This is a genomic window from Flavobacterium sp. MR2016-29 (assembly GCF_015350695.1).
In the GTDB taxonomy this organism is placed as follows: Bacteria; Bacteroidota; Bacteroidia; order Flavobacteriales; family Flavobacteriaceae; genus Flavobacterium.
In genome coordinates, this window is the sequence record NZ_JADKPU010000001.1 from 634,384 (window position 1) to 692,054 (window position 57,671).

A 57,671-nucleotide genomic window follows, 5' to 3' on the forward strand; every position below is an offset into this window, starting at 1 on the left:
ATTGAGATCTTTAGAATCTCACCTTCTTTAGCGGTAATTGTAAAATTTCCGTCGAAATCAGCATCAGCAGATGTTCTAGAATTAGAAGCACTTATTACTGCTCCCGGAATTCCCATTCCGCTGCTGTCTACTACTTTTCCTTTAATTGCTTGTCCAGACATATAAGCTGGAAGCAGCAAGAGCGCTAAAAAGCTAAAAATAAAATTTTTCATACAGTTCGTAATCGTTTAAGTTAGTAGAGCCAAATTAAACAATTACAACGTTGTAGTACATCAAACAGCACTACTACATAGCTACATCATTATGTTAAAATATAAATATATAGTACTATAAATCAAATATTTAAATGTTAAATTTATTTTATTAACATAACCTTATGATGTAGTAATGATGTATTGGAATTATATAAAAAATGATATGCAAAAATATAATATCCTCAAAAAACAAAACCAAATCTTACACAGTTAATAAAAATTTGGAGAGATTATCCTCCTGAGAGAGATTAAGTTTCTTTCTAAGTCGGTATCTATGTAATTCTACCCCTCTAAAAGAGATGTTCATCATTGGTGCAATTTCCTTCGAAGAAAGATTCATTTTAAGATAAACACAGAGTTTTATATCTTTTGGAGTTAGATTTGGAAATTTCTTAGAGAGACTAATAATAAACTCATTGTGAATTTGATTTAGATTGGTCTCGAATATTTCCCATTCGTGTTTGTTAACTTCATTTATTTTGATTGCCTTTTTAATTTCACTTTTAAGCTTATTAAAATCTTTTTCAGAATCCAAAATATGCTGAATATTATCAATCATCTCGCTTTGTTTCGCAATTGATAAAGATTTTCCGGCTACTTCAGAGGATTTGGTTTGCAATTCAAGTTCTAAAATATGCTTTTCATATTCCTGAATATTTAATTCGTTCTCGGCTTTTAATTCCATCTCCAGAATTTCACGCTGATGTTTTAGCTCTTCGGCTTGTAATTTTAACTTTTGAGTATAGCGGAGTTTATTCCATTTATAATAAAAAAACAACACTGCTCCAATTATTAATAAATAAAGCAAAATCATCCAAAAAGAAAAATACCATGGCTGAGCAACTCTAAAGTCAAAAGCTGAAACTTTATCGTAATTTGCACCATCGTGCTTAAAAATTACAATTGAATGGGAACCGCTGCTTAAATTATTTAAAACTATTGCGCCATTTGAAATCGGAATAAAATTGTTTCCTTTATTAATCTGATAAAATAAATTTGGTTTACTGGCTCCGTAAATTCCAGATATTACATTGATTCGAAGTTCTGTATTGTGTTTAATTTTCCCATCATTGGGAAGTAATTCCTTACCATTATAAGCTTCTACCTTTACACCTTTATTTTGTTTGTTTTCATATCCCAGCTGAAGCGAAATAAAGCCGTCATCGAGATTCATCAAATAATGGTTCTGACTTCTAAAAATTCTTAAGTTTTCATTAATCAATTTTCCCTTATAATATTTCTCCTGAATAATATTCCATACAAATTTGTTATTATGGGAATATATATGATACAAAATACCATCTTGAAGTACAATAAAATGATCTTCATCAATCGCTACTACGTCAGAAATATTTTTGAAATTAGTATTAAACAATTCATTTTCTTCTAATTTATTAGAAATAGAATTGAAGGTATACCATACATTATTAATTAGAAAAAGTATTTCATTTCTAAATTCAAAAATCTTAACTCCAAAATCATTTTTGATTTTACTTTGCTGTGTAATATTTTCGACTTTTTTGGTTTTGAAATTATTATCAAAAAAAACTCTGTATAGGCCTCGATAATTGTCAGCAGCCCAAATCTCATTTTTTTTGTTTTGAGCTACATACTTTATAGGTTTTGAAAGATCATTAATTTTCGTGTTTTCTGTAAGTTTTGAAAGATCATTATATACTAAAATACCACTATAAGTTGATTGAAAATAAGTATCATTAATAGTACTTTTAGATAAATTCCAGCCTCCGCTGACATTATTTATTTTTGTTAATGCTCCATTTTCGTAACAAAAAGTACCATCATTATGACCTATAATATATTTGTTTCCAATTTTAGTAATATTCCAACCCTGACCTTGAGTGTTTGGCAACATTTTAAAATTACCAGAATCAAATTCGAAAATACCATGATTAGAAGCTATCAAATACCCTTTACTAGTTGTTGCAACAGAATAAACAGAACCTAAGATCCCCGAATTATCATAAAAAAATGAAATTGGAGAATTGATTTCAACATGGGCAATTCCGTTGTCAAGCCCAAGCCATAAATCTTCTTCTTTATCAAAACCAATACTCAAAACTGAGTTGTTCATTAAAACATTGTTTCGATCTATATTTTTAAAGGTATTGGTATTAAAATCGTATATAAAAACACCTTTATTTCCAGTACCTACAACAAGTTTGTTGTTTTTGATAAACTTTGCAATATTAATTCCATTAGACTTTAAAGTTTCATTTAATGGATTATTCCAAGGTTTTAAACCGGTATGCTCAACGATAAAAATTCCTTTTTTTTGAGTAAAAATATAGGTCTTCCCCTTGTATGTTTCAATAGCATGAACAACAGTATTTTTTAAAATATTCCAGCCTTTCGGATTCGCAATTTTTGATCCATTCATTCTGTACACTCCTTTCTCTACAGAAGCCACATAAAGATTATTATCTACGACAAAACAGTATGATATTAAAAATGGAAATTTAATTTTTTGGATATGTTTTCCATCGTAAATAAAGACATCATTAAAGGATTGAAAATATAAAGAACCATTAAATCTGAAAATTTTCCAGATTTCTTCATTATCCTTTTCATCAAATAAGCGAAGGTTTTTGGTAATGGAGACGTACTCCATTTTACCCTCTTTTCTATACCAATAGCCAAACTCTTTATAGGAACCAGAATAAATTCTATTGCCTTCAACTAAAATCGAACGGATAATTGTTTTATTAGGCAATGTGTATTTTTCCCAAATCACGCCATCATAACGTAATAGATAGTGATTGTTGGCAAAGTACATAGCATTATCATTTCCCTGAACAACATTCCAAATTTGATTGTCGCCCTGGTAATCTGATTTATTATAATTTTCTACGAAAGGAAGTAATTCTTGTGCCTGAGCTTGAAAAGCAATGAAAAAGAAGAATAATGTTTTTAAAAGTATCGATTTCAAGATATTGAGATTTATAGTCAAAGATACTGACAAATATTTAATTTTTTAGAAGTAAAAAAGCTTCTCATATGAGAAGCCTTCTTATAATTAAAATCTGATTTTTTAATTTTCCAGCAAGTGATAAACCTGATTTGCAATTTCATACTCTTCATCAGTTGGAACCACTAAAACTTTTGCTTTTGAATTTGGCTTACTGATTTCTCTAATTGATTTAGAACGAATTTGATTTTTTTCCTCGTCTAATTCAATTCCGAAATATTCCATATCAGTACAAACAAGTTTGCGCATATATGATGAGTTTTCTCCAATTCCTGCTGTAAAAATAATCGCATCTAGACCATTTAATGCAGCAGTATAAGAACCAATTGTTTTCTTAATTCTGTAAGCATTCATCAATAATGCTAACTGACAATCTTTATTTCCTTTTTCTGCTTCAGATTCGATATCTCTCAAATCACTATATCCTGTAAGGCCAAGCATACCGCTTTGTTTTAGCAAAATTGCATTTACTTCGTCTGCAGTATAATTTAAATTTTTTATCAGATAAAAAATTACAGACTGATCAATATCTCCGGCACGAGTTCCCATTATTAATCCATTTGAAGGTGAAAAACCCATCGATGTGTCGATACATTTTCCGTCTTTAATAGCTGCCATACTGCAACCGTTGCCTAAATGAATGGTTATTATTTTAGAATTCTTATCTAAAAAATCAATAGCTTTTTCAGAAACATATTTATGACTTGTTCCATGAAAACCATAAACGCGGACTTTATTTTCTGTTAAAAGGTAATTCGGAATTGCATATTTAAATGCCGTTTCTGGCATGGTTTGATGAAAAGCGGTATCAAAAACAGCAATTTGCTCTGCCGAATCAAAAATTTCTTCAGCCACATTTATTCCTTCTAAATTTGCAGGATTATGCAATGGCGCTAATTCAAAAAGCTGTTTGATTTTCAATTTTACTTTTTCATCAATTTTAACAGTATCCGTAAAATCGCTTCCGCCATGAACGACGCGATGACCTACAGCCGAAATTTCTGAAGTCGATTTTATAACTCCTTTTTCTGAATCTAACAGCATTTCGGCTACTTTTTGCAAACCTACTTTGTGATTGGGAATTGGAAGTAATTCTTCTACCGAATTTGATGCGGTCTTAAAAGTAATATTCGAAATTTCTAAACCAATTCTATCGATCATTCCTGAACAAATAACCTCGTTTTCAGGCATAACCATTAATTGATATTTTATTGAAGAACTTCCTGAGTTTATAATTAATATTTTCATTTCTTAAGTTGCTAAGGTACTGAGTATCTAAGTTCATAAGTATTCGTACTGATACTCAAATTTTTAATTTTTAATTCCAGATTTTTAATTGATTACAATCCTTGCGCCTGAATCGCTGTAATTACGACCGTATTTATAATATCGTCAACTGTACATCCACGGCTTAAATCGTTTACAGGCTTATTTAAACCTTGCAGCATTGGTCCGATTGCAAGAGCTCCGGTTTCTCTTTGGACAGCTTTGTAAGTGTTATTTCCAGTGTTTAAATCAGGAAAAATAAGCACACTCGCTTGTCCCGCTACTTCAGAATCTGGCATTTTGCTTTTACCCACAGCGCGATCGACTGCTGCGTCGTACTGAATTGGTCCTTCAATTTTTAAGTCTGGACGTTTTCGTTTTACAATTTCGGTCGCAGTTCTTACTTTATCTACTTCATCTCCTTTTCCTGACGCGCCAGAAGAATACGAAAGCATTGCAATTTTTGGTTCAATTCCGAAAGCAGCACTTGATTCTGCTGATGAAATCGCAATTTCTGCCAGTTGTTCAGCAGTTGGATTTGGATTAATAGCACAATCGCCAAAAACCGAAACTCGATCTTCTAGACACATAAAGAAAACAGAAGAAACTACAGATGAATTGGGCTTGGTTTTAATGAATTGCAAAGCCGGTAAAATCGTATGCTGTGTTGTGTGTGCCGCTCCAGAAACCATTCCGTCAGCATGGCCTTTATAGACCATCATTGTTCCGAAATATGAAACATCTTCCATTAAATCTCTTGCCATTGTAATACTTACGTTTTTTGCTTTTCGAAGCTCATAATAGGTATTGGCATAATCTTCATAAAGTTCAGATTCAATTGGGTTTATGATATTTACTTTCGAAAAGTCAAAAGAAATTCCAAGTTCTGCAACTTTACTTTCAATTTGTTTTTTATCGCCAATTATTGAAATATCAACTACATCCATAGCCAATAATCGTGAAGCTGCGATAATAATTCTTTCGTCATTTCCTTCTGGCAAAACGATATGTTTACGATGTTGTCTTGCTCTTTTAACCATGTTGTATTGAAACATTTTTGGCGTCATGCCTTCTGCTTCAAAAGTGATTAATCTTTCTGATAAAGCATCATTATCAACGTATTTTTCGAAGGTTATAATTGAGGTTTCAATCTTATGTGTATTGTTGGCATAAATTTCAGATCTAATAGCTCCAATTCTGTTGGTAATGTGATACGTTCCTCCATCAACCGCAATAATTGGAACGATGGCTGAAAGTCCTTCGATGAGCTTTAAAATGCTTTCTTCAGGAACAATATTTCCAGTTAGAATAATTCCAGAAATGGTTGGATAATTAACGGATTCATTGGCTTGCAAAGCGCCTAATATAATATCCGAACGATCTCCAGGCGTAATAACCAAAGCATTATCATGCAAATGAACCAAGTAATTATGCAATTGCATGGCGCCGACACTAAAGTGGCCAATTTCATTATTTAAATAATTTTCTCCAAACAAAACTTTCGCATCTAATTCGTTTACAATTTCCTGCATTGTTGGGTTATTTAAACTCGAAATCAGCGGAATTGTATTTATCAATACATTAGATGGTAAACTTTTTTGAAGGCTTTTAGTAACTAATTCTAAATTTTCTGGCTGTACCTTATTAGCAAAAACTGATAAAACTTCGACATCTTTTACTTTAAATGAATCATAAACCAAATAAAGACTGTCTACTAATTCTTCTAAAGTTTTTCCAATTCCTGAACCAATAATTATCGTGGGAATTCCGAGGTTTTTTGCGATTAAAACATTCAAATCTAGTTCTATTGAAGTTCCTTCTCCAGTAAAACTCGTTCCTTCAACTAGAACAAAATCAAAACGCTCTTCCAGTTTTTTATATTTTTCAATAATAAGGTCTAAAACCTCTCCTATTTTTCCTTTATTTTTCTTTTTGATTAATTTGCTTTTCGTAATTGCATAGGCATCTTCAAACTTAATATCAAGGTTGAAATAGGACAAAACTGTTTCAATATGATTGTCTTGTTCTCCATCTATAAAATCCTCAATTATAGGCCTAAAATACCCCACTTTAGCAGTTTTACCAATCAAAATACTCATCAAACCGAGTGTAATAATTGATTTTCCGCTGTTCTGATCGCTTGTGGCTATATATATTGCTTTACTCATATTTATTTATATTGATTCTAAAACAAAGGTAATCTAAATGATTTTTTTAATTGAAACAAACGTTAAAACCAACGTCTTTTTTTAAAATAAATAATAAGGGCTATAACCAATAAAAACATGGCTCCCATAACAATAAAATAGCCGTTTTTCGCACGAAGTTCTGGCATATAATCGAAATTCATTCCGTAGACTCCAACAATAAAAGTAAGCGGAATAAAGATGGCCGAAATAATGGTCAGCGTTTTCATAATTTCATTCATTTTTCGGCTTTGTTCCGAGAAATAAAAATTAGAAGCACTTTCTAATGAACTCATGTCTGACTCAATCTGCTCTAAAAGTTCTAAGCTTTTTTGATGGAGTCTAATAAAAAAACTAAAAGTCTCTTTTTCAATTCCATTATAAGTATCATCGTCTTTAATCGTTTTTAGATAATATAGTGAGTCTCGAAGCGGAATAATAGATCGCTTTAAAAAATTAAAGTTATCACGATGATTTTCAATCTTTTCTAAGATAATCGGATCAGCTCCTTTTTTAGTTAAATTGATTAATTCTTCAATTTTATCTTCCTCATCTTCAATCGTAATATAGAAGTTTTCCATTACAGCGTCCAAAAGCAGATAAAGAAGGTAATCTACTTTTTTAGTTCTCACAATTCCGGCATGCGTGCGAAGGCGTTCTCTAATATGAGTAAAGAAATCACTTCGCTTTTCTTGAAAAGAAATTAGAATTCCATCTTTTAAAATAAAACTAAGCTGTTCGACACTAATATTATCTGAATATTCAGAAGGCAAAAGCGATTTTATATTGAAGAATAAAATATTTTGCTGTTCTTCTAATTTGGTTCTTTTGGATGTATTTAAAATATCTGCCAATAAAAAATCATCCAGTTTAAAATGAGTACCAATTGTTTTTATTAAGCCAATATCATTTAATCCATGAATATTAAGCCAATTATTTTTAGTATAATCAATACAGCTATTTAAAGATTCAACTGTAAATTTCTCATATTCAACAACATCATTATCATCATAAACAAAAAGCTGCATTTCTGTTTTATGCTCTTTTTGTGTTCCGGTATACTCTAAAGTTATATGCTGAAGCTTGCGCCCTTTCTTGTATTTTATCTTTCTCATTCAAAAATGATTTATATAGTAATATTACAAAAAAGAATTCGAACGTGAAATGAGAATCGTTATTTTGTAAAAATGTTAACTAATATTAAATGTAATCTTTTTATTACTTTTAACAGGTAATTATACTCCATAAAAAAACCGAGTCATTTCTGACTCGGTTTTCTATTTTAATACTTTGTAACTAATTAATTAGTACTAAAGAATTATTTTACTTCTTCTAAAGTAACTATACCTGTAAATCAGTAATTTACAAATATATGGTACAAATAAGGTACAAATTAATCTAATTTATCTCTATAAGATATTGAGTAAAAAACTTTAAATGAAAGATTTGTCCGCTCATCTAAACGCAGAAGGATTCGAACCTAAGCTCACAAACCCCATCAATGCTATACTTTCAGTATTTTCAAAAACCGTTTGCGACGATTGTGCACCATTTATTTTATTTTCAACTTTTGCTAAAGTTTCATTGTTACATATTTGACCGGGTGGAATAACTGTTTTTATGTAATTTTGGCTTGTTCCATTTATTACCGTTTTAAAGTACCTCATTGGATCATTTTGAAAACTCCATCTTGGAAGCACATGTTCGTTTGTTAGTTTATCATTCCTACTACAAAATGAGCAGATATCATCCTTTCCTCCGAAATTGCCAGGTTCAAAATGATTTCTTTTTATGTGGTCTACGATTGTTTTACCACTTAATCTGAACTGCTTTCTTAATAATTTAAAAAAATCATTTGTCATTATTTCTTTTCTTTAACTTAACATAATTCTCCACACTTGGTAAAACCTATGATTTTATCTTAGAGTATTTCTCCATAAGAAAATTTGAATAAAAATTATATTCCATAAGTATCATTCTCAATCATGTCACGTTACTAGTAATTTAATCATATTTATTAAATAAATATTCAGCACAATACTCACAGATATCAAGACCGTCCTTGATATCACTTTCGAAAATTTGACCACATTCATTGCATCTTTTAAGGTCATCATTTTGATTTGTCTCAAAGCAATTAAAACAGACATAACCTTCGCTCCCTTTTGCTACAAACGTATCGATCTCATCGCAGTGAATACAATCAATTACTGGAAATTCCCCACCATCTGTCATACATAGATAATGACTTTCACCCAAAATATTTTCTGCATAAAGTATTGCTACTTTTTGAGGTTCATCAGAATACCCACAAAACAAACATTCTAAGGGTTCATTTAAGACTAAAGCTGACTGTCGACAAAGAGGACAACTTTCAATTTTAAATTCTCTTTGGGCCAATTCTATTTCCGATTTTATTTGAGCTGCTCTAAGATTAACAAACTCTTTAAATTTAGCTAAAGCCTCCCTTAATCTTTCCAAATAATCTTGGGATGTTAATGAAAGAGATTTAAAATCAAAATTATTATTAATGAAACTTAATATCAAACAAAGTACTTTTGAGGAAAGCGATTTTATTGCTTGGACATTTTCGTTAAATTCGAAATGCTCAATTTTATTTCGAAGCTTTTTTAACTGTCGCAAAATTGATTTTTCTTTTTCGGAAAGTTCTATCTCACATACATTAACTAGCCTAATTAATAGAGTTTCAAAATCAACGCTTTTAAATTCACCAGTATTCAAAAGCTCAAATTTCGCAAAATTTGCGTTTTCGAAAATTAAAGACCAATGTTCATTCTTAAGAACCTCTTTTAATATAAGTTCTGTTCCGGCAGACAAGTGTAGGATTGCATACTTTAGTTGATGTGGAGAATGATCTTTTAAAATATGTTCTAACCCCGAAGTGACAAAATCAAGCCCATTTTCTAAAAGATCAAATTGTATATTTTCTGAACTCTTGTATTTCATAAAATTAGTGGTATTAATTGTTTATTCGAAACAAACATTTATCAATACTATCCATATTTGGATTTAACAAGTTTGCCTGTATGTATTCAAAAATAACTAAAAATCACAAATCATTCCCGATATTTATTAGTGCTAATCTGTCGAAACAAATATAACCTGGAAATTATCGAAAGCATTCTTTAGTCGAAATATTGATGTTTTCCCATTTTTTTAAAAGATATTCATTTGTAATGGGTAATTCAATTTTAGTTTTATGATATATATTATACTGTGAATCTCTCAAAGCTTCGTCAATCAAAACTTCCTGAGTATATGGGTTAATTAAAATTAAATTTTTGTCAAATAAAACATGTAAATCGTTTCGCAGTAGAATTCCATTATTCTGCTTATTGATTCCGGTTTCGGAATGTGAAATTATGTGCGCTGCATCTAAAACTTCAGGAATATTTATACTGGAAATTGCACATTTACTATTGTAAAGATTGAGAATGTTATATCTAAATTTAGATTGGTTTCTTCGTTTATTTATTTGAATTTGAATTTTTTCTAATTGATCATCTTCCGCCTCATCTATAACTTTCTCAATTAATTCAATTCCATTTACTGGTTCTCTCCAGATGATTTCCTTAGTATCGCTATCATAAAAAATATTTGGATGAAGCATAACAATTGTTGTTTGCCTTATTACACTGTTTATAAAATCGGTTTTGTAAATTCTTCCTCTTTCTTTTAATCTATTAATCGCATTTACTGCACCATGACGTCCAATTTTTGCGTAATTACCACCATTTACTCTATCTACAACAATTTGATCAGCATCGACATAGTGTAATCGATATTGTACATTACCACCAATAGATTCAAACTTATCTTCATTAATGTCTAATAGATTTGTCGCTTGATTTAGTATTATAAGCCAATCTTCCATGTTTGAAATAAGGTTTAGAGTTTTAAAATATTGACTTAAAGACATTTAATAGAAATCCGTTTTTATGCGATAAGGTTATATCAGTCCAAGTTATTTATTTAAAATTACAGATAATCTCATTGACCCATAAACTGGATTTGCATTGTCACAAAAAATATCCCATTCTACCATGTTTTCATGATCAAAAGGAGAATTGTGCAAAGTTATGGTTATGTCGCATCTGTCAGAATAAAATCTAAGTTTTTAAATGATTTAAAAGTTAAACTGCCAATTTACAAAATGATTTAAACATAGTTATCCCTGGTCTAACAATTTGATTCTTTCTCAACATTTGCACAACTTCAATTCCGCTCAATGTTCGACTGGCCGATTCAAAACTTTTAAAACCTAATCCGTTTTGCATACGCCACTTTAAAAAACGATGATCCTGCTCTACAATATTTTTGAGATATTTACACAGCCGGAATTTAATCTTTGAGAATGAACGTTTATTATATACTTTGATCACTGCGGAATTAGAACCGCTTATATCAATGTTTATTACTCTAGGCCGGTAAATATTAGCAATTGCTTTAATTAGAAATGACTGAGCACTCATTCTTTGTCTTTTCTGGTCAAAAGAAAGTCAACTGCATTGCCTAATTTATCTACTACTCATATAAATAACACCAAATACCTTTTACTTTGATATAGGTCTCATCTAATCTCCAACTCGCCCCCACTCTGCCTTTTCTCTTCTTCATCTCTGCCTCAGGCAAAGGTGCAAACTTATAAACCCAACGCTGAATCCTGGCATGATCCATAATGACTCCTCTAATCTTCATTAGTTCTTCAACATACCGGTAACTAAGTGTAAATCTTAGCCTGAAATATAATGCCTGAAGAATTATGTATTTTGGATAACAATGACCTTTAGTATTCATCTTTTGATCGGTTTAAAATTCTAAAGATAAAAGTTATTCCCAGATGCGACACAACCATTAATCTTTCATGTATGAAAAACCGTTATTGCTTGCAATAGTGATTAGCGGCTGAATAGTTTCCTTGTATCGCAAATAATTAAAACCACCATCTAAGTCTGGAAAAATGCTAAGATATTCCTCTAAATATTTATTCTTAGAATTATAACTTTTTACTATTTCAAAAGCAGTCTTTTGCAGAGTATAAAACTTATCAAAATACCTATCTAACGGCGGAAGTTTATCGCTTTTAAATAAATTAAATTTTTTATCAATTGGAATTAGATTCCAAATTAAGTCGTGAGAAACAAATGCATGAGGTACAAAATGATCCAAAGCATATTTTTTTTCATCAAACAATAATCTGTTATTGGTGAACACGCAGTCTATTGTCCCCAATTCATTAAAGACCAATTTCCAATATTCATTTGTCTGTTTTATCAAAGAATTCCTTGCTAAAGATTTACTTATTTTATTTGGAATGTCAGGAACATTTGGATTTCTTTTTTGCAGAAAGAGTGACAAATTCCAAAAACAAAAATCCTTAAGTATTTTTGAATTCATTTTTAAATAGCTAATCCATATTGGATTTATCTCAATATAATCTTTATCTAACCGGTAAATACATCCGTGATCAAAATTCTGAGAAAGGAAATAAATTTCACTACGATTTCCAGAAAACCAAGAAGAAATAAACCAGTGAGGTACATTTTTATCGAAGTGATTTAATAGCTTAAGGGTTTCAATCTCTTGAGTATTTTCTAACACAGAATTTATTATACTTCTATTTTCATTTATTTTAAGATTTTCAATTCTCAGAATCGCTTTAACAGCTTCCTGAATAAGGTCTTGTTTACCAAAAGAAATATGGAAATAATTAACCGTATACCAAGAATTACTTATCATTCTTGCGAATATCCTTTGCTTATCTATTTGAGTGCTTCCCTCCTCTACTAATTCAAGAATAGCCAAAAACCAGTAAAACTTATAACTAGCAGAAGTATTTGCAAATACAGAAGATAATTTATTTATTGACAGATATTGGGAATATGGTAGACTCATAAAACCATTTAGATTTTAAATATTATTGAAATGCTTCGAAAATGGTAATTTAAGCGAAAATAAAACTGATAGAAAATCGGACCACAATAAAATTGCTATTAAAATAGTTTTTAAATTTATTTCAATTTTTCAAGACGTTGCCTTGCTTTTGTTAATATTTCTTCACTGAATAAAACTTTATACTTATCTTTCTGAATTATGCTTTCAATTGTAAGATCTAGCCTATCTATTTCAAACATTTTAAGTAGTCCCGAATGTAACTTCTCAGTACCCTCCTTTATTAGACGATTTGAGGCACCAATAGCTCCGTAATCGTAAATCTGGTTAAGGATTATTGATTTGTTAATTTTTGCACCTGCTTTTAATGAAAGATCAATTGACGAAATTAGTTCATCATGCAACTGGTTTTCTAAAATTATGAATTCATTTTCTTTTGTATCAGAACAAAGAACATCATTTGCCAACAAGGCCCTTTGGTCGTATTGGATAACAATTTCTTTTAATTTATTGAAACGGATAAAAAACTGTTTTATTAGTTGTGTTTCTTCACTTTGTACAATAAATTCATGGTTATAATATTCAGCAGAATTTGTCCAGTTATAGGAGCCATCAATCAATTTAGCATTGTCAAATATTGCATATTTGTCATGCAAAAACTTACCACTTCTAGCTGATAAAATGTAAACTTTTCCACCTTTATTTATAAAGTTTTCGAAAGATAATCTTGTATTTTCATAGTGGTCACTTATGATAATTTCTATAGAACAGCCAGTCTCTAATTTGTCAGTTAACTGCCCAAGTAGATCTTTACTAGTAAACCAAGCAACTGACACAATAATTGATTCTCTAGCGGAATAAATATTTGATTCAATTTTTTTCTTAATATCTTTAAATGATGCTGTTGTCATAATCACTAATATTTCGATTTAATTAGTCTTAACTGGTGCTCAATTAATTCTTCGTTTAACTCCTTAAATTGTACTTTCGCAATTATTCCATTTTTTACATCTTTAATTTGTTTAAGATTTGAAATTAATATTCCCCATTCATTGTTAATTCTAAGTCCATTATTAGTAAAGTTTGCCGATGTGATAATTGCTTTGTAATCGAGTTCATCAGATTTTGCAATGAATTTTTTACCATGTAAAGTGCTTTCAATTAATATTTTCATCTCAATAGACCTTGATTAGAAAAAAGTAAATAAATATTTGAAATAAGCTATTTTAGAATATTGATCTTTATCAAAGGGGTTTAGTGTAGTGATGAATGTAACTTTTTCTAGTCTTGTGATATTTTCAAACGAGAAAAGTTCTGGATTAGAAGTTATAAATGGACTGATAATAATAATATCTTCAGCATCATGAAAAGTATTTGTTAAATGATAGAGATGATTTTCTCTAGTTAGATTATTGATTATCATAATAGAAAATGGTAATTATGTGCAATTGAATTTTATTATACTAAGAAGCTTTAAAAAGATAAATATAAGTGCTAGGAATTATTTCCCTCTCATTATTTCCCTCTCATTATTTCGGCTTCCCACTCAATATGCGAATCTATTAAATCATCAATATATCCCCAATAACTAGCAATTTCGGCTTCTAACTCTTCTGAAATATCTAAGATTTTACCAATATTCCTTTCAAATCTCATCATCGTTTTATCAAAAATTGGTTTTAAATCTGGATGGACAATATCTTTTTCCAAACCTTTTATGCCTAAAGAAAAATCATCAGAATTGTATGTGATGAAAACTGAGTCAGAAATAATTATTTTATCTGTTTCTCCAAAACTAAGGCTCTTATGTAAACTGTTATTTTGTATATAATTTGATGTACTTAATAATATTAGTGCATCCGCATAAGAATTACTATTTCGATGAAATGGAGCTTTTTTTTGAAGTGCCCAATTTGAGACTTCAATTTTTTCTGCACTTGTAACATCTGCAATAATAGATTTATTCTTAATTAAATCCTCAATGATTTTATAGCGATCATCTGCAGCATTTAATATACTTTCTTTCTTATTTTTAAACTCTGAGAGTATCTTATTAAATAATTTTTTTTCGTCCCCATCTAAGTATCCTGATATAGTTTGGGCATTTTGAATTTGGAAAATTATTGCTTCTTTAATTTGATCGATAATTCCAATTTTATTTCTATCCCACTCCTCAATTTGAATACTTGAAATTAAAAACTGAATTTCCTTATTATTATGTTTTTCAATTAATTTCTGTAGAACTTTAGGATGTTCTCCTTTCGCTAAATATATCCAAATATTTGTATCTAATATTAATGTTACCATTGTATGTTTTATTAAATGTACGAACCAAAACTTAAACAATCATTCCAAATTTGAATATCCCGCAGAGCTTCAGTTTATTTACATAATTTCAAATTTAAATAAAGTAGATTACAAATCACCAAGTATTTATACCTGTTCCTACTGTGACAGTAGTGCGAGCTCGGTACTTTTTAATTTAACGACTCTTTCAAAGCATTTAGATTAACTAACGTGTTACCTAAATTCTCTATTATTCCATTAAGAATATCTTCTGGATCTGGTAAATTATCAAGATCCATTTCACTATCATCTTTAAGCCATGTAATATCTAAATTTATCTTATCTCTTGAAATTATTTCGTCATATGTGAATTTTCTCCATCTTCCATCTTTATTCTTATTACTAAAAGTTTCATTTCTATTCCTAATATCTTCTGAATTATATTTATTAACAAAATCTTTCAAACTTTCATAAGTCAATGGATTTTTTTTCGGTGTATGATTAATATTTGTTCTATAATCGTAATACCATATTTCATCAGTAGCGATGACCTTTGAACTATCTACCTTATCAAAAAATAATACATTTGATTTTACACCCTGTGCATAAAAAATACCTGTTGGTAACCTTAGTATAGTATGGAGATTAACCTTTTCTAATAGACTTTTTCTAATTAATTCTCCAGCACCACCTTCAAATAGCACATTGTCTGGTAAAACCACAGCTGCTCGTCCATTTTCTTCTAGCATTGATACAATATGTTGTAAAAATGCTAGCTGTTTATTACTTGTTGTTACCCAAAAATCTTCTCTTAAAAAATAACCTTCCTTTTCTGAAAGATTTTTATCAGTTGTAGGGATGTCGCTACTACTTTTACCGAATGGAGGATTTGCTAAAACGATCTTCACTTTTGGGACTTGCTTACCAATTTTTTGTGGATTTAGACTATCTGAGACTTGAATGTCGGGAGTTTTTTTTAAATCTCCTATTCCATGTAAATACAAATTCATAAGACATAAACGTGCTGTTGCTTTTTCAATTTCCCATCCGTGAAATGTATTAAATTTTAAAAATTCTTTGTCTTGCTCTGATAAATCATAATTATTTTCTAAGTAATTTAATGCTCCCAGAAAAAAACCTCCTGTTCCGCACGAAGGATCTGCTATAGTTTCTTGTGCAGTAGGTCTTATACAAGCTACCATAGCCTGAATAACTGGTCTAGGCGTAAAATATTGACCTGCACCACTATTCTCGGCATTTTTTTGAAGTAATGTTTCGTAAATCTCTCCTTTAACATCTGATTCGGTTGAAGACCAATTATCTTCATTTATTAATAGAAGAAGTCTATTCAGTTTTGTAGAATCGTGAATTTTATTCTGAGCTCCAGCAAAAATTTTTTCCAACATACCTCCCGATTCTGCTAAAGATTTCAAAACTTTCTCATACTGATCTAAAAGTTGCCCGCCTCTATTTGTTATTAAGCTCTTCCAGTTACAAACTTCTGGAAGATTGTATTTGTTTGAATTTTCATCTGCCATTTTAAGAAATAACAAATAGGTTAACTGCTCTAGGTAATCATTATAACCTAAACCATCATCTCGCAAAGTATCACAGTAATTCCAGATCTTCTGAGCTATATTTTTTGACGACATATTGTAAATTGTAAATTTTGTTAAGTAATGTATTCCCTGCAATATAATCTTGCATCAATGTTTTCTTCAATTATTCTTTGTGCCCAATCAAAACCAGAACTTCTTAAACAACTTCTATAGGTTGCTGACAATTCTGTACAGGGTGAAATTAATTTTCTAAAAGCCTCATATTTTGAAAGTATTTCACTTTCAGTAACTACAGATTGGCTAACTTCAAATTCATCTAATAAATATTGCGTCTCAAGAATTTCATCAACAGTAGTTCTCCAAATTCTTTTTCTTTCCTCCTTTAAGTCTTCATAATTTAAGTCATACCAATCTATTGTTTCTTTAGCCCTTAAATATGACCAATTTGCAGATTTTTCATTTGCTGTTGGGATTGCCTTTCCAGTTTCTTCAAAATTCAAAAGTTTCACATCATCTTTTTTACTAGGATCGAGCAAATAATAAACTTCATCTTTTGTTGGATCTAAATAAGTTAAAGCCTTATGTCTTTTTACAGGAAAATAGTCTCCCTTTTTTGTATTTCCAACACTCCCCATTAGTCTATAATTTTCCCAATCAAAAGCTAGCCACCAATAGCCACCACGATCAATATTGTTAATATCAAATGCCCTTTTTTTAGGTCTAAAATGATCAACATGATAATGCGAATATAATTCCCTTGCTTCTGAATACCAACATTTGCCGTATGACATCGTTTTTAAAGCATCTTTAAGCGACTTCCAAATTTTGTGATTTTTTTCAATTATTTCATATCTTTCGGCATCGGTTGTAGCCTTAATCATTAATTCTGTCAAGTCTTTAGCTTTCTTCAACCATTTTGCATTCGGTGGAATCAATGTATTATTTATGTAAATCATCCTTTTCCTTTTTAAAAAGTTTTTCTAAAATATTTAGTGCCGATTTATTTTGTTTTTGAATATCTTCTTGAGTCAATTTTTTAATTTTAAATTCATTAAGATTACTAACATTTGCTAAGAATTTGGAATATAGAGGATCTTTAAAAGTATATGTAAATCCAAGTGAATTTATTTCAATAAATAATTCTCTTAATCTAGCTTTATCATCTTCTGATAGTTCGCCGATCGATTCCTTATAAATAAGATTATTTCTCTCATCTAATAACTCTTGCGTAGGCTTATCTAATGTAGTTGAAAGACCAAATAATTCACTAGTCAAAATACCTGCAACACCTAAACCAATTGGATCAATATTTGGAGTTTCAGCCGTAACCTTTCCATTTTTATCGGATCGAAAAATTCTAATTTGTTCCTTTACTAAACCTCCTATAACTAATGGATCATGTGTACTTATAAGTATCTGAGTTGTTTCATCTCTTCCTACATAGTCTCTAAAATATTCCAGGTACTTCCATTTCCATAATGGGTTAAGATGTGTATCTGGTTCATCAAGTAAAATTAGTGATTCTTTATCCTTTAAGAATCTTAGCATACCAAGTACTGTAAGTAATTGTTGTTCCCCTTCACTCATTTCAGTAAAAGGAATTTTATCCGAAGAGTTCTTTTTCTCAACTTTAACTTTAATATCATCAATTAAATCTGAAATATGTGTACTCTCAAGCGCATTAAAAAACTGAATACCAGTATCATAATGCTTTGTTGCTAATTCTGCAATCTTTTCTTTATTTTCAACAAATAAATATAATCTATCTTGAACCTCATTTTTTTTGTAACCAACTTGAGTTCTCTCCTTATTGTAAATTGGTGCAAGAGAATACCTCCAAAGCTGCTCAAGAAAGGTTCTAACTAATCCTGTAGAGTTCCAAAACATTTCTTTATCTGAACTAGAATTACTCCATATAGGTTTTTTTAAAACTAGTAATAAAGAATGCAAATCAACTATATCTAATTCATCTTTCAAAAACTTTAAAACTTTTTCTTTTTGATTTCCAAAAATAAAAAAAGATAAAATTGCGAATTTAGAGTGTATATTCTGAACTAAAAATATTCTTCTTAAAGAATCTATTCTTTTATCTTTTGATTCGTCTTTAATTATTTCAAGATAATAATTCCGTTGATGCTCGATATAAACATTTTGCAAACGATCGCTAGTTCCTGAATAATAGATAAAAACATGATTTGGAAGTAACTCTTCTTTTTTTCTATCAAATTCAGTCTTAAGGATTGTTTTATTATTAATCCAAACATTATCCTTTAGATCTTCCCAAATTTCAAATTCATATTTACTATCTGTGGCACTGATCAAGATTTTTTTTCCTTTGCAGGTGTACGTAATGGAAAAGTCAAAAGGAGGTTGCTTTTTTAAATCAAGATTTTTAAATATTAATACTAGAGCTTCAAAAAAATTTGACTTCCCAGTAGCATTTTGACCAATAAAAACATTTTCCCATTGGGTTTCATCTATGTCAATCGTAAAATCAATAAGATTTTTAAACTTTTTTATAAAAACTTTATCTATTCTCATTTTATTTTTCCAGTTTTATAAATGATTCTTTTCCATCTCTCGGTATTTCTGATATTTCCCCTTTTTCAAAATGTTTTTTTAATTCAGCATAAAATTTTTCAATATCATCTTTATAGATAGAAGATTGCCAAAGATTTTTTGAAGAAATAGGTTCGTTATTATCTTGTAATATTTCAAGAATATTTCTTAATGTTTTTCCCATTTTCTTAACTTTTACTGATTCTAGATTTTTAGTTTTTTTTTTGTCTTTATCTTCTTTTAAAAAAATGCTTCGTAACTCATATATCTTTTCAATCAATAATTTTGCATGTTCATCAGAATCATTTTGATTAACTAATTTCCCTTCAAAAGCATTTTGAAGCAGGCTACGCCTGATTGAATCAACTTGTAATAGACCAATTTGAACATTTTTTTCTATTTCATTAACTAAAGACAATTTGTCCTCAATTTCATTGACAATTTCTAACTGTTCGCTAGTTGAACAGTATGGAATATTTACTTTACGAATATCTTCAAGATGGAAATTCTTTATTATACCTCCCTTAATATCTTGTTTTATATCAATGGAATTTACATAGTCTTGAAGTATGTACTTTAAATACTTACTATTTATTAAAGTTTTAAAAGGTTTAATCAGCGCTACACTTACAAATAAACTAAAATTAGGTTCATAAGGAACAATAGCTATTCTACCTATTGTTCCACTCTTTGTTATTAATACATCATTGGGTTCTGGATTACATCTTTTAATAAGTTCTTCATGAGTTTCTTTGGTTATGAATTTTGTTTTATTAAAATGCACTTCTCCATCGTAAATGTCTTTTACTGAAATAAAATGAATTCCTTCCTTAACGTATTCAGGGGTGTGATGAGTACCATCTGTTATTTTAGATGTAAGATCATTTAAGGATATTCTTAACCAATTTAATGGAATTGACGACGTATTTCGAGAAGATCCCTTTTTTTGCGGTATTATATCAGAAGGTTCTTTTGGCCTAATCTTAATATTCCCTAGATCATATTCTTTTATCTGATTTGTAAATTCAATCCTTTTGCATTTATTAATTTCGTTAATTAGTTCATCACATGTATTTATTTTTTCCTGTTTCTTTCTCCATTTTTCAGTTAACCTTCCTTCAAATGCATGTTTTAATATCACTTTTCTAAAAGTTGTTAATTCAATTAAAGCTTTATCCAACTCTTCTTTTACTTTAACAATATCGCTAAAAAGCTCATCAAGTTTAGAAACAATTTTGTTTTGTTCGTTAATAGGGGCAATTGGAATAATGATGTCCCTAACAATGGTTAAATTAACTCTAGACCTTGTAGTACCTTTTGTAATACTTTTAAATTGATCTTGTATAATTTTACTATTAATCGCATAGACTAAATAATCAGTATTTATTATCTCGCTACTTGGCCTGACTCTCATTAAATCAGCAACTATAATACCGAACGGATATTTTGCTGGCACTTTACAGCATAATCCCAACGGCTCACCAAGCTTTGTAATTATAATGTCTCCAAGTTTAAAAGAATGTCTTTTGATTGTTTCTGCCTTTTCTTTCGAAATATATTTTATATTTTTATCTAAAAAATAACCTGCTTTGATATTTTGGATTCTAAACAAAGGAATTCCACTGTCTTGATATTCATCTGCTTTTAAATTTGAACCAAAAGGACCATCTACAAAATCTGATTTTGGATCAATAACCATATCACTCAATTTTGCATCTATCCAACCTTTAGGTAATTTATTTTTTAAATTCATTATTAAAATTGTTCTAAAAATTACTCCCATACGAGTAAGTAAAGGAGCTTTTATTAATTTCTTATTTATATTATAACAGATTCTTTTTAGTTCTTAAACTATAGACAAATATTTTAAAATATGATAGAATGATAAATATATCAACTGAAAAATATCTTAATTTAAAATGAAGTATTTTTGTCTAAAACAGAATTTAGATTATAAATATATTATTTTTATATTATACTTTAAACACAAAAAGCTACAATGCATCCATTTTATTGTTTACTGTTTCGTAATATATTTATAATTAGTTATTTAATATTCGGTGTTTTTTATGCTATGAAGTATTCATGACTCGATAGGTATGATGGTAATATTTGAGAATAAATGGTAATATTTGTATTAAACGGGAGCTTAGTTGCAATAAAAACGGTTATAAAAAAATACGAAAGTTGTAATTGGACACAGCTAGCCACCTTACCGAAGCACCAAAAAAATAGATTAATTTAAATATTTGAAATCTTTAAATTTTTTCGTACTGCAAAATTAGTGAGAAATTAACATTGGACTTTAACGAGAAAACTTTCAATAAAACCACTTTTTTTATGTAAGGTAGAGCTAATTATCTTTTTTTTTTAATGAATGTGAGTAATAAACATTCCAATGGTATTTATAATAAAATTTTATTTTTAAATATTTTTCATAATTACAGAACTACAATAAATAACTTTTTAATTAATAAATGAAATAGTAGCAATTTACCCACTTTCTTATCCAAAAAGAAATGAAATCGCATTTTTTACTTTAACCTTCGATTTTCCAACTGTGCTTTCGATTAAATTTCTCATGAATTCATATACTTTTCATCTTTAGTTAAATCCAACGTGGATAACTATTATTAATAAAACTAATCCATACCATTCCAAAATTTAAATACAAGAATAATTTACATGTAATTTATATGCGATAAAAAAATTGATAAATATTTGTTCTTATTTTTCCATGTCAAAGTCTAATAATTCCCTTGGATGTTTCCCTAATCCTTTTGCTAAATCTAAAAGTGTAGTAAATGATAGATTTCTTTTACCATTTTCAATATCACTTATTGTCGCTTTGATAAGTTTATCACTATTTAAGGCTACATTATCCTGACTTAAATTTAAATCTGTTCGAAGTTTTTTAATATGTGACCCGAACTTTTTTAATTTTTCCTCCTTATGTTTTTCCATCTCTCTAAGCTTTTAAACAAAAGGCGTGATAATTCAATAAAAAAATGTTATAAGAACTTATAACAAATAAATTTTTTTTGTTATATTTGTTTATTATTTGAATTAACATTCATTATTATTTGCTTTAAGCTTATAATTAAATAATTTTGCGATTCTTCATGTAAAAAAAATATTTGAAGCATTCGCTTTGAATCTCGTTTTCAAAAACTGGCGTTTTATTAACCACGAGAGGATAAGTATGATGCTCACGTCTTATGGCGTGGGCTCACTTATTTGTGGTAGGGTGCCGCCAGTGCCTTGAAAACGATAAGCTGAGTTCCGCGCCTTTTTTATGCGCAAAACTCTCTTACTATTCTTAGCAAAGTACACTTATTATTTTTAAAGTTTCGCATCTCAAGTTCAACCTTTTTAAATTATCATTGCCTGTGTACTAAAAAATCCTAATCTATGTCTATTAAGCAGTTTACTTAATAGATAAAAAATGGCCCCCTACTGCAGCGACTAAACTAGCGTAGAGGACCTTAGCAAACAAAACCAAAGTTTCATTTAACCAACCCAAAATTATGAATAATTTTTCATTTTTCAAGGGTGGAAGAGCTCTCTATTGCCTAATTTTTCTAGGTTTTATTATGTCCTTTCCCCCACTACTTGCCAAAAACCACGCTCGGCAAAGTAATTTCTTCTTTCAACTACATAAGGTTCAGGGTACTGTCACAGATGGTATTGATCCACTTCCCGGTGTAACTATTGCTGTAAAAAATAAAAAAAACAATGCAGTAATTTCAGATTACAGCGGCCAGTTCTCAGTCATTTGCTCTCCCTATGATACCCTTGCAGTTTCATATATAGGTTTTAAAACTAAGCTGGTTCCGATTCAAGGACGCTCAGTTGTGGATATAGTTCTTGACTACACCACCACCACACTTCAGGAAGTACGTGTAAATGCTGGATATTATACGGTTAAAGAAAGCGAACGCACCGGAAGCATCGCTCGCATAACATCCAAGGATATCGAAACACAGCCAGTAACAAATGTTCTTGCTACAATGCAAGGACGAATGGCAGGGGTAAGTGTAACACAAACAACAGGTGTTCCCGGGGGAGGATTCGAAATTAAAATCCGAGGACAGAACAGCCTGCGCCCTGATGCGAATCAGCCGCTATACATTATCGATGGCGTACCTTATGCGTCTGACCCTATTGGTTACAATCAAACCTCATCAACCTATCCATCAGTTACCAGTCCCTTAAACAGTATCAACCCTGATTCAATTGAGAGCCTTGAAATACTAAAAGATGCTGATGCTACATCAATCTATGGTTCAAGAGGTGCAAATGGTGTGGTACTTATCACCACAAAAAAGGGAAAATCAGGAAAAACAACTTTCAATCTGACTGCTTCAACAGGAGCGGGTACTGTAACAAAGTTTATGAAACTTATGAATACCGAGCAATATCTGGCTATGCGCAAGCAGGCTTTTGTAAATGATGGACTCCAAGATTACAATTCATGGGATTATGATATTAACGGCACTTGGGATCAAAATCGTTACACCGATTGGCAAAAAGAGCTTATTGGTGGTACTTCTCAGATCAATGATCTTCAGGGAACAGTATCAGGTGGGTCAGAAAGTACTCAATTTCTTTTAAGCGGCTCCTATCATACAGAGACAACAGTATTTCCAGGTGATTTCTTATATAAAAAAGGAGGCTCACAGCTCAGTATAAACCATCATTCTCTGGACAATAAATTTAAGTTTAATTTTTCAGCAGGATACAATCTCCAGGATAATGATCAGCCGGCATTCGATTTTACCTACGATGCCCGATCACTTCCTCCCAACGCTCCAGCACTTTATGATGCTAACGGAAATCTTAACTGGGAAAATGGAACCTGGGATAATCCCCTAAGAAATTTGAATGCCAAATTTGAATCCAAAACAAAAGATTTGGTAGTTAATGCTGTATTATCATATGAGATAATCCCTAATCTGATCCTCAAGGGGAATTTCGGATATACCGATCTGAGCACTAAAGAAAGTAGAACCGCTCCCTCCACAGTTTTTAATCCGGCGTACAATATCTCGAGTGCTAATTCGTCCATATTTCTAAATGATACTGACCGATCCTCATGGATCATTGAGCCTCAGATCAGCTGGAATAAAAATATTGGTGATGGAAAGCTCGACGTCCTTTTAGGAAGTACGTTTCAAAGTCAGACGACCTCACGACTATACCAATCGGGAAAAGGTTTTAGCTCCAACAGTCTTATTTATAATTTAGGGGCAGCTAATATTGTAACGGTACTTCTTAATGATGAAACCCAATATAAATATCAGGCCTTTTTTGGCAGAGTAAATTACAATTGGAAGCAAAAATATATTTTAAACGTTACTGCAAGACGGGATGGTTCGAGCCGATTTGGTTCCGGTAATCAATTTGCAAACTTCGGAGCCATTGGAGCTGCATGGCTTTTTTCAAATGCGAGTTTCCTTAAAAACAATAGCTGGCTAAGCTTCGGAAAAATACGTGCCAGTTATGGAACAACAGGTAATGATCAGATTGGGGATTACCAGTTTTTAAACACTTATTCCATCACAGGGGTCAGTTATAATGGCATAATAGGATTACAACCTTCCAGACTTTACAATGCAGATTTCGGTTGGGAAACCAATAAAAAATTGGAAGCCGCAATAGAGTTAGGCTTTTTGCAGGATCGTATTTTTACTACACTAGCGTGGTATCAAAACCGCTCTTCCAATCAACTTGTCGGCATTCCCCTGCCTGGCACTACAGGTTTTACCTCGCTGCAATCTAACTTGGATGCGACCGTCCAAAATACAGGACTGGAATTGACTTTAAGAACTTTAAATTTTTCAACTAAAAATTTTAGCTGGACAACCAATTTTAATTTAACGTTTTCCAAAAATAAATTATTGGATTTTCCCGGACTGGAAAGTTCAACATATAGTCAAAAATATCGCATAGGACAGCCATTAAATATTGCCCTGCTTTATAAGTATAAGGGGATTAATTCATCAACTGGAGTATATGAATTTGAAGACCTAAACAACGACGGAAGAATATCTTTTCCTGAAGATCGCCAATTAACAGCCGATCTGAATCCTAAATACTATGGAGGGCTTCAAAATCAACTTGGTTTTAAAAATTGGAAGCTTGACTTTTTATTTCAGTTTGTCAATCAAAAAAACCGCACTTATGGGATGGGATTCTCTGGTCAGATGTCCAATGAGAATAGCCGTGCAGTAAACAGCTGGCAGCAAACGGGAGATACTGGTCCTTATCAGACTTATACCACTGGAGAAAACAGTGCTGCTGTAACGGCATATAACCTACATAGTGAAAGTGATGCTTCTGTAGTTGATGCTTCTTATGTTCGCCTTAAAAACATAGCACTATCTTATGATTTGCCACTTAGTCTAAAAGAAACTAATTGCAAATTGATGTTGCAGGCGCAGAATCTTTTGACTTTCACAAATTACAAAGACGGCGACCCTGAATTTACAATCAGTGGCTACCTCCCTCCTCTTAAGGTAATAACTGTCGGAGTTCAGCTAACTTTTTAACACTAAAAAAAAATGAAAACAATATATCTTAAAACCAAATTTTTCATAGCTCTTGCTTTGGTAGTTTTCTTCATGAATTCATGTGATTCATTCGTAGAGGTTGACCTGCCCAAATCACAGCTCACCAGCACGACCGTTTTTGAAGATTATGCTACAGCTACTGCCGCACTTACGGACATTTATTCTAAAATTAGGGATAAAGGAATCCTCACAGGTTCCAACACCGGAATATCAAATCAACTTGGAAATTATACCGATGAAATTGTTTGTTATGGTACCCCAACCAATCCAAGTCTTCCTTTTTACAACAATCAGCTTTTAGCTACCACTCCCACTATAACAGAATACTGGAACAGCACCTACAATCAAATTTATGCCGCAAACAGTATAATTGAAGGAGTTACGGCAAACACAAAACTGTCGGCTGAAAATATAAATCAATTAGAAGGAGAAGCACTGTTTATTCGTGCGTTGCTGCATTTTTACCTTACCAATCTCTTTGGTGAAGTCCCCTATATCAAACAAACCGATTATAAAAAAAATAGTGTAGCGCTCAGGATGTCCAGTGAAGAATTCTATCAAAATATAATGCAGGATTTAGCAAAAGCTATAGAGTTGCTACCAAATAATTACAGCTCAACGGAAAGAATTCGTCCTAACAGATTAGTGGCAAAGACATTACTGGCCAGGGTTTATCTCTATCGTAAATTATATGCCCAGGCAGAAAACGAGGCATCTTCCATCCTTAATCAAACGACTTTGTTTAATTTGGAAGCCAATACCAATAACGTATTTTTAATTGGATCCAAGGAAACCATCTGGCAGCTCAAATCTGCAGCAGCCGGAAGAAACACTCTTGAAGCAACGGTTTTTATTTTTAAATCCGGTCCACCTCCATTAGTAGCTTTAAGTAATACTCTGGTAAACACATTCAGTACTCAGGATCAAAGAAAGACTAACTGGATCAAAAATGTGACTAATGGTACAACTATCTGGTACCACGCATTTAAATACAAAGAGCAAAATCCAACTGCTAAGTCCTTAGAATATTCTATTGTTTTTCGCCTTGCCGAACAATATCTCATAAGGTCCGAAGCCAGGGCACATCTGGGCGATCTTATCGGAGCTAAAGAAGATTTAGATAAAATACGAAACCGGGCCGGTCTAGGCAATACGGACGCGCAAACTCAGGATGAAATTTTAAAAGCTGTTTTACAGGAACGAAGATGGGAATTTTTTACCGAACATGGACATCGCTTTTTTGATCTTAAGCGCCTGAATCAAATTGATCAGAAATTATCGGCTGTAAAAATCGGTTGGAATACAACAGATATATTACTGCCACTACCTCAGAGCGAATTAAGTGCCAATCCAAATCTATTGCCTCAAAACCAGGGATATTAAATTGTATAATCATGTCAACAAATAATTTTTCATCAAAAACATGGAATCATAAAGCAGTCTGCCCGACAGTAATTTTATTTTTAGTTCTATTATTTATTTTGCCATTAGTGACCTGTCCCCTATGGGGGCAGGTGGTGCAAAAAAAACAACTAACGCCACCTGACTACCATCTTTGGGGAAGACTTGAAATAGACAGAGTTTCTTCTGATGAACAGTGGGTAGCCTATAAAATGGAATATGAAAGCGGAAATGATACATTGTTTGTAATTCATAAGGACAAAAACAAAACGTATAGTTTTGCTAAAGGGGGTGTTGCCAGCTTTACCAAAAAAGCTTTTGTGTGTTTAACTAATTCGACATTGCACATCCTAAACCTGGCTGCAGGAACTGATAACATCATAGAAAACGTGAGCAACTATGCGTATTCCAAAGAGAATGACTTGCTTATAATTCAGACAAAAATCGAACTTATTATTACGAATCCTCTTGGTGGGATCAAAAGAAAAATTCAGGATGTAAATAATTTTTCTCTTGCCCCTCACGGAGCGCAACTGGTTTATAGCACATTAAGTAACAATCAATACGGGCTGTCAATTATAGATTTTAATAAAATAAAAAATACCATAAATATTCTAAAGGGGAATACAGATAAATTCACTGCCTTTACATGGCAGAACGAAGGCAAATCTATTTCATTTTTTTCCAATTCTGACCAGAAGATTAATACCTCCCTTTATTATTACATCCTGAAAAATCAAAAGCTTTTCAGGCTAACCCCTGACAAACTTTCTGGAACCGACACCACAGCTGTTTTCATTCATAACCCAGTCTTTAAGATTACGATATCGGATGATCTTAAAAAAGTATTTTTCTGTTTTAAAAATATTCAAAGTAAGAAAGAAAAAAAATCGCTGCCTGAGATATGGAATGCCAATGACAAATGGATTTATCCCTATAATGAAAAAGAAGGTCATTTTGAAAATCGCCTGATTGCCCTCTGGCTTCCTGAGGCTGATACTGCTGTTGGTCTGACAACAAATGAACTGCCTAAAATTATGCTGTCGGGTGATTATAAGTATGCAATTTTATCCAACCCAAAAGCATATGAGCCTCAATTTGCCAGATCTGGTCCGCGGGATTACTATATTTTAAACCTTGAAACTTTAAAAAAGAACATTTTTCTAAAAAAACAACCGAGTGAAATAAAGCTTATCATACCTTCTCCAAAGGGAAAATACATTGCTTACTTCAGGGAAAATAATTGGTGGGTTTACAATATAAAAACCAATACCCATAAAAACATTACCCAGACAATAAGTACATCATTTATTGCAAAAGAAGAAGTACTAGGAGCAGAATCAGCGTGTGGAAATCCTGGCTGGAGCAATGATGACAATGAAATTTTACTCTATGACCAATATGATATCTGGGCTGTAAAACCTGATGGCAGTTTCGCCCGAAGGCTAACCCATGGAAAGGAAAGAAAGATCAGATATCGCATTGCAGCTTTTCCAAATAAAAATGAACTAAAACTCACTTATGACAGTTATGTAATTGATAATTTTTATTTAGAAAAAGAGCTGTTTTTAAGAGCACAGAACGAAGATGGAAAAACAGGTTTTTTTATTTGGAAAAATAATTTCCTCGAAAAGCCGATTGTCTTTCAGGACAGTTTCATTGATCAATTATTTTACGGCGATAAAAAGAAGAACTTCTTCTATAAGCAGCAGAGATTTGACCAATCTCCTCAACTGAAAATCAAAACAGATTCCGGACAAAACAAACTACTTTTTAGAAGCAATCCTCAACAGGATAAATATTATTGGGGCAAGTCTGAACTCATTGAATATCAAAATTCAAAAAATCGAAATTTAAAAGGGGCTTTATTATATCCCGCCAATTTTGATCCGAAGAAAAAATATCCAATGATAGTAAGTATTTATGAATTGGAGTCTATGTATCTTCATCATTATGTAAATCCAACACTTAACGATGATATTGGGTTTAATCCAAGTGTATACACAACTCAGGGCTACTTTGTCCTATTGCCCGATATTATTCTCTATGAAAATGCAGACACTGGAATTTCAGCGGCCGACTGTGTTATTGCCGCAACAAAGAAAGCGGTTAGTTCTGGTTTTATAAACCCCGATAAAATTGGTCTTACAGGTCATTCCTGGGGCGGCTATGAGACTTCATTTATTATTACCCAGACACAGCTCTTTGCAACGGCTGTTGCAGGGGCTGGAATAACAGATCTCAAAAGTCAATATTTTGGCATTGGAAAAGCTATAGGACTATCAGATATGTGGAGGTATGAAGGTGTTCAATGGAGAATAAATAAAACTCCTTTTGAGGCGCCCTTGCCCTATGACAGAAATTCGCCACTTTCAAATGCAGAAAAAGTAAATACGCCACTGCTTTTGTGGACAGGAAAAGAAGACGGGACGGTAAACCCTGATCAAAGTTTAAAGTATTACTTGGCACTCCGAAGATTAAATAAAAAATGCATAATGCTTTTATATCCAAAAGAAGACCATAATTTAATGAATCCTGCAAACCAGATTGATCTCTCAAACCGTATGCAACAGTGGTTCGACTATTTTCTCAAAGATGATTTGACGTCGGCATGGATTAGTGATGGTACAAAATAATAAACAGACAAAAGACATAAAAAAAACCTGCAGTTATTTCAATAATAACTGCAGGGCTTTTTAGAGTAAAAGACCCACTTTAAACCTTAAGGATTCTGAGGTTTAAAAGCAATTTGAGTACAATCGCCCTGAGAATCTAGACTGTAAGCCTGAGGTCCGGTGTCGCCGTTTAAACGGCAAACTTTTCCTGGTGTTTCCCCACATGCAACCGGGATATTACAATCTCCACTTGAATTCAGAGTATAAGCTGTCAAAAACGGCTTGCTCTTTGCTGCGCTTTGCATTGAAGTTGTTGCAAAAGCACCCAAAAGTCCCAATGCTGCAACAGCAAAAGGCATCACATTTTTAAAAAATACAGTTTTCATAATACAAAATATTAAATTAAAACCTTGATCTACTATTTTCTACAGGTGTTCGATCTAAGCCCTGATACCGGCCAGTATACTTTGCTATCAGAATACATTTATATTCTGATAGTATTCATTTCTTTTTTGAGGATATCCCGAAGCTCATAAACCACGACTTCACTTCCGATTATAGCATATAAATGTGTTGGTGTTATAAAAAACGATTGAAGTTTTTTATTGCCAATTTCATAGATGGCGAAACTCATCAGATACTTGTTTTTTTCAAAATTGTAGACATCAATAATAGCTGCCTGTTCCCACAATTTTTCCTTTTCAAAACGCCCATGAATTTTAGATTTGACAAAGAGAAGATCACCCCAAGCAACAGCAAGATCATTTACAACCAAAGGAGGACTTGCCATTTTTCGCTCGTTTCGGCCTTTAAGGTGGGCCACTGTTATTTGAGCCTTGGATATAGTATCTATGGTATGTCCCTCACTTACGAAACTCGCATTCTTATCAGCTGTTATAAACTGATTTCTATAGTAATACAGGTAAACAAATTTTTTGCCTTCTTCACTTCCCATCAATATTCCGTCAGTATCAAAAATACCATCTACCTGCTTGTGCAAAAGTTTATCATTATAAACGATTTTGGATGGTTTGCCGAATTGGAAGACACCCAAAATATGAGAGACATTTTTTCCCTTGTGAAATCTAAAGGCTATTGTACTGCTGTCAAGAGGTACAGCCAAAGTAAACTTTGGGCTTCCGGTCAGCTCCCGGTTTACTTTCCAATCCGAAATATTTCCTCTAAAGATGCAGGGCACAGACCCATCCATTAGATAAAAATGAGATTCCTGCACTGCAATTCTGACCATTCTAAAGCGTTTGTTTTTATGAGGAAAACTTATTGTGATATCTTTCCGATCTCCAAGGGTTGCGTTAAACGATAAGACATGGAGAGGATTACTTGAATTCCCCAGATACATTCTATTTTTGGAATAGCCCGCAAAATAATAGGAGTTATATTGTAAATCCAGGCTTTTATCCAGCGTTATCGGATGCTTTGGATAACGTCTTATAAACGGATTTTCATTATGCATAATATCTTCCGAAGAGCGAAATAAAATTATCATTGCCATACTACTAAGCACTAGTGAAACTGTAATGATTCCAAAGGAAGTTTTAAGATTTTCACCCCCTTTAACTTTGTTTTCAAAAGAGCAGTTCAAGATAAAACCAATAGCTGCTAAACAGACAAATATGATGTTAAAAATCAGATGGACACGCCAGCTCATCTTCTCTAATATTCCTCCGCAGGAACAAGGGACAAAAGAGCTGTAATTCAAAATAATATAAATATAGGCAGTAAACATTGTCATAAGACTAAGGGCCATAAGCAAGCCCAGATTTCGAAATCTTCGAAACGCCAGCAATAATGCAATTTTCAATTCAAAAATCGGGACCAGCCACGATACCCACCCTGCAAATGCGCTTAAAAGGGGAGACTGTCCAAGCTGGACTTGAAAGTTCTCAAAATCTAATAATTTAGTTACCGACGCATATACAAAAAGAAGTATATAGAGAAGACATATAACATCTATAGCATTTTTTTTAAAGTCCGTACATTTAATCCGTATCATAATTGTTCGATTTGAATTCAACAATGTAAAATTCTGAATTACAAACCATTTAGACTTGTACTATCGGGAGCGATAATTACTCAGGAAGGATTAATGTCATCAACAATTAAAAAATCGCCAGTTTTATTCCGCCCTAATTCTTTTGGAGAAAAACCAAAACGTTTTTTAAACGATTTGGAAAAATTTGGATAACTGTTGAAACCGTTCATAAAAGAAATATTCTTTAAGGGAATATCTGTCTGTTCGATCATGAGATAAGCCCTTTTGAGTCTCTGTTCGGTATAAAATTGATAGATGCTTGTGTGAAAGAAATGCCTGAAGCCGTCTTTTAGCTTAAAATCATTTGTGCCGAACTGTCTTGCCAGTTCTTTTATTGACGGCAGCGGCTCGCCTAGATTCGCTAATACATAATCATAAACTCGCTGCATCAAACGCGCGTCAGCTTTCCGAAAATTGTTATGTCTTTCAATTTTTAAGTCTAATGATTCCGTTGGAGCTTCGTTTAATTGGAGAAAAGGGGCAACGAAACTAAGAACTGTAAACTTGCCCTCAGATAATCTGGAAACTGAGCATTTGGCGCTTACAATCAGTTTTTTGAACGTAATAAAATTAAGTGTAATTATTTCACCAGACAAAAGCATTTCCTCCAATTCCTTTTTTTCAAGATCGGACATATAACTGAAGTCATCCATTATGAAATCCCGTATTGGACGGCTAAGCATCTCTATCGAGTCATAACCCAAAATTTTTAATGCCCCTTGGTTCACATCTTTTATGGAATGATTTTCATCTAAGATAAAAGTTGCTGGAGTGACCATCTTATGAGTAATGTAAGGATTAACAAAGCCTGAATGAAACGCCGACTCTTTAAGTTCTTCCGCGACCATATTAACCAGGACGACCAAGGTTTCAATTTCGTCGTCACAGGTGCTCAAAGGGATTTGGTTATTGAAATTGCCCCGTGCCATTTCAAATAACATCTTGTGCATCGATACCATACGCTGCCGGTTATGAGGGCTTTTCATCATTGATAATTTTAATATACTCTGTCTTTCTGCGGTTAATTCTAAACGAAGTCCATTAGATAATCCAATGCCTCCTGCTCGACGGTGAAAATTCGGGTAGGCACGGACGGCTTGCTGATTTCCAGATAAAAAGTGCTCATCGTCATAGACACATTTTCACTACCGATTAGAGCGACTGCTTTAGCAAGCAGTGATCCTGATTTGGCGAGGTAATCCCTGGCCGCTTTGTCAATTGATGCAATTCCGCGAGTATCACAAAACACAGGAAGAAGCCTTTCATTTTGAAACGCAATCCTGTCTGCAACAACGCGCATTGCTACTTCCAAATCTAAAGCAGTATGGGCTTTATATTCGAAAAAAAGAATACCATTGTCGATCCAAAACCTCGCATTTTGATTCTCAAACGCTTCGTGTGGGGCACTCATGACCTGTTAATTTAAAACTTGAAATTTAACAAAATTATAAAGATTTAGAAACATTATCATTGTCAAATGTGGATTATTTCTTGCAAAACTAAGCAATTTGTTGTCAAATCGGGAATTACGCTTGCCAAATAGGGAATAAAATATCTCAAAATAAAAGCACTTTCATTTTTTATAAGGAATTTTAGCTATCAATTTTCGAAACCCACCTAAAAATTAAATCAAAAACCTAAAATCTTATAAAAAATGGCAAAAATAAAGCACAATAATTTTATCGATACAGTCGACACTGTTTTTTCAAGTGCAAAAGATAATGGCCTGTTGCACCTTTACACGGAAGGTGAATATCTCAATGGCCGAACAATAAAAATTAACGGTAGCGAAATGCTTCATTTTGGCACTACAGGGTATCTTGGGCTTGAACAGGACAAAAGGCTAAAAGATGCTGCAATAAATGCCATAACTAATTATGGGACGCAGTTCCCACTTTCTAAAACATACCTCTCGCATCCCCTATATGCGGAACTGGAAAACAAGATAGAACAGATGTACGGCATACCTCCTATTATAACAAAGAACAGTACCCTTGGACATATCGCAATTATTCCAACCTTGATAAGAGATGAAGATGCGGTAATTATGGACCATCAGGCGCATTGGAGTGTACAGAATGCCTGTCTGGTTCTTAAGCTTAGGGGAATACCGGTGGAGATGATACGACATAATAACCTGGAAATGCTGGAAGAAAAAATTCGGAGACTAATGGGCAAATCGGGCAAAATATGGTACATGGCCGATGGTGTATATTCTATGTACGGCGATTATGCGCCAGTACAGGAACTGTTGAACCTTGCCCGAAAGTATCCGCAGCTTCACCTCTATTTTGATGATGTCCATGGAATGAGCTGGAAAGGAAAAAATGGTACTGGTTTTATCTTTGATGCCATTGGAAGTTTGGAAGAAAATATTGTGGTTGTCAGCACACTTAGCAAAACATTTGGTGCCAGCGGCGCTACCTTTTTCTGCAGTGATAGTAAATTACGTGAGAAGATTAAAACTTTTGGCGGCCCTCTTACCTTCTCTGCTCAGCTTGAACCGGCATCAGTCGCTGCTGCAATCGCATCCTGCGACATACATCTCTCTTCTGAAATCGAAGAGCTTCAGACCGAGCTTGCAAAAAAAACAGCTCATTTCGGAACACTACTTTCACAAAGCAGCCTGCCACTGGTATCTGAAAACGATTCTCCTGTTTTCTTTCTTGGAATGGGGACGCCCGCTACTGCTTACAATTTCACGAAGCGGCTCTTCAAAGAAGGCTTTTACCTCAACCTTGGCATATACCCGGCTGTTCCTATAAAAAATACCGGAATACGTATCACCATATCTGCACATAACATGATCGAAGATATTTCCGAACTTGCGCGTGCAATGGATTACCATTTCCATAAAGCGGTCGAAGAGACGGGCAGCAGTGATGAAAAGATACGGCTAGCCTTTAGAATGGAAATCAGAACAAAACTTCCTGCTAAAAAACTACACAGCGACCTGCTGCAAATCGAAGAGCAGACTACAATAAAGAACATCGACAAGCAGGAATGGAACAGATATTTGGGTGCCTATAATATTCTTGATTGGGATGGAATGCTGTACCAAGAGCATACTTTCGCAAATATCCAGGATCCCGCCACTAAGATGGACTTCTTCTATTATATAATCCGTGACCAGAAGATGCAGGTCGTATTGATGACATACTGCACATTCGGTCTATGGAAAGATGATATGCTTTCTACAGAATCAGTGTCCAGACACCTCGAAGAAACTCGAAAAACAGACCCAATGCATATGACCTCCAAAGTGCTAAGTACCGGCTCGTTGTTTACCGAGGGCTTGCACAGTTATATTGACGATGATCATCCTCTGGCAGAGCAATCAATGCAAATACTATTGCATAAGCTGGAAGAAAACTACAATTCATTAAGTGCCGATATGCTGGTTCTACGTGATTTCAAGCCTGGATTTCGCTGGGATGAAATGATTAGAAACCAAGGCTATTTCAAGATCGATATGCCAGAATCATGTGTTATTGAACATAGTCATCTGCATGAATTCGAGAACTATGGTTCGATTCTTTCGAGCCGCTCCCGCCAGCACTTCAATAAGGAAATACTGCCATTTGAAAAATTCTATGATGTAAAAGTAAAAGATTGCCTTAACGAGGAAGAACTAAACAGGGCCTACCTTCTGTATCGCGAAGTTAAAAAGCGCAACCTCGCAATAAATACCTTTACTTATAGCAGGGAAGTATTTCAAAACATGAATAGTTGTCCTAACTGGGAATTCATAATCCTGACCCTCAAAGATGTACCAGAAAAAGATTTCATAGGTATAATGTTCTGCTACAAAAATCCATCGTCCGTGTATGTGCCCGAACTTATCGGCATGGACTATACTGCAGGCTATGGCTTCAATCTATACAGGCAGCTTCTGTATCAAACCATCAAAAGAGCACGTGAACTTCAGATTAAGCGTATCGATTTCGGCATATCTGCAACTTTCGAGAAGAAAAAACTTGGCGCATCTATATTACCGAAGGTCGCTTATGTACAAGCCAGGGATAACTACGCTATGGAACTTATGCAGACATTGCAGAACGAAACCAACACCGCGCGCTGATATAACACATTTTAATTTCCAACGAAAAGTGACTTCATAACGTTTCAGGGCAGTAACGCCCTCGCTTTTCCTTGTTCATATAAATCTAAACTCTGTTGCCATGATAAGATCTACATTTGATAACGCGCTTCAGGTTATTCGAAAAGCAGAACAGGAATTCAGCTTAGATCCTGAACATATAATTGAAAAATCCTACCACATGACCACCGTGCTGCGCAACTTGCTATGCACGGTTAAAAAAAATGTATTAGAAAAAGGTTTTTCAGATGAAAATGAAGAAATCAATTTTTTTAAAAGTGTTAAGCCCCAAATACTGGGAAAACTTATCTTCTATAATAAGGTTTTTCGCATTGAGGCATCTTGCCCCGTAGTGTGCGGCAAGATGCATCATAAATATTTTTCAAATGAGCTCAACATGCTCAAACAGGAATATAAAGAACACTTTTATAATACTGATTTCTATCGGTACTACCGCACGGGAAGAACTGAATGGGACCATCATTTTTTTTGTCTCGGAAAAATAGATCTGCATGAAGGAGTCAATAGTTTCGTTTTTGAAATAGACACTCAATTCTCTACCTATTACGATTATAAAGTGGCACGCATAATTGCAAACGAATTGCTTTACGGTTACCTGCTTTCCAAAATTGAACCCGATACTTCGCAAAACAATCTGTTTGCAGATGGAAATAACAGTAACAGGGATTTTTTCTGGACAGACTCAAAAAATGCCCTGATCGAGTTAATTTACGCACTTCATGCCTCAGGAAGCATTTCCCATGGTAAAGCGGGAATCCGCAAAATAAGTATGGTTTTTCAGCTGCTTTTCAGAATCCAGCTTGGTGATGTCCATCACGCCTACCATCGAATGAAAGACAGGGCGGACAGTAAAAGCATTTTTCTGGATCAGCTGAAATCGTCACTTAAACAGCACATGGAAAAGGAAGTTTAGTCCTATATTACGGTAATTGTCTTACCAATATCATGCAATTGGCATCTGGTCATCTTTTACCGAGTATTATTTCAAAGTACTCGCCAGCACCAGCAAAACAGTAGATCTCATATGCTCGATAATTGTTAAATTCTTCATAAAACACACTTTTCCATTGGCTTGCATTGGCAAATAAAAAATTTTGTCATACTCAACTTTGCATAATTAATGCAAAGGATATCACCATGAATATAGATAGAATGGAATTCATATCGTGGATGGAACGGATTATAGAACGTTTCGATCTCATGAGCGCGCATATCAATGAAATGGAAAAAAAGCGCGGAACTGTTGACGGCGAAGAACTTTTAGACAACCAAGATATTTTACAGATGCTAAAGATAAGTTCCAGGTCGCTGCAGCGTTACAGGTCTTCTGGCAGGCTACCTTACTATACGATCAGTGGAAAAATATATTATAAGCTATCAGATGTACATCAGTTCATCAGGGAAAGTTTTACTGCCCGCGCGCCTATTAGATGCGACACCAAATGAAAAATGACGCCAACGAGCTCCCGTTGCCATTCAACGATAAGGTATCTTTTAATTTCGCGAATGAATTTAAATATCTAAGACTATGGATAAAAAAACTGAAGATACACTCCGACCTCACGAAGAACTGACAGATATACTGCTGGTATTCGATAAAGAGAAAAAGAAAATTATGGCCGTGAAGGGACTTGATGAAAACGGCAATCTGGAAACGGTCCGGCCAGAAAAGAAAAACCAGAACCAGTTTATGCGTGTGGATAGGCAAGGCGATCTGTTTTCCAATTTCTTCTCCAATTTTTTTAGCCAGCTGAAAAACCCCACGAATTTCACGTTCTTCAAAGTTCCCGAACCTTTAGCCATTGATGCAGCGAAAGAACTTCAGAAAAACATCAAAAATCCTACATCTACTATAGAAGAAATAATAAAGGAGAATAAAATCAAAACAGAAGTGCAGGAAAATAATAAACAAGAAAATAAAAATAGTATGGAAACAACACAGACAAATCCGGAAACAAGTGAATACAAATTCAAACCGGAGCAGATTGATTGGGAAACATTAAACCATCTGGGTTTAAGCAAAGAAAAACTTGAAAAAATGAGCCTGCTCGATCCGCTGCTTAAAGGATACAAAACAAATGAGCTTGTACCTGTCAGTCTTAACCTTGGTACTGCGGTTACAAGATTGGATGCCCGATTATCCCTTAAACAAAACGACGAAGGACAGGTTGTCGTGGCCATACACGGCATCCGTAAAGGGCCTAATCTAAATTTTCCGTTCTTCGGTCACGAATTCAGCAAGGAAGATAAAGAAAATCTGCAGCAGACGGGCAATATGGGTCGCATAGTGAACCTTACGAATCCAAAAAATAATGAGATCATGCCCTCTATTATCAGCATTGACAGACTTACTAATGAAGTGGTGGCGCTACGTACAGATTTCATTAAAATCCCTGACGATATTAAAGGGATAAAACTGAACGATCAGCAGAAACAGACTTTGCTGGAAGGAAAACCTCTTCATTTGGAAAATATGGTTTCCAAGAAAGGAACTGCTTTTGATGCAACTGTTCAATTCAATGCAGATAAACGTTTTGTAGAGTTTCTTTTTGACAGAACGGACTCCAATAAACAGACACATGGCAATCAGCAGAACCAGACTCCCGGGGCGCCAAAAATCTTTCGTGACAAAGAACTTGACAGTGAGCAACATCAAAAATTGAAAGATGGCCAGACCGTTTATATCAGCGGTTTAGTGGATAAGAAAGGTAAGGAATATAATGGCTACATTACGTACAGCAAGGAAACTAATAAAACAGATTTTTCATTCCAGAACCCAGACAAGATCAAAGAACAGATAAAACCTTCTGAGGCGCATAAAACACAGACTGCTGTCAATTCCGAAGGAAAAACCAATGAGGCTACTAAGAGTATAAATGAGCCTTTAAAATCGGGACAGTCAAATCCTGATAATAAAAAACAACAGGAGCAACAGGGGCAACTGGAAGTATCCGATTCATCTTCTCAATCCAAAGGCCGTAAAAGGTAAAATGTATGATAACTGTTATTGCAGAAAAACCCAGTGTAGCAAGGGAAATAGCCGTACTGCTTGGAGCCACAGAAAAAAAAGAAGGCTACCTGACAGGCAACGGCTATTTTGTTACATGGGCATTTGGACATTTAGTTGGGCTGGCGATGCCGGAAGATTACGGCATTACCGGATTTCAAAAATCCTCCCTTCCAATATTGCCCAATCCTTTTCTATTGATGATACGCAAGGTCAAAAAGGATAAAATCTATAGCACAGATATGGGCGCTTTGGCGCAGATAAAAATTATTGAGGATGTCATTGAACGCAGTGAAAAGATTATTGCTGCGACCGATGCAGGACGGGAGGGCGAATTAATATTCCGCTACATCTACCAATACCTTAAGTGCAGCAAGCCATTTGAGCGTTTATGGATCAGTTCCCTTACTGAAAAAGCCATTAAGAAAGGCTTTGAAAATTTGAAACCGGGAAGCGATTTTGACGGACTTTTTAAGGCTGCACAAAGCAGAAGCCGTGCCGATTGGCTCGTTGGGATTAATACCTCGCAGGCACTAAGCATAGCGGCAGGTGATGGCGTTTATTCACTAGGCAGGGTGCAGACCCCTACCCTCGCCTTGATCTGCAGGCGTTATCTGGAAAACAAAAACTTTTCCGTTAAGCAGTACTGGCAGATAGAATTACAGCATACAAAGGACTTCATTGATTTTAAAAGCCTTTCAAAAAAAAAATGGGAAAATGATATGAAGGGGGCTCAAGGTACACTGAAGTCCATCAAAAGAAACGATAATACCGCGACAGTCGTATCGGCAGAAACCATAAATTTGACAGAACAGCCTCCATTGCTCTTTGACCTTACCGGCTTGCAGAAAGAAGCCAATATAAAACTAAACCTGTCCGCACAGGAAACACTGAACGTCGCTCAAATCCTGTATGAAAAGAAACTGATAACCTATCCACGAACCGGCAGTAAGTATATACCCGAAGATGTATGGGATACAATCCCAGGCTTGGTCAGTGCTTTGCAGGACAATAAAATCTTCAGGCAAGAGATTTTAAAAGTAAAATTGGGACATTTAAACAAACGAATCGTCAATGACCTTCGTGTTACCGATCACCATGGATTGCTGACCACAGAAAAAATCCCCTCGTCCCTCCCCGCAAAGGAAAATGCAGTTTATAATATGATTGCCCTCAGGCTGCTTGAAGCGGTTTCACAACCTTGTATTAAAGAGACAACCAAAATCATACTAGAGGTCCTGCACCTTGATTTTACACTGCATGGCAGCAGAATAACAGAGCCAGGCTGGCGTTCGATCAGAGGCAGCTTTTATGAAAAGGAAGCTCCGCAGGAACTGCCAGATCTTAAAAAAGGTGATCAGCTCAAAATCAAAAATGGTTATGTTCTGGAAAAGAAAACAGTTCCTCCGGTTCTGTACACCGAAGCAGGGATTTTATCTGCAATGGAGACAGCCGGACAGGACATCGAAAAGCCGGAAGGATCCAGCGCTATGCAAAGTATTGGCATCGGTACGCCCGCGACAAGATCCGGTATCATAGAGACCCTTTTTGCCCGCAATTATATAGAGAGGAAAAAAAGGTCACTCCTGCCTACTCAAAAAGGCCTACAGGTTTACGAGCTGGTTAAAGACACGAAAATTGCCGATGCAGCAATGACCGCGCAGTGGGAGGGTGCCTTAAAAAAAATCGAAAACAATGAAGCTGATGCGGAAGTTTTTCAAAAGGAAATGGAAACGTACACGTCCTGCATCACATATGAATTGATGCAAACTTCCACTGTTCAAAATAGCCAAAGGCAGCTCTTATGTCCCAAATGCAAAAATCACAATCTCGTTATCAGGGACAAAATTGCCAAATGCAAAGACGAGGCATGTAACTGGTTTCAGTACCGCAGCATCTGCGGTGTGCATTTAAGCTTGTCAGAAATTGAAAAACTTGTCCTTCACGGCAAGACTTCTCTTATTAGCGGCATGAAAAGCAAAGCCGGAAAGGAATTTAGCGCTTATATCGTACTGAACGAAGAAGGGGGAACCTTTTTTGAATTCGGTACAAGACAAGATAAAAAATAATGCTCGCCGAAATTGTAACGCTTACTAAGGATTGAGGGACTATCAAATTGCTGATGGTCCTTTTTTTTGCTCTTTTTGTACCAGGTGCTGTAAAGAAGGATCGTTTTTAATGCGGTTAAGCTCAACTTCTATAACCTTGACAATATCTAGTTTTATTCTTTTATAATTGGCGTCAATCTCTCTTTTCATTGTATCGTTCCCGTTGTCATCAATAAAATTTAATATTTGGGGAATATCGTGATACGCTTTGGCGTCAGCACTTACTTTTTCATTATCTACAACAATTTCAGCATGGAACATTTTCTGCTTGATACGCTCATCAAAATTGTCCGAAACTGCCCCTACAAAGAAGCCTTGCGTTAATGTAGAGATTTTGGAAGCTGGAATAAGGCTGTCTAATTGCGTCGATATGGAGGTGGATGTGTCACTGCGGTTTATGCTCATGCTTTGTCTCCTCTGCAGAATCTTGCCGAAACGTTCCGACAGGTTTTTCGCAGTTTCGCCTACAACCTGGCCGCTAAAAATATTGCCAACGGTATTTTGGATAACCTTGCTTTCCTTGTCGCCGTAGTCCCTGTTTAATTGTGAAAAATCCTGAAAGCCAAGACAGACTGCTACCTTGTTGCTGCGGGCTGTGGCAATAAGATTATCCAGTCCCCGGAAATAAATAGTCGGCAGCTCATCAATAATTACCGAGCTTTTTAACTGTCCCTTTTTATTTATCAGTTTTACAATGCGGGAATTGTACAGCCCAAGTGCAGCAGAGTAGATGTTCTGACGGTCGGGGTTATTACCAACACATAATACTTTTGGCTCTTTGGGATTATTAATATCCAGCGAAAAATCATCACCGGTCATTACCCAGTAAAGGCTTGGGGAGATCATACGGGATAAAGGAATCTTCGCTGATGCAATCTGGCCCTGCAGCTGATCCTGCGCCCCGCCCTGCCATGCATCCATAAACGGTGATAAATAGTTCTCCAGCTCTGAATATGATGTGAGAATCGTAAAAACGTCTGCATATTTTTTATTCAAGAGCTCAATGGCATGGGGAAAGGTACAGTGTCTGCCGTTATCATAGATTTTAAGAAACCAGATAATCGCAGCCAAAAGAATAATAGGACTCTCGACGAAGAAATCTCCCTGCTTTTGTATCCAGCTCCTGTTCAGGTTGAGCATTATGGTGTATGCGGCCTCATATGCATCCGAAATATCGGTCATGAAATCGGGATTCAGGGGATTGCAGCGGTGACTTTTCCGCGGGTCATCAAAGTTGATTACATAGAATTTAGGCTTGACTTTGTACCTGTTATGATGCTTCAGTAAATGATTGTAGGCTATAGTGGAAAGGTCGTCAAACTTGAAGTCATAGATGTACATTGAAAATCCTTTTTCAATCTGCTGCTTGATGAAATTGTTTACGATAGCGTATGATTTACCCGATCCCGGCGTACCAAGCACAATTGTTGCCCTAAATGGATTCACTATATTTATCCAGCCATTATTCCACTTGTTTTTATAAAAGAACCGGGTAGGAAGGTTGACCGAATATTCGTTTTGCACGAGTTTTGTCTCCTGCTGAAAACTTTCATTCTCATTATTGAATACATCATCCATCAGGTTGGTGTGCAAAAGACGACTAGCCCAGACTCCAGCTACCATTAAAGCGATGTATCCCAGTCCTAATGTAAGGATATAAAAGAAGGCTGCTGTTTCCTCGGGCAGCCTCAACAATGGGGCGTTTAAAAAGAATAAAACAAAGCCCGTACCGAAAGCACTATAGATATTAGCCCGGGAAATTTTCTCATTCTTTACGCCCTTAGTTCCAAGGCAGCTTAAAGCAAGTAACAGAACGGCAAAAACTTTCGTGTAAAGCTTATGCGAAAACAGGCCCGCTGTACGGTCGAAACTGCCCAATATCTTATTAACGGTTAGCTGTGTCCATCCTTTTTCCAGAAAAAAACCATAACAGTACCAATATATATGCATTAGTACTATCAGTATACTAACTGCTCTCATGAATGCCATTATCTTGGCCAGCCCTCTTAAATCATCATCGCCCTGCATTTTACAATGTTTAATGTTAGGGCGTGAAATTAAATGCTGTTCACCGCAGCATTAAGAATAAGGCGGACTTTAGCTTCTTCTGTCCTCCTTTGGCGCGCGTTATCCAGTCGGCTTTAATTTATATTAATATTTTTAGTAAATTTATAATCCTGAATATCAAAGTCTTAACTGATAAACAAGTAAATATTAAGCAAAAATGAAATATAATAATCCTGATGCTTTTGCGGAAGAAAGTGAGACTGAATATGAAACACGGAAAAGCGTAGAAAGCCAATCTGCAACCGGTTTTATGTTTGGGATTGGCGTCCTGCTTTTTTTGGCTTTTAAAATTGCTGTTATTTTCGGCATCTATTTCTATGCTGGATTTATGCTGTCAAAAAAGCTGTGTGGAGAAGACACCGGCCAATTTAGAATTTGGGCGCTTACACTTTTATTCACCTATTTAATTTTTTGCATCATCTATTTTTTCAAGGGCATTGTCATTGGCCTGCGGGCAAAGAAAAGCAATTTATGGATAGTGCCCTGGGCAGTCTGTATACTGGTATGCTGTATTGCTCCTGCCTTTATAGTGAAATCATTTGTGGCAACAATGCTTAACCTGAAAGAGAAACAAGATCTAGCTTACAGTGTAATCAGCTGGTTTGTATTTGTACTTTCTGCGATATACATCTATGGCATTTACCGGTTCAGGACGGCAGACGCGCCGAGGCTCCTTTACTGGAGTTATGCTTTTGGACTTAGAGTGTCTTTATAACTTGTTATTAGATTAACCGTAAAACCTATTTATTCTTCCTGCGCTTTCTTTTCTTTCTCATTTCAGCGGCAAAATTGTCCTCCTGATAATCTTCTCCGTGAGCTCCTGGTATCAGTCCTCCAAAACCTTCTAATGAAAAGAAGTTTTCTTCATATAGTACCTCTCTTATTTTAGGCAGAAAATTAAAAAGTTCGTGTGGATCCTCATCTTGAAGATCGTCATAATTGTGCTGTAGGTGTTTCGACTTTGACCCTGCGTCTTCCGTTGGACTGGCGACTGTCTTATTGCTCCAATGCTCATTAAATGCATTAGCTGAAAATTCAGTTCCCAGACGCGAACCGTTACATACTGTTCTGGAATTGTGGTCAATAAAAGTGATCCCGTAAATTCGACCTGCGCCGTTTCTGCGGATAACCGGATTAATCCCATGCCTAATTAACTGCCTTTTAAAATCTTCTTCGTTATCAGTTGATTGAACTGCTATGCCTATTGTCTCCTTTAGTTTAGATTTTTTTCCATTTTCCTTTACAGCTTCCTTGCATCGCGTAAAATGAGCATCCAAAGCCGGAAGCCCTGCATTCTTCCCGAATAACGAAGCTTTGAGAGGATTCCCTGCCTTTTCTCCATTTTCATTTAATGGGATATACAAGAACCCCTGCCTGATATTTCCTTCTAACTGGCTCTCTACTTTTTCAACAGTAATATTAAACAGTGAAAGAAGGGCATTGTATTCGCCCAATGTCTGAAATTGATAGTATTTGGGAAGATGCCTGACTACAGATGCTATCTGGCTTTTCACATCGCCAGTCCGGTAATCCACCGGATTGAAAATTTTCTCTTGTCCCTTACCCTCTTTGTCCGCTGCAGGCATCAGTCCATAGTTTCTTTCCAGTTCCCGGCAAACGGCCATAGATCTTCTCTTCTCAAACTTATCTGAGATTTTTTTTCCCTCTTCATCTACACATACCGTCACGATATGGATATGCGCACGTTCAATATCGGTGTGTTTGAAAACTGCGAAAGGCTGTTGTCCGTATCCCATTTCCACCATGTAATGCTCTGCGATTGCTATAAGCCCTTCATCGCTTACATTATCCCTCGGGTCCGGATTTAGTGAAATATGCACTACGGGCTTTTCCGTATTGCGGTTGGCAAGCAGGTAAGGCTCAAAGGACCGTGCTAACTGTGCAGTTGAATATGTGCCGCCTGCAGTTTCGATCATCCTGCTTGTAAACAGCACCTGTCCTTCTTCTTTTTGCACTTTGAGCTGATTATAAGCCAATGCGCCATATAAATTGCTGCTTCTTCCAATTTTCGCGATCATTTTAATGCTCCTTTTTCAAGTGTTTATCTTCAAATTCCTGCGCTATGAGAATAATTTTTCGGCACAATGCTGCAAACTCGGCGGTCTGTTTTTCCAGTTTGTACAAGTATGCGGCAGCCTTTTTCTCCGAAAAATGGCGATACAAAAGTTTTACGACCTGATTATAATTTACCCCTGCCGACCGGAACTGGCTGTGAAATGAGGTCAACCTCATATAAAAATCAACTGTTCCCTTGTCTATTTTAACGGTTTTTACTTCCCTTTCAAATAAAAGCGATATGATAAATTTTGCCTTATTATGCATTCCCGACGTTTCATACAGTGATAAAAATTCAGCATTTTCCTTTTCGGTCAGACGAAATACATGCCTGTGTATACTGGGATCAATTTTGGGATTCCTGCCCCCTTTGCCGCCATTAGCGTTATTTTTTTCTTTCATCTCAAATCCATTTTAAATTCTCCAAAAAACCTGACTTCGGAAGGTTTTTTCAGCCCCCGGCAGGGCAAGTTGTTTTGGGGCACGAACTGCGTTTCGAGTGCCTCAAAACACAACTTGCCGTGTTCTGGCGAACACAAAATCCGCCCTTCGGGACGGATTAAATGTAGAAGGATTGACAGCCTTAAGCTGTCCTTTTTGCCACCAGATAATGCAGGCTGTTTTTCGATACGTTCACTAATAAATATCATTCTACAAAGTAAAAAACTCTTTGGCAAAACCTTACACAGCAGCATAATGCCGAAAGATGTCATGGAACGCCAACTGGTTCCAACTATAATCGAGTACATACATATCTGTGTTTCTTTGTGCGTGCAGCAAGATCCGGGGAGGTAATTATGTAGTGACCTAATTACTTAATCAGGTATGCACTAGCATAGATTCAGATTTACAGAATTGCAATTATACATAAATAGGTCGATTGGCACATGCTTATATATACGCCCATAAACTCACATGCATATTTAAGTGTGTAAACAAAAAAGTAACTAGCTGCAAGGGTATGCAGCTTTCCGCGTAACTGCGCATTGACAAATTCATATAGAGAAGGACTTACGCACTTACAGACATAAGTAATAACTAAATACAATAAGAATGAAAACAGAACACAAACCCGTATTTGTTGCCTTTTCATCCCAAAAGGGAGGTGTAGGCAAAAGCACTTTTACGGCACTTGCCGCAAGTACCCTGCATTACCGCCTGGGATATAATGTAGCGGTATTCGATGCCGACTTCCCACAGCACAGCCTTATGAAGATGAAAGCCCGCGATTTATCTATGGTAATGGAAAATGAATTTTTAAAGAAGGCAGCATTCAGGCAGTACACGGCTATTAACAAAAAAGCATACCCGATCTTCCAGCATAAAGCGGAAGGCGTGCTTCAGGCTGCATATGATTTTGTAGAGACTTCATCAGGGAAGGTGGATTATATCTTTTTTGATCTTCCCGGAACAGTTAACACTCCGGGCATATTAAAAGCGCTGACAGGTATGCATCATATTTTTACACCCATAACAGCAGACCGTGTTGTAATGGAAAGCACACTTATTTTTAGCCAGCTTTTGAAGGATGTTTTAATGAAAAAAGGAGAAATATCGATCGAAACCATCAATTTGTTTTGGAATCAGGTCGATGGACGTGAACGCTCCCCTTTGTACGAAGTCTATAACAGTATTATAGCTGAGCTCGGGCTAAGCCTTATGAACTGCCAGATCATGAGCAGCACCCGTTTCCGAAAAGAGAGCGAGGCGGGAGCCAGAAATGTTTTCCGCTCCACCTTGATGCCTCCTGACGAGCGGCTAATGAAGAATTGCCGTCTGGACCAGTTTATAACTGAATTTTTAAGAATCACCCAATTATAACATCATGGAAAAAAACAATAAGAAAAAAACCATCCCCGAATTTAACGAAGAGATGATGATGCACCTTATGGTAGACGGGGTCAGGAAGGAAGGACTTCGGATACCGCAAGAAGATCGTGCAGACGAAATTAAGTCAATACACGAAAAGCCAGCGGTAAAAGAGCGCAGCAAAATCAGGAAAGAAGATGATCAGGATTACGAAAGGCTCTTTTTCAAAAAGTCCGGCACCAACGCGCGGGATGGGAAAACTGTATATATCCGGCCTGATTTTCATGAAAAACTTACCAGGATCGTACAGGTAATCGGAGAAGACAAGATCAGTATTTACACCTATCTGGACAATCTCCTCGAATTTCATTTCCAGGAGTTCGGCAACCAGATTATAAAAAGTTTCAATGATAAATACAAACCTATATTTTAACCATGGAAACACTCATCATAATCTGCCTTATGCTTGTAATAATCCTGCTATTGCAGGATAAGATTGTTATTCAATTAAGTATAAAGGGAAAGCCAAAACAAGAAAGGGCTAATAGTGATCTTCCCGATATCATGGGACAGCCGAGAACGGCACGAAGCCTTTCAACGTCAATAAACGCCCCTGAAAGCCGAATTAAAAAGCAGCAACAGGAAATGAATAATTTTGATATTGAAATCGGCAAGGAAAATGTCGATGCAGAGATTCCGCGGGAAGAGCTGGACGATGTTTTTAGAAATCAGCCTGATCTGGAAGAGGAAGAAGAAGAATGGAACGGTTATGGAATACCGGAAGGGAATGACGGTTTTGCCCAAGGGGTTACCTTTGAAGAGCTAAGCGCTGTAGGGATGCTGCTGGAAAAAGAAAAACTGGAGCCATCCCAAAAGGAAACAGCTATTGCATTAGTTCAAAAAATACAGGGAACCGAATTATTCAGCCTGCTGGAAAATTCCATAGAGAGTGCCTCCCGGAAGATAGCAGAGCTGCTGGACGGGAGCCTTTCTTCTGAAAAGGATTCCGGACCTTCCTATCTGCGGAAAATTGATTTGAATGATTTTGATATCGGGGATTTTGTCTAAGGATGAAAATCCCCTTTATCATTTTAAAAATGTATGTCTTATGGAAAAAGTACTGCCAACAATAAACATTGAAGGAACTGAATTTATCATTGATGTGGCAAAGGAGGAACTGGCGGAGAAAGCTAATCCGCAAAATATAATGGCTATTAAAAACATGTTTTATTTGGGCCATTGCTATCAATTTCATTATGACGCTAGTGCTAAGAATTTTGCAGGTCTTGATTCTGCCAGCAGGTTCAAAGAAATTGAAACGGTCAAGAAGATCACAATACCTAATCTAACCGAGCTCGATCCTTCCCGTATGGCTGAAAGGTATCATACGACTGTTAAAAATATTAAAGGAAAGTCAGACTTTGAACTGACCATACAGGCAGGAAGTTGTCTTGATTTACGATGGAACCAGAAACTGCTGCCAATTTTAAAAATTGCCGGCCATTCATTTTTTGTAGATATAGCAGCAAATAAGCTTCGTCCAAAAGATGACTTTGCATCCAAAGGCATCGGTCTTGACCAGATAACTAATTATTACGACCGGATTGCGCACGCCTACATCATTCCCTATAATCCGAAAACACGTGAATTTCAGGAAATAGATCATTTGTCTATTACGCAGCTACCCGCAGAAATCATAGTGGTAAAGTTTCCGCATCTTCAGGAACTTGACAGGGTCGGCTGGAATATAAAATATGGCTTTGCGCCTTTTTACTGCATCAAAGAAAAAGAATTTCAGATGCATTTTAAAGCCCAAACCCTCCCTTGGGAAGAAACGAACATTCCCAGCAGCATCAGGCTGAATCTTGAACAAAAGCGGCAGCACGAAAAAAATACGCCAGCAATAGAATTGGCAGACCAGCCATTAAAGGCTAAAAACGGGCGAAAATTTTAGCTTAAACACGTCTTATAAATAAACAATTTAAACGTCAAAACGCCGCGGTTTTAGCGTTTTTTTTATGTCTGAAAATTACTTGCTGTCCTTCTGACTGCCAACTGGTTCCACCTGCTGCCACTTTACTGCAGGCATTCGGTTTTCATGGCACTTTTGTCTTCAGAGCCCGCATAGTGCGGGACTACTGTAACAGTCTAAAGTGTTTAGTTATGAAAAAACAGAGAAAAAAAATCGTGGCGGCAGCAATTGTAATTCTGTCATCATTAAAGTTATCTGCGCAGGGCAACGGTACAGCAGGCATCACAGAAGCCACGCAGATGGTAACCTCCTATTTCGATCCAGCCACACAGCTCATCTATGCAATAGGCGCCGTAGTGGGTTTAATTGGCGGGGTCAAGGTGTACAACAAATTCAGCAGCGGAGATCCCGATACCTCAAAAACCGCGGCAAGCTGGTTCGGTGCCTGTATCTTTCTTATTGTCGCGGCCACCATCCTGCGCTCCTTCTTTCTTTAACCCCGCCGTATGACTACTTACAGTATCAACAAAGGCATCGGGAGAACCGTAGAGTTCAGGGGACTCAAGGCGCAGTACCTGTTCATTTTCGCAGGCGGACTGCTGGGAACACTTATCCTGGTCATGATCTTGTATATGGCCGGGACAAGTTCCTACATCTGCCTTATTCTTGGCTTGGGCGGCGCCTCACTGATTGTATGGCAGACGTTCTCACTGAACAGAAAGTACGGAGAACACGGACTTATGAAAATCGCCGCAAAGAAAAAGCATCCCCGATACATCATCTGCCGCAAGCCTGTGCGCCGCTTCTTAAGATCAATTACTAAATCCAGAGCGGTATGAGAAACACAGCCAAAACCACAACACTGGAAAGCAGATTTCCGCTGCTGGCAGTCGAGAACAACTGCATCCTTTCCAAGGACGCCGATATTACGGCATGCTTTGAAGTCCGGCTCCCGGAACTCTTCACAGTTGCTTCAGCCGAGTATGAGTCAATACACTCTGCATGGCATAAGGCCATTAAGACGCTGCCTGATTTTACTGTTGTCCACAAACAGGATTGGTACATCAGGGAGAATTATGATCCTGAAATGGATAAAGTTGACCAGAGTTTTCTGGCCAGGTCATACGAGCGCCACTTTAATGAGCGTCCGTTCCTCAACCATTACTGTTACCTTTTTCTGACCAAGACCACCAAAGAACGCATGCGGATGCAGAGCAATTTCTCATCGCTGTGCAAAGGCGCCCTGATACCAAAAGAAATTAGGGATAAGGAAACAGTGCAACGTTTTATGGAAGCCGTGGCGCAGTTTGAGCGCATTATTAACGACTGCGGATATGTCAAAATCAGCCGCCTGAGTGAAGATGACATTATTGGGGCCGATGGCAGACAGGGACTGCTGGAGCAGTACCTGACCCTGTCAAGGGAAACAGGTACCGCCCTGCAGGATATTACGCTGGGCAATGAAGAGGTGCGTGTGGGAAACAAAAGGCTTTCCCTGCATACCCTTAGCGACACCGACGACCTGCCATCATCGGTATCGTCCGATACGCGGTATGAAAAGCTGTCTACCGACCGCAGCGACTGCCGTCTTTCCTTTGCCGCGCCAGTGGGACTGCTGCTTAACTGCAACCACATCTACAACCAGTATCTTTTTTTGGACAACAGCGAAGAAAACCTGCTAAAGTTTGAAAAGTCGGCCCGAAACATGCATTCTCTGGCGCGCTACAGCCGCGCCAACCAGATCAACAAAGAGTGGATCGAACGGTATCTGAATGAAGCGCATTCTTTTGGGCTGTCATCAATCAGGGCACACTTCAACATCATGGCGTGGTCCGACGACCCGTCCGAACTTAAGCAGCTGAAAAATGACTGCGGAAGCGCAATGGCCCTTATGGAATGCAAGCCAAGACATAATACTTCTGATACGGCATCGCTGTACTGGGCGGGAATGCCAGGCAATGCAGGAGATTTTCCAAGCGAGGAAAGCTTTTACACCTTTATTGAACCGGCGTTGTGTTTCTTCACTGAGGAAACCAATTATCATGATTCGCCATCGCCGTTCGGAATAAAAATGGCAGACAGGCTGACGGGAAAACCTATCCACCTTGATATTTCGGACCTGCCGATGAAACGCGGCATCATTACCAACCGCAACAAGTTCATACTGGGCCCGTCGGGAAGCGGCAAGTCTTTTTTTACCAACCATATGGTAAGGCAGTATTATGAACAGGGCGCTCATGTCCTGCTCGTTGATACCGGTAACTCCTATCAGGGCTTGTGCGAACTTATCAAAGGGAAAACCAAAGGCCAAGACGGAGTGTATTTTACCTATACAGAAGACAATCCCATTGCTTTTAATCCTTTTTATACCGATGACGGCGTATTTGACATCGAAAAAAGGGAAAGCATAAAAACACTGGTATTGACTTTATGGAAACGTGATGACGAGCCTCCTACCCGTTCTGAGGAAGTCGCACTCTCAAATGCCGTCAGCGGCTATATTGAAAGAATCAAGCAACTTGATGCGTTCCCTTCCTTTAACGGTTTTTACCGCTACGTTAAGGATGATTTCCGCCTGGTACTGGAAGCAAAACACGTTAGGGAAAAAGATTTTGACATTGCGAATTTTCTTAATGTACTGGAGCCTTATTACAAAGGTGGAGAATACGACTACCTGCTTAATTCCGACAAACAGCTGGATCTGCTGTCCAAGCGCTTTATTGTTTTTGAGATTGATGCGATCAAGGAGCATAAGATCCTTTTTCCAATTGTGACGATCATCATTATGGAAGTGTTCATCAACAAAATGCGCAGGCTTAAAGGTATCCGCAAACTTATCCTGATTGAAGAGGCATGGAAAGCCATTGCCAAGGAAGGAATGGCCGAATATATTAAGTATTTATTTAAGACTGTCCGCAAATTCTTTGGCGAGGCCATAGTAGTTACCCAGGAAGTGGATGACATCATCCAGTCTCCTATTGTCAAGGAAAGCATCATCAACAATTCGGACTGCAAGATCCTTCTCGACCAGCGCAAATACATGAACAAGTTTGATGACGTCCAGGCTATGCTGGGACTGACCGATAAAGAAAAAGCGCAGGTGCTTTCCATTAATATGAACAATGATCCCTCGCGTCTTTACAAGGAAGTATGGATCGGACTTGGAGGAACGCACTCCGCGGTATACGCCACAGAAGTCAGCGCTGAAGAGTATCTGGCCTACACGACCGAAGAAACTGAAAAAATGGAAGTGATGCAGCTTGCCGATGAACTTGGCGGAAATGTAGAGCTCGCCATCAAGCAGATTGCCATAAGGCGCCGCGAGCAGGAAAATCAATAATCAATAACAATTTAAAACGATAACAATGAAAAAATTACTATTCATGGTGTCTGCGGCAGTTATGCTTGCCGCCGCGCCATCAGCAAAAGCGCAGTTTGTGGTTACTGACCCTGCCAACCTGGCCTCGGGGATATTAAACAGTGCAAACGAGATAATACAGACTTCTTCAACGGTAAGCAATGTGGTTAAAAATTTTAAGGAAGTTGAAAAGGTCTACAAGCAGGGCAAAGAATATTACGACAAACTGCAGGCAATCAACAATCTGGTAAAAGATGCCCGAAAGGTACAGCAGACGGTGCTTCTTGTAGGCGATGTATCTGAAATGTATGTACAGAATTTCGGCAGGATGCTAAATGATCCCAATTATTCCGCAAGGGAGCTTACCGCTATTGCCAAGGGATATTCGGCGCTTCTGGGAGAGAGTACGGAACTTCTAAAGGAGCTCAAGCAGATTGTCACCTCATCGAGTCTGTCGCTGAGCGATAAGGAACGCATGGACATCGTTGACCGAGTATACAAAGAGGTAAAAGAATACCACAGTCTGGTGCGCTACTACACCAATAAGAATATTTCAGTCAGTATACTGCGCGCAAAAAAGCAGAACAGCACCAAAAGGGTACTTGAACTTTACGGCACCCCAAACCAAAAATACTGGTAGCATGGAATTCACTAATCTTCATGAGGTGCTGCGCTCTCTGTATGATGAAATGCTCCCATTGTCCGCAGACATGGCGGCAGTTGCCAAAGGAGTGGCAGGACTGGGAGCGCTGTTTTTTGTGGCCTTGAAAGTGTGGCAGGCTCTCAGCCGCGCAGAGCCCATCGATGTGTACCCGCTACTGAGACCGTTTGCACTGGGTCTCTGCATCATGTTTTTTCCGACCATCGTACTTGGCACAATCAATGCCGTTTTAAGCCCCATAGTTCAGGGAACACACGGCATTCTGGAAGACCAGGTACTGGACCTGAACGGTCTGCAGGCAAAAAAAGACCTGCTGGAACACGAAGCGATGATCCGTAATCCAGAGACCGCTTATATGGTATCGGACGCGGAGTTCGACAAAAAACTGGATGAGCTCGGCTGGTCGCCTTCGGACATCGGGACTATGGCCGGAATGTATATGGACAGGCAGACCTATCAGATAGAGAAAATAATAAAAGAATGGTTTCGCAACCTGCTCGAAATACTATTTCAGGCCGCTGCGCTGGTTATCGATACCATACGGACTTTCTTTTTGATCGTGCTGTCAATCCTTGGACCGATTGCCTTTGCCATATCAGTTTGGGATGGCTTCCAGTCGACGCTGACCCAATGGATAACCCGCTATGTCAGTGTTTATCTCTGGCTTCCCGTGGCGGACCTGTTCAGTTCAATGCTTGCAAAGATCCAGTCCCTTATCATTGAAAGGGACATCGAAATGCTTGCCGATCCCGCGTTCATTCCCGACACTTCAAACACGGTGTATATTATTTTTATGATTATCGGCATTGTGGGCTATTTTACCATACCGACGGTGACTGGCTGGATAATCCAGGCAGGCGGCGCAGGAAACTTTTCACGCAACATCCACCAGACTGCCATGAAGTCCGGAAATATAGCAGGCGCCGGAGCAGGCTCGGCCGCAGGCAACATTGCCGGCAGGCTGATCAATAAGTAAACCATAAAACATTCAATAAAATGGAATTCAAAACACTCAGAAATATAGAAAACAGTTTCCGGCAGATCAGGCTCTACGCTATCGTATTCGCCCTGCTGTGTGCAGCAGTGACCGGATATGCGCTGTGGAAATCGTATGGTTTTGCCGAGCTGCAGCGCCAGAAAATCTACGTGCTGGACAACGGCAAATCGCTCATGCTCGCACTGGCGCAGGACGCCTCGATCAACCGTCCTGTGGAAGCCCGAGAGCACGTAAGGCGTTTTCACGAACTGTTCTTTACCCTGGCGCCGGACAAAAATGCTATTGAAAGCAATATCAAGCGGGCATTTAACCTCGCAGATAAAAGCGCCTTTGATTATTACAAGGACCTTTTGGAGAAAGGCTATTACAACCGGATTATATCGGGCAATGTACAGCAGCGTATCGAGATGGACAGCGTGGTCTGCAATTTCGAGACCTACCCGTATGCGGTAAGAAGCTATGCACGGCAGATCATCATACGCTCCAGCAATGTAACGAGTCGCAGTCTGGTGACATCCTGCCTTCTGGTCAACTCGGTGCGTTCGGACAATAACCCGCAGGGCTTTAATATTGAAAAGTTTTCCGTGGTGGAAAATAAGGACCTGGAAGTCATTGAACGCTAAAAATTAAAGGGCATGAAACTTTTACTTGATTTAGATGCATTTGTAAAAACCCTGAATGATAAGGGATATGACGGTTACTTCCATACAGAGAGCTGCTGTGCAGGGAAACTAAGGGACAGCATTGGTGAATTTTTGGAGATTGTGAAAAACGGCAATGATGCGCCCTTAATAGCAAATTTTCTTCATTTATCAACCTACCTCGAATGGAATGGCGAAGAAAAGCCAAGGGTGGAGTGCAATATGTGGGTTAGATATGAGAACGGAAAATTCAACATGGAGCAGACGGAAATGTATATAAGAAGTACAGACCGCTACGGGCAGTTATTGAAGCAGTCTAAACTGACAGACCTTACAGCGGATTCACTGCCGACAGCACTGGAGGCAATTGCCCAAGTGTCGGAAAAACATACAGAAGAGATCGCTCCCCACAAAAGAGGGCTTAGAATGTGAACACCCATAATCATTAAAGTATGAAAAAATTAAGAGCAAATATTGACCAATGGCTTGACCGACTGGACAAGAACTGGGAAGCAATGCCGATCAAAAGGCAGCATCAGGTAATACTGTACTTTTTTACAGCGTATGTGCTGCTGACTACAGTTGTGATTTTCAACATCTGCCGTGATACGGCAGAGGCTAAAAACAGTTTGGCTGTAGAACATATTGATAACACTGCGCAGGCACGGAAAGAAAGTGCTGCGCAGCAGCAGGACTTTCAGAAGCCAATTATAAAAAAATAAGATCATGAAAGAAACTAAAAAAAAGGTCAGCCTTCTCACAGAAGTGACCGGCCAGAACTGCGCGTCATTTTTGCCTGACAAAAAGAACGTTATGGAGCGACTTAAAAAACCGCTGATATTCACCCTGATGGGAATTGTCTGCATGGGCTGCATGTATTTGATCTTTAAGCCGTCGACGGACAGGAAAAAGATCGAAAACCCAGGACTGAACGACAGCGTGCCGCAGGCAAGCGAATCGGTACTGCAGTCCGACAAGCAGAAAGCGTATGAGCAGGAAATGCTTGAGCAGAAGGAACAGCAAAAAAAGGACGCTTTAACCACGCTGTCCGATTATTGGAATGAGGACAGTTCAGCGCAGAAAGAAGCACTTCCCGATGAAGCAGAAGAACCCAAAAATCCGGCGCTGAACAGCTATCGCACTGCCCAGAGTACGTTGGGATCTTTCTATCAGCAGGAAAACGGAGAGACAAAAGAGCTGCGCAGGCAGCTCGCAGAACTGAAAGAGGAGCTCGCGCAAAAGGATGTTCCGGTCGCTGCCACAGTTGACGACCAGCTGGCACTTATGGAAAAATCCTATCAGATGGCGGCAAAATATCTGCCGTCATCATCCAGTCCAACCGCGACTTCAGTAAAAAACCCTCCTGCGGCAACGATTGACTCGCAAAAGGAGATTTTCTCGGCACTCGTTCCTGCTAAAAAAAGCAGGGTTTCTTCACTGTACCGAAAGACTTCGGACACCACATTTCTGGCAAACCGCGGTAAAGACGGAAATCAGGGATTTCATGCCGCAGGAGCATCAGAGCAGGCAGACCCGCCAAAAAACAGCGTGAAGGCCTGCGTGCAGCATACCCAGACCATTATCGGCGAGGCAGGCGTACCACTTCGTTTATTGGAAACCGCAAAGATTTCAGGCCTTATTGTTACGGCGGGCACAATAGTAACGGCAAATGCGAAAATACAGTCAGGCCGGCTGCAGTTGAAAATCACTTCCATCGAGTTGGACGGCACCATTATACCAGTGGACATTACTATTTATGACCTCAATGGCCAGCAGGGGGTTTCTGTTCCCTATTCTGCCGAAAGCAGTGCACTGACTGAAATGGCAGGCAATATGAGCCAGCAGTCCGGCACGAGCCTTATGATGACCCAGTCGGCAGGACAGCAGATGGCCGCCGACCTGAGCCGAGGGGTCGTTCAGGGCATCTCGGGCTATTTCTCCAAAAAAGTAAGAACGCCGAAAATGACCCTCAAAGCGGGGCATCAGGTTTTTCTGGTGTCCAAAAAATAACAGCAACCATTAATAAATTAATTATGAAACATCTTATAAAAACATTTTGGGCAGCAGCCGTTTTAGTTGCCTTTTCACAATCTGCGTCTGCACAATGTAATGGAGAAGCAAAACTCGATTTGGGAACGATACCGCCATACAATATGCAGGTTACCTATGACAAAACTTCCCATCTTATTTTCCCGTCCGCTATCCGCTATGTGGATCTTGGAAGCGAATACCTGACTGCCTCAAAGGCAGAAGATGCCGAAAACGTGCTTCGTGTCAAGGCGTCGGTCAAGGGTTTTGAAGAGGAAACCAACTTCTCGGTAATTACCGATGACGGCCTTTTTTACAGCTTCAACGTGCAGTACAGCTCATTCCCCAGCAGCCTGAGCTATGAACTGCAGACCATGCAAAAGGCATTGGACAGAGCCGGCGGAAACGGTATTCTTTTTGAAGAGCTCGGAAAAACAGCGCCGTCGCTTGCAGGTCTGATCCTGAAAACCATTTACAAAAACAACAAGCGAATCGTAAAGCATATCGCGTCTGGGAGTTTCGGTGTACAGTTCAGCTTAAGGGGAATCTATATCCACAACGGCAGGTATTATTTCCATACGCAGCTGGAAAACAGCACCAATGTCCCTTTTAACATTGATTATATGAGTTTCAAGGTCGTCGATAAAAAAACAGCCAGACGCACTGCTGCGCAGGAAATACCGCTTGTACCGCTTCGCACCTACAAGCCCCTTGCGGAGGTTCAGGGAAAAGCTACAGACCAGAATGTATTCCTTTTGGACCAGTTTACAATAGCAGATGACAAGCTGCTGCTTATTGAAATTTTCGAGAAAAACGGTGGAAGGCACCAGACCCTGGAGATCGAGAACTCAGATCTTGTAAAAGCAACGCTCATAAGTGAGATGCACCTAAAATTTTAGCAACCATTAAAAACATACAAATGAAAAAGTATATCTATGCAATGATGCTGGTATTGACCGGCATTACAATGATGCAGGCCCAGCGCATGATTCCCGGACAAAAGGGATTTGAAATAAGTGCCGGCAGCCTCTCCTGTGACAGCCCCTGGCGAAATTATTACGTGAACCTTGGCTTGACTGCAAACGGAAAAAACGGAAGTTACAAGCTTTGGGCTTTAGAATACAGCCACCAGTATTCAAAGTACAAGGGGCTGCGCCTGCCCCTGGAAACCTTTATC

The 57,671-nt window shown here is 36.8% G+C and carries 48 protein-coding genes and 1 pseudogene (2 of these 49 only partly in view); 24 read left to right on the forward strand and 25 right to left on the reverse strand.

Annotated elements, in window-relative coordinates; all coding sequences use genetic code 11:
* The 18 genes and pseudogenes from IR010_RS02895 to IR010_RS02980 form a co-directional block, all read right to left on the reverse strand.
* Window positions 1-212: the start of a SusC/RagA family TonB-linked outer membrane protein gene (locus tag IR010_RS02895; RefSeq protein WP_194601388.1), read on the reverse strand. It extends 2,809 nt beyond the left edge of the window; the window shows 212 of its 3,021 coding nt (coding positions 1-212); it begins with the start codon at window positions 210-212; its stop codon lies off the left edge, out of view.
* Window positions 213-456: 244 nt separating this feature from the next.
* Entirely contained in the window at window positions 457-3,201 is a 2,745-nt protein-coding gene (locus IR010_RS02900) for a LuxR C-terminal-related transcriptional regulator (protein ID WP_194601391.1), read from the reverse strand.
* Window positions 3,202-3,303: 102 nt separating this feature from the next.
* Complete coding sequence (locus tag IR010_RS02905) at window positions 3,304-4,488, reverse strand: acetate/propionate family kinase (protein ID WP_194601394.1); 1,185 nt, start codon at window positions 4,486-4,488, stop codon at window positions 3,304-3,306.
* A 92-nt stretch (window positions 4,489-4,580) separates the two neighbouring features.
* Entirely contained in the window at window positions 4,581-6,674 is a 2,094-nt protein-coding gene (pta, locus tag IR010_RS02910; protein WP_194566725.1) for a phosphate acetyltransferase, read from the reverse strand.
* 62 nt (window positions 6,675-6,736) lie between these two features.
* Window positions 6,737-7,807, reverse strand: a complete 1,071-nt coding sequence (gene corA, locus IR010_RS02915) for a magnesium/cobalt transporter CorA (RefSeq protein WP_029269467.1) — start codon at window positions 7,805-7,807, stop codon at window positions 6,737-6,739.
* A gap of 339 nt (window positions 7,808-8,146) precedes the next feature.
* Window positions 8,147-8,554 carry a hypothetical protein gene (locus IR010_RS02920; protein ID WP_194601398.1) on the reverse strand — a complete coding sequence of 136 codons (408 nt, stop codon included), beginning with the start codon at window positions 8,552-8,554 and terminating at the stop codon, window positions 8,147-8,149.
* A 142-nt stretch (window positions 8,555-8,696) separates the two neighbouring features.
* Window positions 8,697-9,659 (reverse strand): hypothetical protein, encoded by a 963-nt coding sequence (locus IR010_RS02925; RefSeq protein ID WP_194601401.1) that lies wholly within the window; start codon window positions 9,657-9,659, stop codon window positions 8,697-8,699.
* 163 nt (window positions 9,660-9,822) lie between these two features.
* On the reverse strand, window positions 9,823-10,632 hold the full coding sequence (locus tag IR010_RS02930; protein ID WP_194601403.1) for an HNH endonuclease: 810 nt from the start codon (window positions 10,630-10,632) through the stop codon (window positions 9,823-9,825).
* A gap of 214 nt (window positions 10,633-10,846) precedes the next feature.
* A pseudogene (locus IR010_RS02935) lies at window positions 10,847-11,194 on the reverse strand (DDE-type integrase/transposase/recombinase); the annotation flags it as partial.
* A 373-nt stretch (window positions 11,195-11,567) separates the two neighbouring features.
* Window positions 11,568-12,608 carry an HNH endonuclease domain-containing protein gene (locus tag IR010_RS02940; RefSeq protein WP_194601405.1) on the reverse strand — a complete coding sequence of 347 codons (1,041 nt, stop codon included), beginning with the start codon at window positions 12,606-12,608 and terminating at the stop codon, window positions 11,568-11,570.
* 116 nt (window positions 12,609-12,724) lie between these two features.
* Entirely contained in the window at window positions 12,725-13,516 is a 792-nt protein-coding gene (locus tag IR010_RS02945) for a phospholipase D-like domain-containing protein (protein ID WP_194601407.1), read from the reverse strand.
* Between the two features lie 5 nt (window positions 13,517-13,521).
* On the reverse strand, window positions 13,522-13,779 hold the full coding sequence (locus IR010_RS02950) for a hypothetical protein (RefSeq protein WP_194601409.1): 258 nt from the start codon (window positions 13,777-13,779) through the stop codon (window positions 13,522-13,524).
* Window positions 13,780-14,120: 341 nt separating this feature from the next.
* On the reverse strand, window positions 14,121-14,912 hold the full coding sequence (locus IR010_RS02955; protein ID WP_194601411.1) for a PIN domain-containing protein: 792 nt from the start codon (window positions 14,910-14,912) through the stop codon (window positions 14,121-14,123).
* Window positions 14,913-15,082: 170 nt separating this feature from the next.
* Complete coding sequence (locus IR010_RS02960) at window positions 15,083-16,543, reverse strand: class I SAM-dependent DNA methyltransferase (RefSeq protein WP_194601413.1); 1,461 nt, start codon at window positions 16,541-16,543, stop codon at window positions 15,083-15,085.
* Window positions 16,544-16,563: 20 nt separating this feature from the next.
* A complete protein-coding gene (locus tag IR010_RS02965; RefSeq protein ID WP_194601415.1) occupies window positions 16,564-17,406 on the reverse strand; it encodes a hypothetical protein in 843 nt (280 codons plus the stop codon).
* A complete protein-coding gene (locus IR010_RS02970; protein WP_194601418.1) occupies window positions 17,390-18,991 on the reverse strand; it encodes an ATP-binding protein in 1,602 nt (533 codons plus the stop codon). Before IR010_RS02970 ends, IR010_RS02965 begins: the two co-directional genes overlap by 17 nt.
* 1 nt (window position 18,992) lies before the next feature.
* Window positions 18,993-20,762, reverse strand: coding sequence for a restriction endonuclease subunit S (locus tag IR010_RS02975; RefSeq protein WP_194601421.1), 1,770 nt, complete (start codon window positions 20,760-20,762; stop codon window positions 18,993-18,995).
* Window positions 20,763-21,736: 974 nt separating this feature from the next.
* The gene (locus tag IR010_RS02980; protein WP_194601424.1) at window positions 21,737-21,973 is read right to left on the reverse strand and encodes a helix-turn-helix domain-containing protein; all 237 of its coding nucleotides are present in this window, start codon (window positions 21,971-21,973) and stop codon (window positions 21,737-21,739) included.
* A 563-nt stretch (window positions 21,974-22,536) separates the two neighbouring features.
* On the opposite strand from IR010_RS02980, the gene IR010_RS02985 reads away from it, so the two are divergent.
* Genes IR010_RS02985 through IR010_RS02995 form a run of 3 tightly spaced genes read left to right on the forward strand, consistent with a single transcriptional unit; the run spans window position 22,537 to window position 29,618 of the window.
* A complete protein-coding gene (locus tag IR010_RS02985; RefSeq protein WP_194601428.1) occupies window positions 22,537-25,560 on the forward strand; it encodes a SusC/RagA family TonB-linked outer membrane protein in 3,024 nt (1,007 codons plus the stop codon).
* Window positions 25,561-25,572: 12 nt separating this feature from the next.
* Window positions 25,573-26,964 (forward strand): RagB/SusD family nutrient uptake outer membrane protein, encoded by a 1,392-nt coding sequence (locus IR010_RS02990; protein ID WP_194601431.1) that lies wholly within the window; start codon window positions 25,573-25,575, stop codon window positions 26,962-26,964.
* A gap of 11 nt (window positions 26,965-26,975) precedes the next feature.
* The gene (locus IR010_RS02995; RefSeq protein ID WP_194601434.1) at window positions 26,976-29,618 is read left to right on the forward strand and encodes a S9 family peptidase; all 2,643 of its coding nucleotides are present in this window, start codon (window positions 26,976-26,978) and stop codon (window positions 29,616-29,618) included.
* A gap of 86 nt (window positions 29,619-29,704) precedes the next feature.
* On the opposite strand, the gene IR010_RS03000 is transcribed toward IR010_RS02995, so the two are convergent.
* The 4 genes from IR010_RS03000 to IR010_RS03015 form a co-directional block, all read right to left on the reverse strand.
* Window positions 29,705-29,983, reverse strand: a complete 279-nt coding sequence (locus IR010_RS03000; RefSeq protein WP_194601438.1) for a hypothetical protein — start codon at window positions 29,981-29,983, stop codon at window positions 29,705-29,707.
* A gap of 98 nt (window positions 29,984-30,081) precedes the next feature.
* A complete protein-coding gene (locus IR010_RS03005) occupies window positions 30,082-31,611 on the reverse strand; it encodes a MauE/DoxX family redox-associated membrane protein (RefSeq protein WP_194601441.1) in 1,530 nt (509 codons plus the stop codon).
* A gap of 80 nt (window positions 31,612-31,691) precedes the next feature.
* On the reverse strand, window positions 31,692-32,636 hold the full coding sequence (locus IR010_RS03010; protein WP_194601443.1) for a helix-turn-helix domain-containing protein: 945 nt from the start codon (window positions 32,634-32,636) through the stop codon (window positions 31,692-31,694).
* A 41-nt stretch (window positions 32,637-32,677) separates the two neighbouring features.
* Entirely contained in the window at window positions 32,678-33,061 is a 384-nt protein-coding gene (locus IR010_RS03015) for a hypothetical protein (protein WP_194601445.1), read from the reverse strand.
* Between the two features lie 243 nt (window positions 33,062-33,304).
* Here IR010_RS03015 and IR010_RS03020 point away from each other — a divergent pair, with 243 nt between their 5' ends.
* The 5 genes from IR010_RS03020 (at window position 33,305) to IR010_RS03040 (ending at window position 40,846) form a co-directional block, all read left to right on the forward strand.
* On the forward strand, window positions 33,305-35,731 hold the full coding sequence (locus IR010_RS03020) for a bifunctional aminotransferase class I/II-fold pyridoxal phosphate-dependent enzyme/GNAT family N-acetyltransferase (protein ID WP_194601448.1): 2,427 nt from the start codon (window positions 33,305-33,307) through the stop codon (window positions 35,729-35,731).
* Window positions 35,732-35,834: 103 nt separating this feature from the next.
* On the forward strand, window positions 35,835-36,683 hold the full coding sequence (locus IR010_RS03025; RefSeq protein WP_410505233.1) for an RteC domain-containing protein: 849 nt from the start codon (window positions 35,835-35,837) through the stop codon (window positions 36,681-36,683).
* 224 nt (window positions 36,684-36,907) lie between these two features.
* Complete coding sequence (locus IR010_RS03030) at window positions 36,908-37,216, forward strand: helix-turn-helix domain-containing protein (RefSeq protein WP_194601454.1); 309 nt, start codon at window positions 36,908-36,910, stop codon at window positions 37,214-37,216.
* Window positions 37,217-37,298: 82 nt separating this feature from the next.
* Entirely contained in the window at window positions 37,299-38,759 is a 1,461-nt protein-coding gene (locus IR010_RS03035; protein ID WP_194601457.1) for a DUF3945 domain-containing protein, read from the forward strand.
* Window positions 38,760-38,764: 5 nt separating this feature from the next.
* Complete coding sequence (locus IR010_RS03040; RefSeq protein WP_194601460.1) at window positions 38,765-40,846, forward strand: type IA DNA topoisomerase; 2,082 nt, start codon at window positions 38,765-38,767, stop codon at window positions 40,844-40,846.
* A 42-nt stretch (window positions 40,847-40,888) separates the two neighbouring features.
* Here IR010_RS03040 and mobC read toward each other — a convergent pair whose 3' ends face one another.
* Entirely contained in the window at window positions 40,889-42,913 is a 2,025-nt protein-coding gene (gene mobC / locus IR010_RS03045; RefSeq protein WP_194601464.1) for a conjugal transfer protein MobC, read from the reverse strand.
* A gap of 196 nt (window positions 42,914-43,109) precedes the next feature.
* On the opposite strand from mobC, the gene IR010_RS03050 reads away from it, so the two are divergent.
* The gene (locus tag IR010_RS03050) at window positions 43,110-43,667 is read left to right on the forward strand and encodes a hypothetical protein (protein WP_194601467.1); all 558 of its coding nucleotides are present in this window, start codon (window positions 43,110-43,112) and stop codon (window positions 43,665-43,667) included.
* 25 nt (window positions 43,668-43,692) lie between these two features.
* Here IR010_RS03050 and mobB read toward each other — a convergent pair whose 3' ends face one another.
* Both mobB and mobA read right to left on the reverse strand, forming a co-directional pair.
* Window positions 43,693-44,991 carry a conjugal transfer protein MobB gene (mobB, locus tag IR010_RS03055; protein ID WP_194601470.1) on the reverse strand — a complete coding sequence of 433 codons (1,299 nt, stop codon included), beginning with the start codon at window positions 44,989-44,991 and terminating at the stop codon, window positions 43,693-43,695.
* Window position 44,992: 1 nt separating this feature from the next.
* Window positions 44,993-45,430: a conjugal transfer protein MobA gene (gene mobA, locus IR010_RS03060; RefSeq protein WP_194601473.1), complete on the reverse strand. Its 438-nt coding sequence runs from the start codon at window positions 45,428-45,430 to the stop codon at window positions 44,993-44,995.
* 651 nt (window positions 45,431-46,081) lie between these two features.
* Here mobA and IR010_RS03065 point away from each other — a divergent pair.
* The 15 genes from IR010_RS03065 to IR010_RS03135 form a co-directional block, all read left to right on the forward strand.
* The gene (locus IR010_RS03065; RefSeq protein WP_194601475.1) at window positions 46,082-46,849 is read left to right on the forward strand and encodes a ParA family protein; all 768 of its coding nucleotides are present in this window, start codon (window positions 46,082-46,084) and stop codon (window positions 46,847-46,849) included.
* A 4-nt stretch (window positions 46,850-46,853) separates the two neighbouring features.
* On the forward strand, window positions 46,854-47,270 hold the full coding sequence (locus IR010_RS03070) for a DUF3408 domain-containing protein (protein WP_194601478.1): 417 nt from the start codon (window positions 46,854-46,856) through the stop codon (window positions 47,268-47,270).
* Between the two features lie 2 nt (window positions 47,271-47,272).
* Window positions 47,273-47,905 (forward strand): conjugal transfer protein TraD, encoded by a 633-nt coding sequence (locus IR010_RS03075; RefSeq protein WP_194601481.1) that lies wholly within the window; start codon window positions 47,273-47,275, stop codon window positions 47,903-47,905.
* A 40-nt stretch (window positions 47,906-47,945) separates the two neighbouring features.
* A complete protein-coding gene (locus tag IR010_RS03080) occupies window positions 47,946-48,791 on the forward strand; it encodes a hypothetical protein (protein WP_194601484.1) in 846 nt (281 codons plus the stop codon).
* Between the two features lie 209 nt (window positions 48,792-49,000).
* Window positions 49,001-49,306, forward strand: a complete 306-nt coding sequence (locus IR010_RS03085) for a DUF4134 domain-containing protein (RefSeq protein WP_072972243.1) — start codon at window positions 49,001-49,003, stop codon at window positions 49,304-49,306.
* Window positions 49,307-49,315: 9 nt separating this feature from the next.
* A complete protein-coding gene (locus IR010_RS03090) occupies window positions 49,316-49,648 on the forward strand; it encodes a DUF4133 domain-containing protein (RefSeq protein ID WP_194601487.1) in 333 nt (110 codons plus the stop codon).
* Window positions 49,645-52,149 carry a TraG family conjugative transposon ATPase gene (locus IR010_RS03095; protein ID WP_194601490.1) on the forward strand — a complete coding sequence of 835 codons (2,505 nt, stop codon included), beginning with the start codon at window positions 49,645-49,647 and terminating at the stop codon, window positions 52,147-52,149. The genes IR010_RS03090 and IR010_RS03095 overlap by 4 nt, the downstream gene beginning before the upstream one ends.
* Window positions 52,150-52,174: 25 nt before the next feature.
* Entirely contained in the window at window positions 52,175-52,807 is a 633-nt protein-coding gene (locus IR010_RS03100) for a DUF4141 domain-containing protein (protein WP_194601493.1), read from the forward strand.
* A gap of 1 nt (window position 52,808) precedes the next feature.
* Window positions 52,809-53,804 (forward strand): conjugative transposon protein TraJ, encoded by a 996-nt coding sequence (traJ, locus tag IR010_RS03105; RefSeq protein ID WP_194601496.1) that lies wholly within the window; start codon window positions 52,809-52,811, stop codon window positions 53,802-53,804.
* Window positions 53,805-53,824: 20 nt separating this feature from the next.
* Window positions 53,825-54,448 (forward strand): conjugative transposon protein TraK, encoded by a 624-nt coding sequence (gene traK / locus IR010_RS03110; RefSeq protein WP_072972258.1) that lies wholly within the window; start codon window positions 53,825-53,827, stop codon window positions 54,446-54,448.
* Between the two features lie 12 nt (window positions 54,449-54,460).
* A complete protein-coding gene (locus IR010_RS03115) occupies window positions 54,461-54,898 on the forward strand; it encodes a hypothetical protein (RefSeq protein ID WP_194601499.1) in 438 nt (145 codons plus the stop codon).
* Between the two features lie 20 nt (window positions 54,899-54,918).
* On the forward strand, window positions 54,919-55,188 hold the full coding sequence (locus IR010_RS03120) for a nitrogen regulatory IIA protein (RefSeq protein WP_194601502.1): 270 nt from the start codon (window positions 54,919-54,921) through the stop codon (window positions 55,186-55,188).
* Between the two features lie 4 nt (window positions 55,189-55,192).
* Entirely contained in the window at window positions 55,193-56,476 is a 1,284-nt protein-coding gene (gene traM, locus IR010_RS03125) for a conjugative transposon protein TraM (RefSeq protein WP_194601505.1), read from the forward strand.
* Window positions 56,477-56,499: 23 nt separating this feature from the next.
* A complete protein-coding gene (traN, locus tag IR010_RS03130; RefSeq protein ID WP_194601508.1) occupies window positions 56,500-57,393 on the forward strand; it encodes a conjugative transposon protein TraN in 894 nt (297 codons plus the stop codon).
* A gap of 20 nt (window positions 57,394-57,413) precedes the next feature.
* A protein-coding gene (locus tag IR010_RS03135) for a conjugal transfer protein TraO (RefSeq protein ID WP_194601510.1) crosses the window boundary here: on the forward strand, window positions 57,414-57,671 show its 5' end (the start). 303 nt of this gene lie beyond the right edge of the window; the window shows 258 of its 561 coding nt (coding positions 1-258); it begins with the start codon at window positions 57,414-57,416; its stop codon lies beyond the right edge, outside the window.

Coding starts and splice junctions, on each gene's coding strand:
- IR010_RS02905 (WP_194601394.1), bottom strand. CDS start 4,488: ATGAAAATATTAATTATAAACTCAGGAAGTTCTTCAATAAAATATCAA.
- pta (WP_194566725.1), bottom strand. CDS start 6,674: ATGAGTAAAGCAATATATATAGCCACAAGCGATCAGAACAGCGGAAAA.
- corA (WP_029269467.1), bottom strand. CDS start 7,807: ATGAGAAAGATAAAATACAAGAAAGGGCGCAAGCTTCAGCATATAACT.
- IR010_RS02920 (WP_194601398.1), bottom strand. CDS start 8,554: ATGACAAATGATTTTTTTAAATTATTAAGAAAGCAGTTCAGATTAAGT.
- IR010_RS02925 (WP_194601401.1), bottom strand. CDS start 9,659: ATGAAATACAAGAGTTCAGAAAATATACAATTTGATCTTTTAGAAAAT.
- IR010_RS02930 (WP_194601403.1), bottom strand. CDS start 10,632: ATGTCTTTAAGTCAATATTTTAAAACTCTAAACCTTATTTCAAACATG.
- IR010_RS02940 (WP_194601405.1), bottom strand. CDS start 12,608: ATGAGTCTACCATATTCCCAATATCTGTCAATAAATAAATTATCTTCT.
- IR010_RS02945 (WP_194601407.1), bottom strand. CDS start 13,516: ATGACAACAGCATCATTTAAAGATATTAAGAAAAAAATTGAATCAAAT.
- IR010_RS02950 (WP_194601409.1), bottom strand. CDS start 13,779: ATGAAAATATTAATTGAAAGCACTTTACATGGTAAAAAATTCATTGCA.
- IR010_RS02955 (WP_194601411.1), bottom strand. CDS start 14,912: ATGGTAACATTAATATTAGATACAAATATTTGGATATATTTAGCGAAA.
- IR010_RS02960 (WP_194601413.1), bottom strand. CDS start 16,543: ATGTCGTCAAAAAATATAGCTCAGAAGATCTGGAATTACTGTGATACT.
- IR010_RS02965 (WP_194601415.1), bottom strand. CDS start 17,406: ATGATTTACATAAATAATACATTGATTCCACCGAATGCAAAATGGTTG.
- IR010_RS02970 (WP_194601418.1), bottom strand. CDS start 18,991: ATGAGAATAGATAAAGTTTTTATAAAAAAGTTTAAAAATCTTATTGAT.
- IR010_RS02975 (WP_194601421.1), bottom strand. CDS start 20,762: ATGAATTTAAAAAATAAATTACCTAAAGGTTGGATAGATGCAAAATTG.
- IR010_RS02980 (WP_194601424.1), bottom strand. CDS start 21,973: ATGGAAAAACATAAGGAGGAAAAATTAAAAAAGTTCGGGTCACATATT.
- IR010_RS02985 (WP_194601428.1), top strand. CDS start 22,537: ATGAATAATTTTTCATTTTTCAAGGGTGGAAGAGCTCTCTATTGCCTA.
- IR010_RS02990 (WP_194601431.1), top strand. CDS start 25,573: ATGAAAACAATATATCTTAAAACCAAATTTTTCATAGCTCTTGCTTTG.
- IR010_RS02995 (WP_194601434.1), top strand. CDS start 26,976: ATGTCAACAAATAATTTTTCATCAAAAACATGGAATCATAAAGCAGTC.
- IR010_RS03000 (WP_194601438.1), bottom strand. CDS start 29,983: ATGAAAACTGTATTTTTTAAAAATGTGATGCCTTTTGCTGTTGCAGCA.
- IR010_RS03005 (WP_194601441.1), bottom strand. CDS start 31,611: ATGATACGGATTAAATGTACGGACTTTAAAAAAAATGCTATAGATGTT.
- IR010_RS03010 (WP_194601443.1), bottom strand. CDS start 32,636: ATGAAAAGCCCTCATAACCGGCAGCGTATGGTATCGATGCACAAGATG.
- IR010_RS03015 (WP_194601445.1), bottom strand. CDS start 33,061: ATGAGTGCCCCACACGAAGCGTTTGAGAATCAAAATGCGAGGTTTTGG.
- IR010_RS03020 (WP_194601448.1), top strand. CDS start 33,305: ATGGCAAAAATAAAGCACAATAATTTTATCGATACAGTCGACACTGTT.
- IR010_RS03030 (WP_194601454.1), top strand. CDS start 36,908: ATGAATATAGATAGAATGGAATTCATATCGTGGATGGAACGGATTATA.
- IR010_RS03035 (WP_194601457.1), top strand. CDS start 37,299: ATGGATAAAAAAACTGAAGATACACTCCGACCTCACGAAGAACTGACA.
- IR010_RS03040 (WP_194601460.1), top strand. CDS start 38,765: ATGATAACTGTTATTGCAGAAAAACCCAGTGTAGCAAGGGAAATAGCC.
- mobC (WP_194601464.1), bottom strand. CDS start 42,913: ATGCAGGGCGATGATGATTTAAGAGGGCTGGCCAAGATAATGGCATTC.
- IR010_RS03050 (WP_194601467.1), top strand. CDS start 43,110: ATGAAATATAATAATCCTGATGCTTTTGCGGAAGAAAGTGAGACTGAA.
- mobB (WP_194601470.1), bottom strand. CDS start 44,991: ATGATCGCGAAAATTGGAAGAAGCAGCAATTTATATGGCGCATTGGCT.
- mobA (WP_194601473.1), bottom strand. CDS start 45,430: ATGAAAGAAAAAAATAACGCTAATGGCGGCAAAGGGGGCAGGAATCCC.
- IR010_RS03065 (WP_194601475.1), top strand. CDS start 46,082: ATGAAAACAGAACACAAACCCGTATTTGTTGCCTTTTCATCCCAAAAG.
- IR010_RS03070 (WP_194601478.1), top strand. CDS start 46,854: ATGGAAAAAAACAATAAGAAAAAAACCATCCCCGAATTTAACGAAGAG.
- IR010_RS03075 (WP_194601481.1), top strand. CDS start 47,273: ATGGAAACACTCATCATAATCTGCCTTATGCTTGTAATAATCCTGCTA.
- IR010_RS03080 (WP_194601484.1), top strand. CDS start 47,946: ATGGAAAAAGTACTGCCAACAATAAACATTGAAGGAACTGAATTTATC.
- IR010_RS03085 (WP_072972243.1), top strand. CDS start 49,001: ATGAAAAAACAGAGAAAAAAAATCGTGGCGGCAGCAATTGTAATTCTG.
- IR010_RS03090 (WP_194601487.1), top strand. CDS start 49,316: ATGACTACTTACAGTATCAACAAAGGCATCGGGAGAACCGTAGAGTTC.
- IR010_RS03095 (WP_194601490.1), top strand. CDS start 49,645: ATGAGAAACACAGCCAAAACCACAACACTGGAAAGCAGATTTCCGCTG.
- IR010_RS03100 (WP_194601493.1), top strand. CDS start 52,175: ATGAAAAAATTACTATTCATGGTGTCTGCGGCAGTTATGCTTGCCGCC.
- traJ (WP_194601496.1), top strand. CDS start 52,809: ATGGAATTCACTAATCTTCATGAGGTGCTGCGCTCTCTGTATGATGAA.
- traK (WP_072972258.1), top strand. CDS start 53,825: ATGGAATTCAAAACACTCAGAAATATAGAAAACAGTTTCCGGCAGATC.
- IR010_RS03115 (WP_194601499.1), top strand. CDS start 54,461: ATGAAACTTTTACTTGATTTAGATGCATTTGTAAAAACCCTGAATGAT.
- IR010_RS03120 (WP_194601502.1), top strand. CDS start 54,919: ATGAAAAAATTAAGAGCAAATATTGACCAATGGCTTGACCGACTGGAC.
- traM (WP_194601505.1), top strand. CDS start 55,193: ATGAAAGAAACTAAAAAAAAGGTCAGCCTTCTCACAGAAGTGACCGGC.
- traN (WP_194601508.1), top strand. CDS start 56,500: ATGAAACATCTTATAAAAACATTTTGGGCAGCAGCCGTTTTAGTTGCC.